The sequence below is a fragment of the Treponema bryantii NK4A124 genome, assembly GCF_000421345.1.
GTDB lineage: Bacteria > Spirochaetota > Spirochaetia > Treponematales > Treponemataceae > Treponema_D > Treponema_D bryantii_B.
The window spans coordinates 173,014-230,684 of the sequence record NZ_ATWV01000001.1 but is presented as its reverse complement, the minus strand read 5'-3'; the positions used below and the strand labels follow the sequence as shown (position 1 = coordinate 230,684).

General features: G+C 40.9%; 53 protein-coding genes (2 of these 53 only partly in view). 33 read left to right on the top strand and 20 right to left on the bottom strand.

Going from position 1 to position 57,671, the window contains the following annotated elements; translation table 11 throughout:
- The 3 genes from G626_RS0100975 to hslU form a co-directional block, all read left to right on the top strand.
- Nucleotides 1–574 carry the 3' portion of a tyrosine-type recombinase/integrase gene (locus tag G626_RS0100975; RefSeq protein ID WP_022930925.1) on the top strand. Its footprint begins 326 nt before the window's first position, so only the last 574 of its 900 coding nucleotides appear in the window; its start codon lies off the left edge, out of view; the stop codon is at nucleotides 572–574.
- A 615-nt stretch (nucleotides 575–1,189) separates the two neighbouring features.
- The gene (hslV, locus tag G626_RS0100970; RefSeq protein WP_022930924.1) at nucleotides 1,190–1,735 is read left to right on the top strand and encodes an ATP-dependent protease subunit HslV; all 546 of its coding nucleotides are present in this window, start codon (nucleotides 1,190–1,192) and stop codon (nucleotides 1,733–1,735) included.
- 116 nt (nucleotides 1,736–1,851) lie between these two features.
- Nucleotides 1,852–3,387: an ATP-dependent protease ATPase subunit HslU gene (hslU, locus tag G626_RS0100965; RefSeq protein WP_022930923.1), complete on the top strand. Its 1,536-nt coding sequence runs from the start codon at nucleotides 1,852–1,854 to the stop codon at nucleotides 3,385–3,387.
- Nucleotides 3,388–3,420: 33 nt separating this feature from the next.
- Here hslU and G626_RS0100960 read toward each other — a convergent pair whose 3' ends face one another.
- Nucleotides 3,421–4,419, bottom strand: a complete 999-nt coding sequence (locus tag G626_RS0100960) for an NAD-dependent epimerase/dehydratase family protein (RefSeq protein WP_022930922.1) — start codon at nucleotides 4,417–4,419, stop codon at nucleotides 3,421–3,423.
- A gap of 80 nt (nucleotides 4,420–4,499) precedes the next feature.
- The gene (locus G626_RS0100955; RefSeq protein ID WP_022930921.1) at nucleotides 4,500–5,684 is read right to left on the bottom strand and encodes an iron-containing alcohol dehydrogenase; all 1,185 of its coding nucleotides are present in this window, start codon (nucleotides 5,682–5,684) and stop codon (nucleotides 4,500–4,502) included.
- Nucleotides 5,685–5,860: 176 nt separating this feature from the next.
- Between G626_RS0100955 and G626_RS14910 the strand changes: the two genes are divergently transcribed.
- The 4 genes from G626_RS14910 (at nucleotide 5,861) to fliE (ending at nucleotide 7,999) form a co-directional block, all read left to right on the top strand.
- A complete protein-coding gene (locus G626_RS14910) occupies nucleotides 5,861–6,568 on the top strand; it encodes a PrsW family glutamic-type intramembrane protease (RefSeq protein ID WP_022930920.1) in 708 nt (235 codons plus the stop codon).
- An 81-nt stretch (nucleotides 6,569–6,649) separates the two neighbouring features.
- The gene (gene flgB / locus G626_RS0100945; RefSeq protein WP_022930919.1) at nucleotides 6,650–7,066 is read left to right on the top strand and encodes a flagellar basal body rod protein FlgB; all 417 of its coding nucleotides are present in this window, start codon (nucleotides 6,650–6,652) and stop codon (nucleotides 7,064–7,066) included.
- 10 nt (nucleotides 7,067–7,076) lie between these two features.
- Nucleotides 7,077–7,535: a flagellar basal body rod protein FlgC gene (gene flgC / locus G626_RS0100940; protein ID WP_022930918.1), complete on the top strand. Its 459-nt coding sequence runs from the start codon at nucleotides 7,077–7,079 to the stop codon at nucleotides 7,533–7,535.
- A gap of 71 nt (nucleotides 7,536–7,606) precedes the next feature.
- Nucleotides 7,607–7,999, top strand: a complete 393-nt coding sequence (fliE, locus tag G626_RS0100935) for a flagellar hook-basal body complex protein FliE (RefSeq protein ID WP_022930917.1) — start codon at nucleotides 7,607–7,609, stop codon at nucleotides 7,997–7,999.
- 107 nt (nucleotides 8,000–8,106) lie between these two features.
- Here fliE and G626_RS0100930 read toward each other — a convergent pair whose 3' ends face one another.
- The 4 genes from G626_RS0100930 to G626_RS0100915 all read right to left on the bottom strand — a co-directional run bounded on the left by G626_RS0100930 (nucleotide 8,107) and on the right by G626_RS0100915 (nucleotide 12,642).
- Nucleotides 8,107–8,814 carry a hypothetical protein gene (locus G626_RS0100930; RefSeq protein ID WP_022930916.1) on the bottom strand — a complete coding sequence of 236 codons (708 nt, stop codon included), beginning with the start codon at nucleotides 8,812–8,814 and terminating at the stop codon, nucleotides 8,107–8,109.
- A complete protein-coding gene (locus G626_RS0100925) occupies nucleotides 8,801–9,517 on the bottom strand; it encodes a hypothetical protein (RefSeq protein WP_033421515.1) in 717 nt (238 codons plus the stop codon). Before G626_RS0100925 ends, G626_RS0100930 begins: the two co-directional genes overlap by 14 nt.
- Before the next feature lies 1 nt (nucleotide 9,518).
- The gene (locus G626_RS0100920) at nucleotides 9,519–9,980 is read right to left on the bottom strand and encodes a hypothetical protein (protein WP_156003122.1); all 462 of its coding nucleotides are present in this window, start codon (nucleotides 9,978–9,980) and stop codon (nucleotides 9,519–9,521) included.
- Between the two features lie 61 nt (nucleotides 9,981–10,041).
- Nucleotides 10,042–12,642 carry a hypothetical protein gene (locus tag G626_RS0100915; RefSeq protein WP_022930913.1) on the bottom strand — a complete coding sequence of 867 codons (2,601 nt, stop codon included), beginning with the start codon at nucleotides 12,640–12,642 and terminating at the stop codon, nucleotides 10,042–10,044.
- A 175-nt stretch (nucleotides 12,643–12,817) separates the two neighbouring features.
- Here G626_RS0100915 and G626_RS0100910 point away from each other — a divergent pair, with 175 nt between their 5' ends.
- From G626_RS0100910 to fliJ, 10 genes are all read left to right on the top strand, one after another.
- Nucleotides 12,818–13,450 (top strand): TM1812 family CRISPR-associated protein, encoded by a 633-nt coding sequence (locus G626_RS0100910; RefSeq protein WP_022930912.1) that lies wholly within the window; start codon nucleotides 12,818–12,820, stop codon nucleotides 13,448–13,450.
- 5 nt (nucleotides 13,451–13,455) lie between these two features.
- On the top strand, nucleotides 13,456–14,433 hold the full coding sequence (locus tag G626_RS0100905; RefSeq protein ID WP_022930911.1) for a hypothetical protein: 978 nt from the start codon (nucleotides 13,456–13,458) through the stop codon (nucleotides 14,431–14,433).
- A 74-nt stretch (nucleotides 14,434–14,507) separates the two neighbouring features.
- The gene (locus G626_RS0100900; protein ID WP_022930910.1) at nucleotides 14,508–14,918 is read left to right on the top strand and encodes a hypothetical protein; all 411 of its coding nucleotides are present in this window, start codon (nucleotides 14,508–14,510) and stop codon (nucleotides 14,916–14,918) included.
- Nucleotides 14,919–14,940: 22 nt separating this feature from the next.
- On the top strand, nucleotides 14,941–16,449 hold the full coding sequence (locus tag G626_RS0100895; RefSeq protein ID WP_022930909.1) for a DnaJ domain-containing protein: 1,509 nt from the start codon (nucleotides 14,941–14,943) through the stop codon (nucleotides 16,447–16,449).
- A gap of 25 nt (nucleotides 16,450–16,474) precedes the next feature.
- Nucleotides 16,475–17,449, top strand: coding sequence for a vWA domain-containing protein (locus G626_RS0100890; RefSeq protein WP_022930908.1), 975 nt, complete (start codon nucleotides 16,475–16,477; stop codon nucleotides 17,447–17,449).
- Nucleotides 17,450–17,592: 143 nt separating this feature from the next.
- Nucleotides 17,593–19,296 (top strand): flagellar basal-body MS-ring/collar protein FliF, encoded by a 1,704-nt coding sequence (gene fliF, locus G626_RS0100885; protein ID WP_022930907.1) that lies wholly within the window; start codon nucleotides 17,593–17,595, stop codon nucleotides 19,294–19,296.
- A 3-nt stretch (nucleotides 19,297–19,299) separates the two neighbouring features.
- A complete protein-coding gene (gene fliG, locus G626_RS0100880; RefSeq protein ID WP_022930906.1) occupies nucleotides 19,300–20,412 on the top strand; it encodes a flagellar motor switch protein FliG in 1,113 nt (370 codons plus the stop codon).
- 22 nt (nucleotides 20,413–20,434) lie between these two features.
- Entirely contained in the window at nucleotides 20,435–21,367 is a 933-nt protein-coding gene (fliH, locus tag G626_RS0100875; protein ID WP_022930905.1) for a flagellar assembly protein FliH, read from the top strand.
- A 24-nt stretch (nucleotides 21,368–21,391) separates the two neighbouring features.
- Nucleotides 21,392–22,810, top strand: a complete 1,419-nt coding sequence (locus G626_RS0100870; protein ID WP_022930904.1) for a FliI/YscN family ATPase — start codon at nucleotides 21,392–21,394, stop codon at nucleotides 22,808–22,810.
- Nucleotides 22,811–22,903: 93 nt separating this feature from the next.
- Complete coding sequence (gene fliJ / locus G626_RS0100865) at nucleotides 22,904–23,320, top strand: flagellar export protein FliJ (RefSeq protein WP_022930903.1); 417 nt, start codon at nucleotides 22,904–22,906, stop codon at nucleotides 23,318–23,320.
- 100 nt (nucleotides 23,321–23,420) lie between these two features.
- On the opposite strand, the gene G626_RS0100860 is transcribed toward fliJ, so the two are convergent.
- Nucleotides 23,421–25,088 carry a nucleoside kinase gene (locus G626_RS0100860; RefSeq protein WP_022930902.1) on the bottom strand — a complete coding sequence of 556 codons (1,668 nt, stop codon included), beginning with the start codon at nucleotides 25,086–25,088 and terminating at the stop codon, nucleotides 23,421–23,423.
- 290 nt (nucleotides 25,089–25,378) lie between these two features.
- Here G626_RS0100860 and G626_RS0100855 point away from each other — a divergent pair, with 290 nt between their 5' ends.
- Nucleotides 25,379–26,122 carry a YebC/PmpR family DNA-binding transcriptional regulator gene (locus tag G626_RS0100855; protein ID WP_022930901.1) on the top strand — a complete coding sequence of 248 codons (744 nt, stop codon included), beginning with the start codon at nucleotides 25,379–25,381 and terminating at the stop codon, nucleotides 26,120–26,122.
- A gap of 19 nt (nucleotides 26,123–26,141) precedes the next feature.
- Entirely contained in the window at nucleotides 26,142–26,660 is a 519-nt protein-coding gene (gene ruvC / locus G626_RS0100850; protein ID WP_027726895.1) for a crossover junction endodeoxyribonuclease RuvC, read from the top strand.
- Here the strand turns inward: ruvC and G626_RS0100845 are convergent.
- The 3 genes from G626_RS0100845 to G626_RS0100835 all read right to left on the bottom strand — a co-directional run bounded on the left by G626_RS0100845 (nucleotide 26,632) and on the right by G626_RS0100835 (nucleotide 28,541).
- Entirely contained in the window at nucleotides 26,632–27,678 is a 1,047-nt protein-coding gene (locus G626_RS0100845; protein ID WP_022930899.1) for a metal ABC transporter substrate-binding protein, read from the bottom strand. The genes ruvC and G626_RS0100845 overlap by 29 nt on opposite strands.
- Nucleotides 27,679–27,820: 142 nt before the next feature.
- On the bottom strand, nucleotides 27,821–28,117 hold the full coding sequence (locus G626_RS0100840; protein ID WP_022930898.1) for a hypothetical protein: 297 nt from the start codon (nucleotides 28,115–28,117) through the stop codon (nucleotides 27,821–27,823).
- Nucleotides 28,110–28,541, bottom strand: a complete 432-nt coding sequence (locus G626_RS0100835) for a Fur family transcriptional regulator (protein ID WP_022930897.1) — start codon at nucleotides 28,539–28,541, stop codon at nucleotides 28,110–28,112. Before G626_RS0100835 ends, G626_RS0100840 begins: the two co-directional genes overlap by 8 nt.
- Nucleotides 28,542–28,748: 207 nt before the next feature.
- On the opposite strand from G626_RS0100835, the gene ruvA reads away from it, so the two are divergent.
- From ruvA to queA, 3 genes are all read left to right on the top strand, one after another.
- Nucleotides 28,749–29,366 carry a Holliday junction branch migration protein RuvA gene (gene ruvA / locus G626_RS0100830; protein WP_022930896.1) on the top strand — a complete coding sequence of 206 codons (618 nt, stop codon included), beginning with the start codon at nucleotides 28,749–28,751 and terminating at the stop codon, nucleotides 29,364–29,366.
- A gap of 15 nt (nucleotides 29,367–29,381) precedes the next feature.
- Nucleotides 29,382–30,434, top strand: coding sequence for a Holliday junction branch migration DNA helicase RuvB (ruvB, locus tag G626_RS0100825; RefSeq protein WP_022930895.1), 1,053 nt, complete (start codon nucleotides 29,382–29,384; stop codon nucleotides 30,432–30,434).
- Nucleotides 30,435–30,549: 115 nt separating this feature from the next.
- Complete coding sequence (queA, locus tag G626_RS0100820; protein WP_022930894.1) at nucleotides 30,550–31,623, top strand: tRNA preQ1(34) S-adenosylmethionine ribosyltransferase-isomerase QueA; 1,074 nt, start codon at nucleotides 30,550–30,552, stop codon at nucleotides 31,621–31,623.
- 84 nt (nucleotides 31,624–31,707) lie between these two features.
- Here queA and G626_RS0100815 read toward each other — a convergent pair whose 3' ends face one another.
- From G626_RS0100815 to G626_RS0100795, 5 genes are read right to left on the bottom strand one after another with little or no spacing between them, the layout of a single operon-like run.
- Entirely contained in the window at nucleotides 31,708–32,505 is a 798-nt protein-coding gene (locus tag G626_RS0100815; RefSeq protein ID WP_022930893.1) for an FAD binding domain-containing protein, read from the bottom strand.
- 13 nt (nucleotides 32,506–32,518) lie between these two features.
- Nucleotides 32,519–32,995 carry a (2Fe-2S)-binding protein gene (locus G626_RS0100810; RefSeq protein WP_022930892.1) on the bottom strand — a complete coding sequence of 159 codons (477 nt, stop codon included), beginning with the start codon at nucleotides 32,993–32,995 and terminating at the stop codon, nucleotides 32,519–32,521.
- Nucleotides 32,992–35,226 (bottom strand): xanthine dehydrogenase family protein, encoded by a 2,235-nt coding sequence (locus G626_RS0100805; protein WP_022930891.1) that lies wholly within the window; start codon nucleotides 35,224–35,226, stop codon nucleotides 32,992–32,994. Before G626_RS0100805 ends, G626_RS0100810 begins: the two co-directional genes overlap by 4 nt.
- A 4-nt stretch (nucleotides 35,227–35,230) precedes the next feature.
- Complete coding sequence (locus tag G626_RS0100800; RefSeq protein ID WP_022930890.1) at nucleotides 35,231–36,502, bottom strand: DegT/DnrJ/EryC1/StrS family aminotransferase; 1,272 nt, start codon at nucleotides 36,500–36,502, stop codon at nucleotides 35,231–35,233.
- A 41-nt stretch (nucleotides 36,503–36,543) separates the two neighbouring features.
- Entirely contained in the window at nucleotides 36,544–38,064 is a 1,521-nt protein-coding gene (locus tag G626_RS0100795) for a polysaccharide biosynthesis protein (protein ID WP_414503150.1), read from the bottom strand.
- A 130-nt stretch (nucleotides 38,065–38,194) separates the two neighbouring features.
- Between G626_RS0100795 and G626_RS0100790 the strand changes: the two genes are divergently transcribed.
- Nucleotides 38,195–38,701, top strand: a complete 507-nt coding sequence (locus G626_RS0100790) for a hypothetical protein (protein ID WP_022930888.1) — start codon at nucleotides 38,195–38,197, stop codon at nucleotides 38,699–38,701.
- A 14-nt stretch (nucleotides 38,702–38,715) separates the two neighbouring features.
- On the top strand, nucleotides 38,716–40,371 hold the full coding sequence (locus G626_RS17080) for an SPOR domain-containing protein (protein WP_022930887.1): 1,656 nt from the start codon (nucleotides 38,716–38,718) through the stop codon (nucleotides 40,369–40,371).
- A gap of 169 nt (nucleotides 40,372–40,540) precedes the next feature.
- Here G626_RS17080 and G626_RS0100780 read toward each other — a convergent pair whose 3' ends face one another.
- Nucleotides 40,541–41,641: a branched-chain amino acid aminotransferase gene (locus G626_RS0100780; RefSeq protein WP_022930886.1), complete on the bottom strand. Its 1,101-nt coding sequence runs from the start codon at nucleotides 41,639–41,641 to the stop codon at nucleotides 40,541–40,543.
- A 97-nt stretch (nucleotides 41,642–41,738) separates the two neighbouring features.
- On the opposite strand from G626_RS0100780, the gene G626_RS0100775 reads away from it, so the two are divergent.
- Entirely contained in the window at nucleotides 41,739–42,515 is a 777-nt protein-coding gene (locus G626_RS0100775) for an FAD synthetase family protein (RefSeq protein WP_022930885.1), read from the top strand.
- A 4-nt stretch (nucleotides 42,516–42,519) separates the two neighbouring features.
- On the opposite strand, the gene G626_RS17075 is transcribed toward G626_RS0100775, so the two are convergent.
- Entirely contained in the window at nucleotides 42,520–44,208 is a 1,689-nt protein-coding gene (locus G626_RS17075; RefSeq protein ID WP_022930884.1) for a putative bifunctional diguanylate cyclase/phosphodiesterase, read from the bottom strand.
- Between the two features lie 237 nt (nucleotides 44,209–44,445).
- Between G626_RS17075 and rpsO the strand changes: the two genes are divergently transcribed.
- The 8 genes from rpsO (at nucleotide 44,446) to G626_RS0100730 (ending at nucleotide 53,136) form a co-directional block, all read left to right on the top strand.
- Entirely contained in the window at nucleotides 44,446–44,715 is a 270-nt protein-coding gene (gene rpsO, locus G626_RS0100765; RefSeq protein ID WP_027726891.1) for a 30S ribosomal protein S15, read from the top strand.
- A gap of 228 nt (nucleotides 44,716–44,943) precedes the next feature.
- The gene (pnp, locus tag G626_RS0100760) at nucleotides 44,944–47,049 is read left to right on the top strand and encodes a polyribonucleotide nucleotidyltransferase (RefSeq protein ID WP_022930882.1); all 2,106 of its coding nucleotides are present in this window, start codon (nucleotides 44,944–44,946) and stop codon (nucleotides 47,047–47,049) included.
- A 147-nt stretch (nucleotides 47,050–47,196) separates the two neighbouring features.
- On the top strand, nucleotides 47,197–47,616 hold the full coding sequence (locus tag G626_RS0100755; RefSeq protein WP_022930881.1) for a hypothetical protein: 420 nt from the start codon (nucleotides 47,197–47,199) through the stop codon (nucleotides 47,614–47,616).
- Nucleotides 47,617–47,651: 35 nt separating this feature from the next.
- Nucleotides 47,652–48,098 carry a dUTP diphosphatase gene (dut, locus tag G626_RS0100750; RefSeq protein ID WP_022930880.1) on the top strand — a complete coding sequence of 149 codons (447 nt, stop codon included), beginning with the start codon at nucleotides 47,652–47,654 and terminating at the stop codon, nucleotides 48,096–48,098.
- A 6-nt stretch (nucleotides 48,099–48,104) separates the two neighbouring features.
- Complete coding sequence (locus G626_RS0100745; protein ID WP_022930879.1) at nucleotides 48,105–49,325, top strand: LptF/LptG family permease; 1,221 nt, start codon at nucleotides 48,105–48,107, stop codon at nucleotides 49,323–49,325.
- 3 nt (nucleotides 49,326–49,328) lie between these two features.
- Nucleotides 49,329–50,405 carry an LptF/LptG family permease gene (locus G626_RS0100740; protein WP_022930878.1) on the top strand — a complete coding sequence of 359 codons (1,077 nt, stop codon included), beginning with the start codon at nucleotides 49,329–49,331 and terminating at the stop codon, nucleotides 50,403–50,405.
- Between the two features lie 30 nt (nucleotides 50,406–50,435).
- The gene (gene tgt, locus G626_RS0100735; RefSeq protein ID WP_022930877.1) at nucleotides 50,436–51,575 is read left to right on the top strand and encodes a tRNA guanosine(34) transglycosylase Tgt; all 1,140 of its coding nucleotides are present in this window, start codon (nucleotides 50,436–50,438) and stop codon (nucleotides 51,573–51,575) included.
- Between the two features lie 52 nt (nucleotides 51,576–51,627).
- Nucleotides 51,628–53,136, top strand: coding sequence for a HEAT repeat domain-containing protein (locus G626_RS0100730; protein WP_022930876.1), 1,509 nt, complete (start codon nucleotides 51,628–51,630; stop codon nucleotides 53,134–53,136).
- A 110-nt stretch (nucleotides 53,137–53,246) separates the two neighbouring features.
- Here G626_RS0100730 and G626_RS0100725 read toward each other — a convergent pair whose 3' ends face one another.
- The 3 genes from G626_RS0100725 to purA form a co-directional block, all read right to left on the bottom strand.
- Complete coding sequence (locus G626_RS0100725; protein WP_022930875.1) at nucleotides 53,247–55,865, bottom strand: helicase-related protein; 2,619 nt, start codon at nucleotides 55,863–55,865, stop codon at nucleotides 53,247–53,249.
- On the bottom strand, nucleotides 55,856–57,097 hold the full coding sequence (locus G626_RS0100720; protein ID WP_022930874.1) for a CapA family protein: 1,242 nt from the start codon (nucleotides 57,095–57,097) through the stop codon (nucleotides 55,856–55,858). The genes G626_RS0100725 and G626_RS0100720 overlap by 10 nt, the downstream gene beginning before the upstream one ends.
- Nucleotides 57,098–57,217: 120 nt before the next feature.
- Nucleotides 57,218–57,671 carry the end of an adenylosuccinate synthase gene (gene purA / locus G626_RS0100715; protein WP_022930873.1) on the bottom strand. It continues 770 nt past the right edge of the window, so only the last 454 of its 1,224 coding nucleotides appear in the window; its start codon lies off the right edge, out of view; its stop codon occupies nucleotides 57,218–57,220.

The window sequence follows — 57,671 nt, the reverse complement described above, 5'->3', positions numbered from 1 at the left end:
CTTTATGACGACAAATGAGGTGAACGAACTTTGCGCTGAGCCTGTAAAGGATGAGCTTTTGTGGGCCAGCCGCGACCATGCGCTTTTTCTTATGCTTTATTCTTCGGGCTGTCGTGCCAGCGAAATTGTTGGATTGAAACTTAGTGATTTTATGGATGGCGGCCGCTCGGCTATTGTTACCGGAAAGGGCAATAAGCAGCGTAAGGTGTATTTTGACCTTGAGGCCAGAAAGGCGCTTGCTGAATATCTTGCGGACAGGAAAAAGGTGCTGGCGGAAAATAAGGTGGAGCCGGCGCCGCGGGAATTGTTTATTAATCAGAAGGGTGGTGCGCTTACGACCGGTGGGCTGCGCTACATTTTGAACCGCTATTCCGGCGTGGAAGGAACAAATCATCATATTAATCCGCATGCCTTCCGCCACACTTTTGCTACAACTATGCTGGGGAATGGGGCGGATGTGCGCATGGTTCAGGAGATGCTGGGGCACAGTTCAATCAGCACAACTCAGCGCTATACTCACATAACAACTGAAAAATTAATTGAAACTTACAATAAGGCACATCCGCATTCGTAAGTGTGTAGGCTTTCCTTAGTTGATGGAAAGAAGTCTGTATTTCAATTGGAATTTTCCGTCAAAACAAAGGATATGACCAGTTTTGATGGAATAAAATACTGAAAGATGAAGTCTGAGAATATGAAAGTTCCGTCAAAAATGCTTTGTATGTTTGTTTTGACGGAATGTCTTCAGTGATTTTATTAAGATTTACAGGAATTAAAGCCAAAAAACTTTATTTATTTCCGTCAAAAACTTGCTTTTGCAGAGATTTGACGGAAGAAACGCCGGATATACAAAGAAAAATCACAGAATGGATCCGGCAAAAATCGCATAATCCAAGTTTTTGACGGAACTTTCGCGAAAAAATAATCTGTTTTACACGATAAATGTTATATGAACTGCTGCGTTAGGGCATGGAGCCACCGAGCAGCCGCAGGCTGCGAAGGGCCACTGGACTGAGGAGCGAACGAAGTGAGCGACGAGGGAAGAGGCTGGAGCGTCAGCGGAATGGCGGAACGCCCGACCCGGCGGCGGAACGAAGTGGAGCCGGCGGGGAACGCCCGGAATATTCAAATATTTTTTCTAACTATTTTTTATTTGCCCTTTGACGTCTAAATCATTATATTTTAACTTATGGGAAATAAAACAAAAATCAGAAGTACGACTATTCTTGCTGTCCGCAGAAACGGGCAGGTTGCTATGGCTGGCGATGGCCAGTGTACTTTGGGCGAGACTGTTTGTAAGGGAAACTCTCGCAAGGTTCGGAAAATTTATGACGGAAAGATTCTCACCGGCTTTGCGGGCTCTGTGGCAGACGCTTTTACTCTGCTTGACCGCTTTGAAGCCAAGGTGAAGGAATATAACGGCGATATCATGCGCTCGGCTGTTGAGCTTGCCAAGGCCTGGCGTACAGACCGCACTCTGCAGAAGCTCGAGGCTATGCTCCTTGTTGCCGACAAAAAACAGATTCTTTTGATTAGCGGCGATGGTAACGTTATTGAGCCTGAGCACGACGCGATTGCAATCGGCAGCGGCGGAAATTACGCTTATTCTGCGGCCCTTGCTTATCTTGATTCTTCGGATTTGAGCGCTAAGGAAATAGCCGAACGTTCGCTTAAAATTGCCGGCAGCATCTGTATTTACACAAATCAGAATTTGACTGTTGAGACGCTTGAGTAGCAAGGTGGGGGAAGTCTCCCCCTCGCTCGCACTGCGTTGCTCGCTACCCCTTCTAACGGGGGCCAGCCCCCGTAACGCCCCCGCATTTGTCGCGGGCTGAAAAGGAAATTACTTTTATGGAACAAATCGAAAACAAAACAGAACTTACACCAAAACAGATTGTAGAGAGACTGGACTCATATATCATCGGACAGGAAAAGGCAAAGCGTGCCGTTGCAGTTGCACTTCGTAACCGCTTCCGCCGTCTTAAGCTGCCGGAAGAAATCCGCGATGAAGTTGCTCCAAAAAATATTTTGATGATTGGACCAACAGGTTGTGGTAAAACTGAAATTGCCCGCCGTCTTGCAAAGCTCTGCGGTGCTCCTTTCCTCAAGGTTGAAGCTACAAAATATACCGAGGTCGGCTACGTTGGCCGCGACGTAGAAAGCATGATCCGCGACCTTATGGCTGTAGGCTACAATGACGTAAAGGCCGAGATGGAAGAGCAGCTGCGCGAGAAGTCTGTCAGCGTTGTTGAAGAAAAGCTTCTGGACCTCCTGCTTCCTGGAACTGACAAAAAAGACGACAAGAAGTCAAAGAGCGACAGCGGCTCAGACGGCAAGATGGAAATCAAACCTCTGGGATTTTTGACTCAGCCTAATCCTAATGAAATTACAATTGATTTGAACAAGGTTGCTGCTGATATGCAGGAGGCTTTGAATCAGGCAAATCAGGCCGCTGCAGAACAGCAGAAGGCCGACGAAGATGCCGCAGAAAAAGAACGCGAAAATCATACCCGCGAAAAGTTCCGCCAGATGCTTCGCGAAGGCAAGCTGGAAGACCGCGAGGTTGAAATGGTTGTTCACCGCCCTCAGGGAATGCCTAACATGGAAATCATTGCCGGTGGCAGTATAGACGACCTTCAGAACAGTATGCAGGGAATCTTAAATATGATGAACGGCCAGGGCCGCGGTAAAAAGCGCAACATCACTGTAAAGGAAGCCCGTAAGATTCTTACCGAAGAAGTTCTGGACAATATGGTAGATCACGACAAGGTTGCCGACGAAGCAAAGAAGCGTGTAGAGCAGAGCGGAATTATCTTTATTGATGAAATTGATAAGATTGCCGTTCACGGTGAAAGCCACGGACAGGATGTGAGCCGCGAAGGTGTTCAGCGCGATATTCTTCCGATTGTAGAAGGCAGCAACGTAAATACAAAGTTCGGTGTGGTTGATACAACTCACATTCTTTTTATTGCGGCCGGTGCTTTCAGTGTTGCCGCTCCTAGTGATTTGATTCCGGAACTTCAGGGCCGTTTCCCGCTTCGTGTTGAGCTTGATTCCCTTCACAAGGATGATTTTAAACGCATTCTCAGCGAGCCAAAGAACAGTCTGATTATGCAGTATACATCACTGCTTGAAACAGAAGGTGTAAAGCTCGACATCACAGAGGACGCCCTGGACCGCATGAGTACAGTTGCAGAAGAGGTAAATGCCAGCGCTGAAAATATCGGAGCCCGCCGTCTGCACACAATCATGGAAAAGGTTCTTGCTGACATCAACTTTGAAGCAGACGAACACAAGGGCGAAACAATCAAGATTGATGCCGCCTACGTTGACGAAAAGCTCGAAGGCATCAGCCAGAATCAGGATTTGAGCAGATACATTCTCTAGAAGAAAGTGGTTTCGATACGCCCTGCGGGCTACTCAACTACCGGCTTTACAGATTATCTCATCGCACCACTTGTCAAAATCCGGGTCTTCTACCTGGCATTCGGGGTGGGCGAGAACGTATTCTATTGTCTCTCTGATTCCCTGATCAGCACGCTTTGTTGCGACAAAATCCGGTACCAGGCTCTTCAACTTACTGCAGTCAAAAACAACTGAGTTTGCTTTATCTCCAATCAAACTTCCTGTGAAGTCATAATTTGAATGAGCAGCAAGGTAAGCTGATGAGACATACACCGGCTTAAGCTCAACGCCAAGCGCTGCCGCAATACACTGGTAAATCTGATTCCAGGTTAGGCTTTCATCGCTCATAATCTGAACCGCTTCGCCGATTGCATGAATGTTTCCCATAAGACCGACAAAGCCTTTTGCAAAATCAGAGTTGTGTGTAATAGTCCAGAGGGAAGTTCCGTCCCCGTGAATAATCACAGGCTTTCCTTCCTTAATTCTCTTTACAACCTGCCAGCTTCCCTTGTCGCCGTGAACTCCCAATGGCACCGACCTCTCATCATAAGTATGACTTGGGCGGATAATTGTAACAGGGAAGTTCTCCTCTCGGTAAAGTTTCATCAGATAATCTTCGCAGTCAATCTTATTGCGGGAGTATTCCCAGTAAGGATTTGCAAGCGGAGTTTTTTCGCTGATGATATAGTTGCTACACGGCTTCTGGTATGCCGAGGCAGAGCTGATATACATAAACTGGCAAACCTTGCCCTTAAGCAGACGGTAATCTCGTTCCAGCTGCTGCGGAACAAAGCCGATAAAGTCGCAGGCAACGTCAAAGGTCATGCCGGCGAGCTTTGCGCTTGCGGCCGCCTCATCATTTATATCAACAGTAATAAAATGTGCGCCCTTGAGACGCGGGTCATTATTGCGGTTTCCTCTATTAATAAGGTAGAGCTCCCAGCCTTTTTTCAGCAGCAGCTTTGAAATTGCCATGCTGATTGTGCCGGTTCCGCCGATAAATAATGCTTTCATAAAATCTCCATTTGTCATTCTGAACTTGTTTCAGAATCTTTTTTGATAGATCCCGAAACAAGTTCGGGATGACAGTATAATTATAAACTTGCCTTTGCCGCAATCTTATAGATTTCTGCAATGTCATCAGAAGACAGCTGAACAAATCCGCCGGTTCTGCCGCCTTCTGGCAAACCAAACTTCTTTACGAGGGTAGGAATATCTTCTTCCTTAGCACCGAGCTCTGCAAAATTAATCGGCATTCCGATACTGTGCAGGAACTGGCGGAAAAACTTGATACCCTCGCGGGCAGTTCTATCCGGTTCGGCAAAATCCATTTTGCAGCCCCAGACTCTTGTTGCCCACTGAGCAAAACGCATTACATCGTGCTTGTAAACAAAATCCATCCAAGCAGGCATAATTACCGCAAGACCGGCACCGTGAGCGCAATCGTACAAACCGGAAAGCTCATGCTCAATTCCGTGGCTGTTCCAGTCCTGGTCGCGGCCAACACCAACGATGTTATTGTGAGCAACCATTCCGGCCCACATGATGTTAGCGCGGGCTTCATAATCATTTGCGTCAGTAATTACTTTAGGAGTTTCGTGGATCATTGCCATCAAAACTGCCTCACACAAACGATCGGTAGTTTCTACATTCTTTGTGTTTGTAAAGTAACGCTCGCAAACGTGAGCCATAATATCAGTTGCACCACAGGCTGTCTGATAAGCAGGCAGAGTCTGTGTTAATGCCGGATTCAAAATTGAAAATTTCGGACGAATACATTCACCGCTGGCACCGCGTTTTACCATTCCGTCTTTTTTAGTGATTACAGAGTCGCCAGAGCCCTCGCTTCCCGCAGCCGCAATTGTCAAAACTGTTCCAACCGGCACCGCAGCCTTAGCCGCAGCCTTTCCGCTGTAAAAATCCCAGAAGTCGCCGTCGTAGCAAACGCCCATGGCAATAGCCTTGGCAGAATCAATTACAGAACCACCACCGACAGCGAGAATAAAATCAACTCCCTCACGCTTGCATAAATCAATTCCTTCATAAACAAGGTCGTCGAGCGGGTTAGGGTGAACACCACCGAGTTCAACAAACTCCACGCCGGCTGCCTTCAAAGACTCGCGCACACGTCCAAGCAAACCAGACTTTTCAGCAGATTTTCCGCCAAAGTGCAGAAGAACCTTGCTGCCACCAAACTCACGAACAAGTGCACCAGCCTGCTGCTCAGTATCTTTTCCAAAAACAAACTTAGTTGGACTATAAAATGTAAAATTATTCATCCCGAATCTCCTTAAAAAGCCTGCGTTTACGGCAATTTTCCCGTGTCTACGGTTATTTATATTTTGTACAATCATTTTACCCCAATTTCCGCAAAGTCAAAAATAAATCTTCTCTGATTAAATTGTATAAATCTATAAAAATTGACCACTGCAGCCCTTAGTTGTACAATAAAATCATGAAAGCTATTTTGTATTTTATTCTGATTCCAGCCCTTCTTCCTGTGTTTTTGATTTTGCGATATGTATATATGCTTGATAAAAACGAACGTGAACCACTTGGTTTTGTGCTAAAAGTTGTGGTTTGGGGAGCTGTATTCTCAATTCCCTGTGCCGGTGTAGAAAGATTTATGTTTTCTTTTATCAGCTCTTTTTACGATACAGAAACAATAAAATATGCCTGGATTGAGAATACTGTAGGAGTTGCTCTTGTAGAAGAATTCTCTAAATGGTTTGTTTTTATGGCTCTTGTATGGAAAAATAAGAATTTTGATTACAGATATGATGGAATTGTATATGCAGTTTCTGTATCTCTTGGATTTGCAGCCCTTGAAAACATTTTATATATAGTTTCTTATGGTACTGGAGTTTCTCTAGGCAGAGCACTTTTTGCAATACCGGGCCATGCTACATTCGGAGTATTTATGGGCTACTGGCTAAGCCGGGCAAAAAACTTCTGGCTCGATAACAAAAGGCTTCGTATGAAAATCTGTAAGCTTTTTGCCTTAGGTATTCCAATGTTGATTCACGGATTTTATGATTTTCTGCTTTCAGAGCAAATTGCAGCAGCAGGACTTCAGCAGGCATTTTTTATTTATGTTATTCTGCTTGATTTCTTTGCCTGGCGGGTAATTAAGCATGAATTCCGTACAGACCGTATGTTATAAATCGTCAAAAATTTACTAATCCTTTTTCTCCAGATTCCGAAAATCAAGTAGATGTAAACAAATTTTCTGGAGGATAGAAAAGTGAATAGTTTTAGTCGTTCAATCGACCTGCTTCAGCGCGAGATGAATGTTGCAAACTTGCGCTATCAGGTTACTGCAAATAACCTTGCAAACAGTGAGGTTCCGAACTTTAAGCGTTCTACTGTTAATTTTGAAAGTGAACTTAAGCGTGCTTTTGATTCAGAAGAAGCCGCTAAGAATGCTTTTCATCTTACAACTACAGATCCACGTCACATTCAGATAAACACTCCTTATGATTACCGCGAAGTTGAGCCTCGCCGTGTATTAGATTACACAACAACATCAAAGGCTAACGGAAATAATGTGGATGCTGAATACGAAGCTAACAATATCCTCCAGATTCAGATGCAGTACCGCCTGCTCACACAGCTCACAGATTTTGAGTTTGACCAGGTTAACACAGCAATGAAAAAATAGGAGGTAAGTTATGGGAATGTTCACAAGTATAAATATCGCCGCCACTGGAATGAGTGCTGAACGCCTCAGAAGTGACGTAATTTCAGACAATATCGCAAATGCAAGCACAACCCGCACACAGGATGGAGGCCCCTTCAAAAAATCTACCGTTGTAATGCGCCCGGTTGCAGATGATAATCCACAGTGGAGAACTCCTTTTACTCCTGCCAGCCTCGATAATGGTCCGGGCCGTGGTGTAAAAGTTCTGGAAATCACAAAGGATACATCAGAAGGCCGTCTTGTTTATGACCCGACACATCCGGATGCATATCAGAGTGGACCTCATAAAGGTTATGTAGAATATCCAAACGTAAATATCGTAAACGAAATGGTAGACCTCATTTCTGCTTCCCGTGCCTACGAGGCCAATGCAACAGTAATCGACGGCGCAAAAGATATGTTCAGTGCAGCTCTGGAAATTGGCCGCTAACGTACGTTCGTTAGTTTTTAGGTGTACAAAATCAAGTTGATGTTGTACAATTAAGAGTGAGGGGAATAAAAATGAAGATTCAGGATTTCAATACATTTCAGTTAACACGTACACATGAGGCACATTACGGCCAGGGTAAAATCCAGCCGCTTACACAGAATGCACCTGGAATGTCTCCAATTCAGAAAATCCAGCGTGCAGAAAAGAATACAGAGGCCGCTTCCATTCAGCCTGCAAATCAGACAAAATCTTTTCAGTCATATCTTTTAGATGCTCTTGAATCAGTTAATACCCAGCAGCTTGATGTAAATAAGGTTCAGGAAAAACTTATTACAAATCCGGATGATGTAAACGTAGCAGACGTTACAATTGCAATGGCAAAAGCCCGCATGAGCTTAAACCTCGCGCAGACCGTAATCGACCGTCTTGTTACCGGCTGGAATGAAATAACTACTACAAGATAAAAAATAGACCCCGAAGCAAGTTCGGGGTGACGCGGAATGCTTCGTTCCCACCGAACAAAGCTTTTTTTTACACGTCATTGCGAGCACGAAGTGCTTAGCAATCTATGTCAGGCTTTTTTAATCACCTTTTTATAAAAGACACTGGCCGCAAAGAAAAGGATCATAAGCGTAATTATAAACTTAACTGCACTCCAGATGTAACACCAGATTGTACTTACACTGGATGAGCCCCAGGATGAAAGTTCTCTGCGTCTCTTCTGTTTTTCGTAAAGCTTTGCTGCTTCTTCAATCAAATCATCAGAAATCTTTCTTCCCAGAGAATCATAAAAGGCTACCGGATATTTATTAAGAGCAGAGTTGACTTTGTATTCCGGCCATGCATAGTAGTAATAATAATCTCTATCTTCCGATAAACCTCTTTTGATAAGAGGCATTATAGCGTCATCAAGGTTCGTAATTTCTTTTGATTTTTCCTGTTCAATAAAAAGCTTTTTAGCTTCGGGACGAATCTCGTTTGAAACACGACGGTTGAAATCATCATAGTACTTACCATAGTCAGTCTGGCGTAGAGGCATTTCAATTTCTTCTACGGAACTAACAATTTCTTCACCCTTTGAGTAGCGGGAAACGAGACCATTTGCATCATCATAAGGCTGATCTGGATTATCAGCTTTTATGATTGCCGAAAAATGTCCTTCTACACCAGCTGATCCTTCCGGATTATAACGACCTGCAGCAAAAGCATTTGTGCTTGCTGTAATTATAAGTGCAAGGAACATAATCACTATTTTTGTAAGAAAATTATTCTTTTTCATTTTTCACATCTCCTGTGTTTGTATTTTCAAAAATGACACGGTGGGCATCATCTTTTTCTATTTTGATGTTTTCTCGATTAGAAATAGTCTTAAGAAACGAGCTACATTCTTCTTTCTGATAAAAGTATTCTTCGTAATTGTTTCCTGCGTTACGGAAAAGTTTTGAAGCGGATTTCAGATTATATAAATCATCAGCGGCCAGAAGGAGTTTTGCTCCGGCTTTACCTTCATCAGTTTTAAATAAATGCAGACAATAAATGCCAACGGATTTTCCGGCTTCTTCCAAAAGCTTAAAAAGTTTCATCCATTCAGTTTTGTCTTTCACTTCTGTTGTAAGACTCGGGCATTCAAAAAAAGAAGTGATGGAATAATAATTGTTGAATTTTACATTCAGACTAGAGGGCATAGGATATGTGGAATTATTTTCAGCCTCGCAGAGAGAATACAGCTCCAGAAGAGATTTATTCGGCATAAAGCCTTCCTTTGTAATCTTAATTCCAAAATCAAAATAATCATTCGAAAAAGAATCCTTAATCAGCAGAATATCATTTCCAAACTTAAGATTATTGATTGTATGCTCAAAAATCATTTCTGCATCCGTAGATAAAAGAGATTCTTCAGAATCATAGTTAGAAGTCCAGTTAGAACCATACTCTCGAAGGTAAAGAACATTATCCTTCATTCCAATAAAGTGATTTTTCAATTTAGTTTGCTCCATCCTTTTCTTTTGCTTCAAAATACTTTCTGATTTTCCAGGCTATGAAGTCTGCTTTTTTTTCATCTGAATATTGCGCTACAATTTCCCCGTTAAAGATTTCTTTCCCTTCAATTCTGATTGCACAGTTTTTTCCAGCCGGAAAGTTCGCCGTTGCAATAGAAATGCTTGGAAGAATGTAATCCAGGCTCCATAAATCAAAACGCAGGTCTTTGAGTTTTTCTACCAGCAGCTTTGTTACCATTTTCATCTCGTAAGAAAAAACTACATAGTCGCGTCCCATGGTATTCAGCTGGCTTTCCAGAAAATCAACTTTGGGCAAATCCTTTTTAGGGAAAAGCTTTGCGTAAAACTCACTTAATTTGACTGCTACGACAATAACCACAGCAATCCCAACTCCAATAGCGGCCCCAACGCCAACCCAGGTTAAAGTGATTAATAATGTGTTCATGTAATTGTATAGGGGAGGAAGTGAAAAAAGTTGACAGTAAAAAAAAGAAAAATATAAAAAATTATACTTCTTTTGAAAGTTTATAAGTTACAGAAGCTATATAAAGCAGAATTTGCGTTTTATGCTCAATAAGAAAGTCAATGGAATGGCTGTTAAAGTCGGGCTCGTAGGTTAGAAAGATGATATTTAAAAGACGGGAAAGTCTTTCCATTAAATATTCATTTCTGGATATTTCACTGCTGTAATCAAGTTTATCATTTTGTTTTATCCTTGCGGCAAATTCTTCAATAACAGATATTGTAATTTCATCTGGCTCAGCCTCTTTAATTTTCATTATTAGAGAAGCAAGTGTTTTACATTCTTTTCTGATGCTTTCAGTGCAAACTTCATTCATGGAAGAGAATAGTACGTTTTGTGCGATGAAGTTTTTTATTTTATCATCAATATACCTTTTTGAATCAGAATCAAGATATAAGAGAATATCTGCAAGTGTAAGCAGAAGGTCCTTATATTTTTCAGGTTTTAAAAGTTCCTTTATTGTTCTGCTTGTACCGTTGTGAACATAATTGTTCCTATCCAGATAAAGGTAACGGGTATACATTGCATTCTTGTTGGTTTCCCTATAATTTTTCAGGATTCGATTTTTATCATCAGAATATAAAACATCTCCTGATTCATTAAATAATCTGCATTCTATTATGTTACGACAAAAGAATTTTTCTCCGTATTTTTGGATGAACACTTCCGTATTGAAAGGATAAATGCTCTGGTAAATAGCGGGAATCCAGAAACCTCTGTCCAGGTCTTTTATTTTTTTCTGATTGTCTAATGCATCCTGATTGTAACATTTTTCTTTTTTATCAAAATAAACAGGAAATTTTTCCTTCTGGACTTCACGCAGATGGTTCAATATTGCAATGATATTTTCCTTAAATTCAGGCTCTGTTCGTGAAAATCTGAAAAGTAGTTCAACTAAAAGTGAATTATCTTTCAAATCAGATATATTCAGAATGTTATCATCAAATGCAATTTCATTATTTGAAAAATTTGAAGGATTCAAATGATTCTTCATTGCATTCCAATTTAAAATAAATTTTAATTGTTGTTTCCACCAGAAAGGGTTGCGATATGTAACAGCCAGATTAAAAGGAATCTTTAATTGCTGAATTGTTTGCAATATTTCTGGTTTCTGAAAATCCATAAACGGATGAAAGCAGGTGGTAAAGTCTAAGGCCGAATCATTAAGTATATTTTGATTTTTTAACCAGCTTTCAAACTGATGCTCTTTATCTTTTGATTCACTGTTTGCATAACCACATATTTCCCAGAACATGAAGAAAAGCATCTGTTCTAAAAGTGTAGTTTTATCTGTCCATGTAACTTCATCAGGTTGAGTCTTGTTTGTGTTCTCAATTTGATCCAGAAGTTTATTCATGAGTCCTGTATTTTCAATCTCTTTTGGGGTATAAAAAATAGTCTTTACATCATCAAAAGACATTTCTTTCAAAAGCATATAAAGACAGATTGCTACCCCGTGTTCGAGGTTCAAGGTTTTGCTATAAATGCTTTCTTTTCCATAAAGATTTTTTCCGAGTTCCTGTTGATTTTCTTCGCTGATGCTTTTAAATACGGAGATTGCTTCCTCAAAAAGTGCCAGTGCACTTTCATTATGCAGTTTTGTGTGTTCCGGAACTTTGAACATTCCATAAGGAGTTTGCTGCATAAGGAAGATTTTGTTTTCTTTCCGGGAATTTTCCTGGCGCATTCTTCTTTTGTTATAAAAAACACGTTCAAATAAAATGAGCCTCATTTTATTCTCTTCTGTTGGATTCAAATTATTTTCCAGGGAAAGGAGAATTTCAAGACTTCGTGAAACAGTTTGGAATTCCGATAAAATGCCTTTTCTTATTTTTGTTTTAATAGTTTGTCCGTTATTTGTTATAACTGTTATTTCATCATCAGATTTTTCTTTCTTTTCGGCGATTTTTGTATAGATAAAAGGAAGGTCAGTATAAAAATATCTTCGCTCTGAAAAATCAATATTTATAAAATTTGAAAAAAAACGTTCCATCTCAAGATTAAAGCGGTTCAGTCTTTCGTTTTCAGGTATAAGAATATAATAATTAAGAAGATCAATAATAGTCTTAATATCATTATCTGGAAAATCAAAGCAAAGCCCCATAATGGTAAAATATAATCCAAAACAAATAGAAAGATTAGCTTGTGTAAATCTTCCGTTTGCAATTGAGCGCAGATTTATTGGAATATGTTGGTAATTTGGATATTTGCCGGAAGAAAAATCAATAAGAAATGTAGAAGTAAAATCAATATCATCCAAAAAAGGAATCTTATTTCCATTGCTTTCGAGTCTAGTTGCTACCATATCAATCCAAAGTGACATATCGTCATTGAAATAGTTTTTACCTTCATTTGAAATAAGATAACAAAGCTCTTTCCTAAACCAATCCGATTTATGATGATTTGTAAGGAGTGCAAGCTGAGTTCCCAAGCCTAGAAGAGACAGCTTTTCAAAATAATTACTGATATCATTTTCAATAAGAATATGTCGGATTTTGTTAGTAATTGTATAAAAATCATCTTTGTTGAAAGTAGTAAATTTATTTTTTAATTCTGAAAAAAGCGATATTATGTCTTCTGTCATTTTTTTTCCTGTTCTTTTATGATAAATTATAAAACTTTTTTTAGGAAAATCAATTTAATAAAAAAAAGTAAACTGTCAACATTTAAAGAAATCACTAATATATATAAGGTAGAATGTTATTAAAATTGTTTATAAAATATAATTGTGTTAGCATGTTATTTGTGAGGTAAATTAAATGAAAAAAATTGTATTTGTATCCTTGATGATGGCTGATAAAATGGAGAAGAGACACTACCCGGTCGATGGAAATAAATTTATTGAATATCCAGGAAAAGTTTATTATGCAATCAATGCAATTCTTGCACAAACCTTAAAATCAGATGATGAAGTAAAGATCCTTTTACTGGAAACAAAGGCTGGAGAGCAGGCCGGTGAAAAAAATGCAAAATTTTTTGAAGATGAACTTAATGAAATCAATAAGAAAAACAATATTGGTGCAAAAATTACCTATGAGAGAATTTCTTCTGATTTTATAGTTTCGAAAGACAAATACAATTCCCTATTCATGAAGTTGATCAAAAATTTTGAAGGAGAAGAAAAATTGTATGCAGACATTACCTTTGGACCAAAATCTCTGCCTCTGGTAATCTTCAGTGCGTTACAATTCGGTGAGAAATTTTATGAATGTTCAATTGGAAATATAATCTATCTGAAAACTGAGTTTGAAAAAGGTAATGAAATAAAAGCAGACAGTCAACTTATTTGCGATTATACCCCTTTGTACCAGTTAAATAGTTTTATAACAACCATGCAGTCTTCTTCCGGCGATAAAGCAAAGAAAGCTTTTGAAATTCTTTTTAGGGAATAATTGATATGAATAAAACAGATATTTTTGACAATATCAACAACTTATATTCAGAATATCAATTTCTTTATGAAAAGAAGCTCGATAATTATGAACAATACTATATTGCTTTTGAAACGGAGAAGAACAATTTATTTCACGCAATTTTAAAACTGTATTGTAAGAGTGATAATAGTGATAGCTGGGATTTTATCGATATAATTACTGAAACAATAGATTCTGCACTGGAAAAATTTCCGGAATATTTGAAAAAAAATCAAGATAAAAAGCAGAATGAGCTTACTTTCAGCCAGTATGTTTGTGTAAAAATTAATAACTGCCTGAGTAAAGCAAAAAGTATTCAGATTGCGGAAAATAATACCGGTGGAAGTAAAATTACAGAACACGAAGCCAGAATGATTCGTGCAATAAAAAAAGATTTTGAAAATCTTAAGAGCTTTAATCTAACAGAAGAAGATTTAATTGAGGAAATATCATTGAGACAAGGTATAGGAAAAAAAACAGTTAGAAAATATTTGCCGCTTATACGTAATAATACCAAGTCTATAAATGATATTTTTTTGGAAGTGACATCAAATTCTATTACTCCAGAAAATGAATTATTTGTTAGTGAGGTACAAGCTGGCCATTCTAAGCTTTTACCGAAAGTTCTTGAAGCAATGGAAAGACAACATAACCAAAACGATAAAATGGAAAGTCAGGTTCTTACGGTACATCTGCTTAAAAATTTTAAGAACGACAAAAAGGCTGCTCTTAAAAATGATTTAGATTTTTTAAAAACTCATAAAGAAATTTATGAATTACTTAAAAACTATCACTTTATTGATAAAGAAATATTAATCAGCTTTTTCGAAGATATTAATTATTCTCTTAAGACTGATAAATCAATTGAAGATGAAAACGGAATGGAAAAAGGTTCTGCAAACCACAAATGGAATAGATTCATTGAGAAAATGAAAAAAGAAAATCCTGAGTTAGAATATTAAAAAAATTAAAAATAATCTGTCAACTTTTCAAAACTTCACCCCTATTAATAAGTATGCAAACAATAGGGGGACGTATGAAATACTACGAAATTAAAGTTAAATGCGGACATGTTGGAAAGAACAATTATTATGTTGGAACTTTGTATCTGTATGGAGAGAACGGTCGTGAGGCAGCAGCCTATGCACGTCGTCATCCAAGAGTAAAACATGACCAAAAGGATGCAATTCTTTGTGTAAAAGAAATTTCTCATGAAGCCTATTTGAAAGGTAAATCTGATACCAGAAAATCAGTTTACTGGACAAGTACATGTATCCAGCAGCAGCGCATGTTCTGCCCTGAGCTTGCAAATCAGGTTCTGCAGGAAGACAAGAAAAAATCACAATACAGAAAAAATCATTCTCTAAGAAAAAATTATAACGCCTTTGACCCGATGTACAGCGAATATTCAAGGTATCACGGAAGAATTGAAACAGCTGCATTGTAAACTATTTAAGGAGTAGAAAAAAATGAAATTCGATTTTTGGAACAATAAAAAAAGAAAACTTGAAGCTCAGCAGAAAGAAATCCGTCAGGAAAGAGAACAGTCAAAACGTGTAAAGCGAACGGAAAGAAATCTTACGAAATCCCTTGCCGTAAATCTTAGGACTATTGGATTGCTTAATGAATCAATAAAGTCTGAAAATTCTTTACAGGAGAACATTCATACTTTCAATAAACAGGTTGCAGATTTTCAAAAGAAAGTCGATGAGAATCAGAGCTTGCAGCATAAGCTTCAGGATGAACAAAGTCGTTTGAGTTCCTGGGAAGAGGAGTTAAAAAATCAGGCCGAAGCGATCCGTAAGGAGGAAATGACGCTTCATATAAGAAGAGAGAGCGTAAAAAAAGAAGAACAGAGAATTGAAAAGAAAGATTCTGATTTGGAGTCCGAAAGACAGAATATCAAGGTTGAAAGAAGCTCTATGAAAGAGCAGCTTTCAAAATCAGAAAAAGCTGAAAAGGAATATCTAAAAGAAAAAGAAACTTATGAAAAAAAGAAGCTTTCTTATGAAAATAAAATAACGGGGCTGGATGAAAGGGAAAACAAATGTAAGGCTCGGGAAGAAGAACTTTCTAGACGTTTCTGTGAACTTAATGAGAAAGAGCGAAGTTTTTCAACAGCAGAAAAAGCAATAAAAGAAGAATTTGTAAAAGAAAAAGAAAGATGGGAATCCGAACGTGCGGAAATTGAAAATAATCTCAATGAAAAAATAAAAGAATATGACCGTAAAATGGCTGATATGGATGCATTAAAAGATACTCTGGATAACAGTACATTTGATGACAGTGAAGACGGTAAAAAAGCGAAAATCGTAGTAAAAGAATCTATTCGTGTTGCAACAAAAGTACTTGAAGATAGTCTCCAGAAATTTAAGGAGCTGGATGAAAAATATGCAAGTGGAACTTTCAAGGGATTTTCTGTTCCAATAGACGAAATCAGTCAGGTAATGGAAGAATTAAAAAATCAATATGCAGCAATAATAGAACATGCAGAATCAACTGGGCTTGATTTTTCTATCTGGATTAAAAAAATTGAGAATTCACTTCTTGAAGCAGATAAAAACTTTAAGTCATTCTTATTTGCTGAATGTTATAGAAATGCCCTTGAAGGATTGAGTTACTGTAATGGTTATGCAGATATCATTAACATTCTTAATGAATATGCTGGATCTGCAGAAAGCAGTTATGATACTTCTTCTGAAGAATCTGAATGGGAAGATTATTATGAGTTTTTGTTTGGTGATGATTTTGATTGCAATTTTGATTACAGTCAGCTCAATGAAAAAGTATTAAAAAAGCAGTATAGGAAAATGGCAAAAAAATATCATCCTGACACAGCCCCTGATGATAAGAAGGAGGAATACACAGACAAAACAACGCATTTAAATGAGATATGGGAAATCCTTTCAGATTCTGAAAAGAAAACTGAATATGATAATACTTATCGTGAAAAAAGAAATTCGCGCGAGGCTGCATAAACTATAATAAAGGAGAACAATAATTATGAATACAAGTGATATAAAAGTTGAAAACAAATTTAATCTTCCTGCTCTTAAAACTGCTGGCTGTGGTATTGTAAAAAAGCCGGAATCAAAAAACTTAAAGGCATTTGATACAGCTGCCATAAAAAAGCAGGCTAAAGTAAATGATATTCTGATAAAGGAGTCAATAAAACAACAGATGCACAAAGAACAGCAGATGCATAAGGGGCTGGATTTGGTACTTATGGGAGACCTTACAGGCTCAATGAGTAATTATCATAGTATTCTGAAATCAAAGTTTAAGGAAATCTGCGAAACTCTGTTTCCGCTTATTCCAAATCTTCGTATTGGTATAATTTTTTATTTGGATCATGGAAGCGGAGACCCATATATTACAAAAGTACAACCTTTGACTGTAGATATTCAGAAACTGGAAAACTTTATTACTTCAACATCCGATGGAAGTGGTGGAGATTCCGACGAGGCTGTTGAAGATGCCTTACAAGATGCTCTTGTGATGAATTGGAATGAAATCAATGTACATTCTGTTGTACTTTTTGGAGATGCCCGGCCGCATGAAGCTTGCAATTGTCCTTATCAGCATGATTATTTTAATATAACCCGAGAGCTTTTTTCAAAGCAGATTACTGTAAATACTGTTTACTGTTCATCGTATTATGATTACAGAAAAATTGCTTCTTTGTATGAAGTAGATATTGGTGACTTTGGACATAGGATTTCGCGTCTTAGTGATGTAGAATTTTTTTCATGGCTTGCAAATGTTACTGGTGGGGTAGCAATAGGTGCAGAACAGATTGATGATATTGTGGATATTATTAAAGCGATGGCAGCTAAAGATGCCGGAAAAATTGACGAACTGGAAAGAGAAGAATTGAAAATTTCACGTCGGCCTATACCGGCACTAATACATATTAAAGAGCGTGCTAAGTTTATTGAGAATAAAAGGAAGATTTTAGGAATTACAGGAAGTGTGTAACTAACTAACAGTCATTAATTATAACTAACTATCATTCATTATTTTTTCGTTTGCATTATTTTACTTCCTATGTTATACTTAATTAAATTTAGTATGTAAATTTGGTAAAAATTTCTTTAAAATTCGTTCACGGGAGGGGTCAGATGAACGAATGGCTTAAAAAGGTTACCGAGTCGGCCAAAAAGATGTGGTCGAACTGGAAACCGATTCAAAAAGTCATATTATTTGGCATAATTGTAATTGTAATAGTTGTCATAATTGCGTCAGTGAAGCTTTCTGCAAAGCCTTCTACTGTCCGTCTTTTTAATGCTCCTGTAACAGATCAGAATTCTCTAACTCAAATACTCGACCGCCTCTCACAGGAAAATGTAAATGCCTACACAAACGATGCAGGTTATATTTCAGTAGATGACGATAAAACTGCCCGCCGCATGCGAGAGATTTTGATTTCTGAAAATCTTGTTCCTTCATCAGTTGACCCTTGGGCAGGTTTTTATGACAGAAGCTGGTCTACAACCGATGCAGACCAGAATGTAAAACTTAAAAATACAATTCAAAGACAGTTAAAACAGCATATTGAAGCAATTGCCGATGTTCAGCTGGCAGATGTAAATATTGTTTTACCGGAAAATCAGCTTTTTTCTGCTGATCAGAATCCTGTTACTGCAAGTGTTATTCTTAAAACTACCCCTCAGAGTAACCTTTTGCAGGACAGAAAGCGTATTCTTGGTATTCAGCGTCTCATTCTTTCTGCTGTAGAAGGTTTGCGCGAAGAAAATCTTATAATCACTGATGTCGATGGAAATCAGATTAATGATTTTGAAGGCATGGCAGAAAGTGACCGTGTAAGCATTATCGAAAAGCAGCAGAAACTTATCCGTAAACAGGAAGTTGAGCTTCGTGCAAAAATCCTCAAAGCTCTTCAGAGAACCTTCCGAGAAGACCGCTGCCGCGACATGAACGTTGCAATCGAAATGGATATGTCTCAGAAGACCAGCGAGTCTAAAGAGTTTTCTCCAATCGTTATTAAGCCTGATAATCCGGATACTCCTTATGATGATTCTGAATACCGCGATTATCTTCCTCGTTCAAGTCAGACTGTAACAAAAGAATGGCAGGGAACAGGTTATAATCCGGAAGGACCTGCCGGTGTAGAAGGTCAGACACCACCTGTTTATTCTGATATGTCAAATGTTATTGGAAAATCTACAGAAACCGGTGTGTCACAGAATAACGAATTAAACGAAAAAACAACTCAGGAAATATCTTCTCCTAAAATCGATAAGATTTCGGTTTCTGTCAACCTCGACGGAAAATGGAAGAAGGTAAAAGATAATAACGGAAATCTCATAATCGAAGATGGTGCAATCAAACGCGAATATACTCCTGTTTCTCCGGAAGAAATTGCAGAGGCTGTTCGCCTTATTCAGGGTGCTATCGGTTATGACAGAAGTCGCGGAGACCGAGTAGAGGTAACTAACATTGCCTACGACCGCGATGACGAGTTTGAAGCAGAAGATGCAGAATATTTTGCAGCAATTCAGCGCCGCAGAACAATTCTTCTTATTCTTATTGCAATTGTTGTTGTTCTTGTCGGCTTTATTCTCTTCCGCATTATCAGCAAGGAAATGGAACGCCGTCGCCGCGAACGCGAAGCTCGTCTTCTTGCAGAACAGCAGGCAGCCCGCGAACGCGCTCTCTGGGAAGCAAAGGACGACGGTATGGAAGTTACAATGTCTGTCGAAGAGACAAGACGTATGGAGCTTCAGGAAAATGCAATCTCAATGGCAAAGGAACATCCGGAAGATGTTGCAATGCTCATAAGAACATGGTTGATGGAGGAATAGTTTATGTCAGACGAAGCAACAGAAGCACCGAAATCAAATCCAAAGCCGGTACCAAAGCCTGGGCAGCTTAAGCCAGCAGGTTCTGGTTCATCATCAAAAAAAGGCAATAAGGATTATAAAAGTTTAACAGGTCGCCAGAAAGCCGCCATCTTCCTCATCTCGCTTGGACCAGAGGTTTCTGCCGAAATCATGAAGCATCTTCGTGAAGACGAAGTTGAAACCCTTACCTTTGAAATTGCGCGTCAGGAAAAAGTAAATCCTGAGTTTAAGGATGCCGTACTTGAAGAGTTCCAGGAGCTCATGAATGCTCAGAACTTCATCACAACCGGTGGTATCGACTATGCCCGCGAACTTTTGGAGAAATCTCTCGGTTCACAGAAAGCCATCGATATCATCAATCGACTTACTTCAAGTCTTCAGGTTCGTCCTTTCGACTTTATCCGCCGTACAGACCCGGCTCATCTTTTGAACTTTATTCAGCAGGAATATCCGCAGACTATTGCCTTGATTCTTGCTTACCTTGAACCAGGCAAGGCTGCTGTAATCATGCAGAACCTGCCGGAAGATATGCAGGCCGAAGTTTCTAAGCGTCTTGCAACAATGGACCGAACTTCACCTGATGTATTGCGCGACGTTGAACGCGTATTGGAAAAGAAGCTTTCTACACTGTCCAGCGAAGACTACACTGCTGCTGGTGGTGTTGAAGCAATCGTTGAAATCCTTAACCTTGTTGACCGTTCTTCTGAAAAGTCTATTATCGAATCTCTCGAAGAGGACGATCCGGATTTGGCAGAGGAAATCAAAAAGCGAATGTTCGTATTCGAAGATATCGTTATGCTCGACGACCGTGCTATTCAGAAGGTACTCCGCGACGTCGACCAGCAGGAGCTCGCAAAAGCGCTTAAGTCTGTTGATACCGAAGTACAGGATAAAATCTTCCGTAACATGTCTAAACGTGCCGCATCTATGCTTAAGGAAGATATGGAGTTCATGGGACCTGTCCGCTTAAAGGACGTTGAAGAGTCTCAGCAGAAGATTGTATCTATCATCAGACGTCTTGAAGACAACGGTGATATTGTTATTGCACGTTCCGGCGAGGACGAGCTTGTATCATAAAATTGTGCGAGGGTAGGAAGAGATGGCAAAAACTGTATTTCGTCCCGGCGAAGCAAAAAATATCGAAGAAAAAGTAATGCTTCCTCTTTATAAGGATTATTCTCCGATTGAAGAAGCTGTTGTAGAAGAGGAAGAAGAATACACCGGACCTACCGCCGAAGATTTGCGCCGCGAGGCAGAAGAATATAAGGCACAGTTTGAGCAGGAGAAGCAGCAGTTAAAAGCTGATGCCCAGAAAGAAGCTGAGCGTATTATTAAAGCCGCAGAAGATACTGCCTTTGCAGAAGTTAAACGCCAGACAGACCAGGCGGCTGTAATTAAGGCTGATGCTGAAAATGAAGCTGCTGCAATTGTTGAAAAAGCAAAAGCAGAGGCTGCTCAGATAGTAGCCGAGGCTAACGCCCAGCACGATAAGATTGTTTCAGAAGCCCGCAACGAAGGTTTTGAACAGGGAAGTAAGGAAGGCTTTGATAAAGGTTCTGCAGAAGTAGACCGCCTTATTGACCGCATGCATAAAATCCTCGAAGCTGTAATGCAGCGCCGTGAGGAAATACTCCAGGATACAGAAAGCCAGATTGTTGAACTTGTAATTTTGATGGCCCGCAAGGTTATTAAGATTCTTTCTGAAAATCAGAAGAATGTTATTATGGCAAATACAGTTGCCGCTTTACGCAAGGTAAAGACCCGCGGTTCTGTAACACTCCGTGTTAATATTGAAGATGTTAAGCTTACAACTGCTCATGCAGATGAGTTTATTCAGCATGTTGAAAATGTTCAGGGAATTACTGTTCAGGAAGATTCTTCTGTTGAAAAGGGTGGCTGTATCGTAGAAACTGATTTTGGCGCTATTGATGCCCGTATCTCAAGTCAGCTTACAGAGCTTGAAAATAAGATTCTCGAAGTTTCTCCTGTTAAAAATATCAAGCGGTCAGATCCTCTTACTTCGGCCGAGTAAAATAAGTAGAGCGGGGGTGGGACTGTGCGTTCTTCTTATACAGGTGAATTTAATTTTACAAAATATCTCGAAAAAGTTGTTGATGCAGAAACCATTTTGTACACTGGCCGGGTAACTGCAGTTAAAGGTCTTGAAGTAGAAAGTGAAGGACCGCGCTCGGTAATCGGCGAAATGTGTACGATAAAATTGCGCGACGGCAAAATGCTTCAGGCCGAGGTTGTCGGACTTGATGATAAAACTGTAAAGCTTGCACCATTTGGTGAAACTAAAGGAATTGAAGTCGGCTGTGAGGTTGTAGCATCCGGCCGAAGTCTTATGGTTCCGGTTGGTCCCAATCTTTTAGGCAGAATGATTAATGCTACCGGCCGCCCTTGTGATGATAAGGGCGAAATTGTTCCGGAGACCTATTATCCTGCTGTTGCAAATCCGCCATCTCCAAATGAAAGAACTGATATTAACCGCCGTATAACAACCGGTGTGCGTGCCATAGACTCATTGCTTACAGTTGGTAAAGGCCAGCGTCTTGGAATCTTTGCGGGCTCTGGTGTTGGTAAGTCAACACTACTTAGTATTATTGCCCGCAATACAGATGCTGATATAAACGTAATCGGTTTGATTGGTGAACGTGGCCGCGAGGTTCTGGACTTCGTAAAGCGTGACCTTGGCGAAGAAGGTATGAAGCGTTCTGTGTTAGTTGTGGCTACCAGTGACGAGCCTTCTATCTGTCGTCTCCGTGCCGCTCAAGTTTGTACAGCCGTTGCAGAATATTTCCGTGATCAGGGTAAAGACGTTATGCTGATGATGGATTCAGTAACCCGTTTTGCTCATGCCCAGCGAGAAATAGGACTTGCAAACGGTGAACCTCCTGCACAGAAGGGCTACCCGCCAAGCGTATTTGATATGATTCCAAAGCTGCTTGAGCGTTCAGGTACAAATCACAAAGGTTCTATTACAGCTTTCTATACCGTTCTTGTAGATGGTGATGATATGAATGAGCCTATTACCGATAAGGTTCGAGGAACTCTTGATGGTCATATTGTATTGAACCGCAAGTTAGCTCAGGCTTACCATTATCCGGCAATTGATGTACTTCAGTCTATTTCGCGTTTGTCAAAACGAGTAAGTGGTGCTCAAACTCGCAAGGCTGTTGGCCGACTCCGTACATGGATGGCAACATATTCTGATAATGAAACAATGATTACTGCCGGTATCTACCAGAAGGGGAACTCACCTGAGATTGACCAGGCAATAGACAAGCATATGGCAATAGAAGAATTCCTCAAGCAGGAAGAATACGAGCCTTGTCCAATGGCTGAAACTCTGAAAAAGCTTTCAGCTCTCACTGGAATTGAAATTCCGGAAGAAGAGTTTGTTGAGGCTCCTGCAATTGGAATTCCTACAACTGCACAGATTGTTGATGCAAATACTCCGGTGGTTGAGTAGCCCGAAGGGCGTATCGAAACCACCTTGTGAGCCGAATTTTGCGGTGGTTTCGATACGCCGCTACGCGGCACTCAACCACCGTATTATAAGTTTATGAAGAAATTTACCTTTGAACTCCAGAAAGTCCTAGAATTCCGCGACTTTGAAAAACAGCAGGCCGAAGGCGAGCTTGCGAAAGCCCTAGCCGTAGAAACCGAAATAAACGACAATCTCAAAAAAATAGCCCAGAACTATGCTGCAGTAAAAGCTCAGATGAAAGGTTCCCTGAATGTTCAGGACTTTATGGCCCAGAGCCAGTACAACAATCTGCTCGAATATCAAAAAGAGGAACTTCTAAAGCAGCTTGCCCAGGCAAAGCTTGTTACCGAGCAAAAGCGCGAAGTCCTGCGAGAATGCATGAAAAAAACAACCGCCCTCGAAAAACTCCGCGAAAAGCAGCTTGCCGACTGGAAACAAGCCGCCGATTACGAAGAAGCAGAGCTCCTCGATGAAGTTAAAAATAAGTTATAGCGTGGTTGAGTAGCCCATAGGGCGTATCGAAACCACCCTATGAGCCGAAATTTATGGTGGTTTCGATATACCGCTACGCGGCACTCAACCACCGTATTTCCTAGTATTTAAACGCACTTCCTCCAATAAATTCTCTTATGATAGAACGTGGTGGTACTGCGCTTGGTGAGATTGTTGCAAAGTTCTCGAGGAACTGGAGCAGACGTCTTGCCTCTGCGTATTCCTTTTCCATTGGTGTAACCTGGCGGAGAAGTGGTGCTGCATAAACACGAAGTACAGACAACTCGTAATCCAGCGCTGTGTTCAAAACTGCATCCGCATTATTCTGGAACGGGAAGATGTGCAGCTCTTCACCGCGGCGAACACTTGGCCACATTTCGATTGTTCCCGCTGCAGGCTTTCCGCGGAAGTTGTTGTCGCGGACAATGCGGCGAATCAGGCGGTTATCGCTGGTTGAAATGCGGTTGTGGTCATCCAGGTTGAGCTGGGTGAGGGCAGAAAGGTAAATCTTAAACTTGAGCTCCGGTGCAACCTTTGGAGTAAGCTTATCGTTCAAACCATGGATTCCTTCGAGAATAAGAATCTCATTTTCTGCAAGGCGTAATTTATTCTTGTCCTCAAAATATGAAGTTCCTGTGTGGAAGTCGTAGCTTGGAATGATAACTTCTTTGCCATTGAACAAATCAACAAGCTGATTGTTCAAAAGCTCAATGTTCAGGGCTTCAAGGCATTCATAGTCAGGCTTACCATCTGCATCAAGCGGAGTTTTATCGTGGCCAACATAGTAGCAGTCGAGGCTGATTACCTTTGGCTGGTAGCCCATAGCCTGAAGCTCGAGGGCCAGCTTTTTAGCCGAAGTAGTTTTGCCGGAAGAAGAAGGTCCTGCAATCAGAACTACGCGGACAGTTTTCTTATCAACAATCTGAGAAGCAATCTTTGAAATATTCTTCTGCTGGTAGATTTCTGTGATTTCAATAAAATCATTAATCTTACGCTTACCAATCAGCTCGTTGAGGGAAGCTGCAGAAGTAACGTTCATTCTCTTTCCCCATTCCTTGTACTTGCTGTAAATCTCAAAGAGCTTTGGCTGGTCTTCAAACTTTGTAAGCTTGTCCGGATCAGAAGATTTAGGGAAGCGGAGAAGGAAGCCTTCGCCGTACTTCATCAATTCAAAAGTCTTAAGCACGCTTGTTGAAAGTACAAGAGGACCAAAGTACAAATCAGAAAAATCTCCAATCGAATTGATTTTGATTGTTGGAGTACAGTTGAACTTTATCTGCTTGCGGGTTTCTACAAGGTTGAGTTTTTCAAAAAGCTCTGCAGCCTTTGCGTAAGGAATTGTCTCTGTTGTGATAGGAATATCCTTTTCTACAAGAGCCTTCATCTCGGCAGTGAGCTGTTTGATTTCCTTTTCGGTAACCTTTTTAGCACCTTCGAGGGTGTAGTAGTAGCCGTAACCAAGGCTGTGGCCTACAAGAAGGCGGGCCTTAGGAAAAAGGTTGTGAGCAGCAGCGGCAAGTAAGAGGCAGAGAGAGCGGCGGTAAACAGCAGCTCCATCCTTTGATTTTGCTACAACCGGCTCAAGGGCTGCATCGTAAGTAAGAGGCATGTCCAGAGGGCAGATTTCGTTGCTGATTCTTACTGCATAGATTTCTTTATCCGGGATTCCAAAGTTTCCTGTAATTACCGAAACAGGTGTGCCGTATGGAACCAGTTTTTTAGTGATTTCTTTTTCGTCTTTTATAAATGTAATGCTGATGTCGTTCATGATAGATACCTCACAGTTGTTCGATTTTTTCTCCGATTCTTCTATTATAAAGGGTAAATTCTGATTTGTGAAATAAAAAAAACGGGGAAGTGCCCCAAGCGTGGAGCCATGCCGAAGGCAGCCACTGGAGCGAGCGAACGAAGTGAGCGAGTGAAGCGGCCGAGCGATTAGCGAGTGGCGGAAGGCGCCTTGGACTTTGATGCCGGGCCCATATAATATTGAATAAATTTTTCATTTGTGGTATTTTTAATAGATAAAATTAGTATTCTATTATATACAAGGAGTTCCTAATGTCAGGACATAGTAAATGGGCCACCATTAAACATGCAAAGGGTTTGGCCGATGCAAAGCGTGGTAAGATTTTTACCAAATTTATTAAGGAAATTTCTATTGCTGCACGTATGGGCGGTGGAGACCCTAACTCTAACCCTCGTCTTAGAACTGTAATTATTAAGGCTCGTGCTGCTAACATGCCTAAGGATAACATTGAACGTGCTATCAAAAAGGGTACTGGTGAAGACGGTGGAGCAGCATACGAAGAGTATCTCTACGAAGGTTACGCTCCTGGCGGAGTTGCTGTAATGGTTGAAGTTCTTTCTGATAACAAGAACCGTGCAGCTGCTGACGTTAAAAACATTTTTGCAAAGAACGGTGGAAACCTTGGAACTTCTGGTTCTGTTTCTCGTATGTTCCAGCGCAAAGGTACAATCGAACTTGATGCTGAAAAGGTAAACGAAGACGAAGTAATGGAAGTTGCTTTGGAAGCTGGTGCTGATGATATCGTAAACGAAGACGGAATTATCACTGTAACAACAACTCCAGATGCATTTACTGCTGTTGCTGAAGCTCTCCAGGATAAGGGCTATGAAACACTTTCTGCTGACGTAGGAATGGTTCCAGATGCTTATACTCCAGTTGATAAGGATACTGCTGCTAAGGTTCAGCGCCTCATCGACCGTCTTGAAGACAACGACGATGTTCAGAACGTATACCACACAGCTGAATATCCAGATGACTTTGAGCCAGAGGCTTAATTAATACTTATCATATAGTATGATGGAAAAGGAGCACGCACGTGTGCGAAGAGTTCTGGGCATTGACCCGGGACTCGCAAATACTGGTTTTGGCGTAGTTGATTTTTTTGAAGGCCGTTACCGCATGGTATCTTACGGCTGTATTACAACTAAGGCTGACCAGCCACACGGAGAGCGGCTCCTTACTATTTATAGCCGCCTTGTTGCGGTAATTCAGGAGTTTCAGCCGGATGAAGCCGGAATGGAAACTCTTTTTTTTGCCCGAAATGTTACTTCTGCAATGGGAGTTGCTGAGGCCCGCGGAGTTGTTACTCTCTGCCTTGCCCAGCATAATATTCCGCTCGGGGAATACCAGCCTAATCAAATAAAACAGGCAGTCACTGGGACTGCCTCTGCCGACAAGGAACTTGTTGAACGATATGTAAAGATTCTGCTAGGCTTAAAAACTGAGCCTAAGCCTGACCATGCGGCAGATGCGCTGGCCGGTGCTATTACACACCTGCATTATTCTACTTCAAAGCCTCCACGAGGACTGTAAGATTTTCTTCCATAATTTTAAGATAGGTTGTGCCAGCTGCAGCCTGCTTTGCGGTTGTTGATTGGATTGAATCCATGGTAAGCACGCGGGCATTTTTCTTTTTTGTGTTCTGTACGATTGTGCGGGCAATCTTACCGTCGCCTGATTCAATTTTCAAGACTGTGTTCAGACCGAGTTCGTCAGCCTTCTTTGCAAGGAAGATTACTGTTTCAAAGCTGGCTTCTGTTTCTGCTGAACAGCCGACAAAGGCCGCAAAGTAGTCTAGTCCGTAGTCGTCTACAAGATAGCGGAATGGGAAGCGGTCTCCAAAGAGTATTGTCTTTTTACTTCCAGCCTTTACTGCTGCTGCGTATTTTGCATCGAGGGCGTCGAGGCGGGCGGTGTAAGAGGCGAGATTTGCCTTGTAAGCGGCAGCGTTAGCGGCATCTTTTTCGCAGAGGGCGGCTGTAATTTCTGCACTAAAGATTTTTGCATTGCGGAGAGAAAGCCAGACGTGCTCGTCGTATTCTACCTCGTCTTCGTCATCGTGATGATGGTGATGTTCTTCTGCTTCGTGGTCGTGGTCGCCGTCGTGGTGGTGCTCGTGCTCATCATCCTCTTCCTCTTCGGCCTGTATTCCTTCTTTTACTTCCTCGGCTTTTACTTTGTCGCCCAGAGTTTCGAGAAGATTTATTACCTTCATGTTTTTATTCTTTGCGTTTTTGAAGGCATCTTTTACCCAGCCGTCGCTTTCTCCTCCAACGTAGATGAAAATATCTGCTGTAGAGATTTTTGCGATATCCTGGATTGATGGCTGATAAGAGTGGAGGTCTACACCGTTTCCGAGAAGAAGGGTGAGTTCAACATTCTTTGCGTTATCACCAAGGATTTCGCGGGTCCAGTCGTACTCAGGGAAGATTGTTGTTACGACTTTGAGTTTGTCAGTTTTTTTATCTGATTTTTTTGCTTTTGCGGCAAACACTGATGATGTGAGTGCGAGGAGAATTGCTGCTCCTGCGATTATTTTCTTTACGTTCATATTTTTCTCCATATATTTGAATGTCATGCTGAACCTTCGCAGCATAGCTGCTTGGAGACTCGCTAAAAATAGTCCACTGGACTATTTTTGCCCTGCTATGCAGTGCCGCTCCCTATGTTTCAGGATCGGGATGACCGGGATGTTAAATCACCAGCTTTACTTTCTGCTTTACGAGGGTAGCAGGGGCAAGGAGCAGGGCAGAAATAATGAAAAGATTTATATAGCTGAAGGTTGAAAACTCGATTGATGTCAGCGGTGCTGGTTCTGAGATTTTATTATTGTTATGAATTATCTGCAGTACAAGACAGACAGGGCAGTCTTCTTCATAGCAATGATCTTCGTGACCGGCATGGAAACTTTCGAAGGCAAGAAGCGCAAACAGTGAAAGAGCGGCCAGAAGTGCCGTGGTGCGGAGCAGGTGGAAAATCTTTTTATTCATCTTCTTTTTCCTTCTTGCTGGCGCAGTCGGTACAAACGCCGTAAAAAACTGTACGTAGAGGATTAATTACAAAGCCATGCTCTGTCTTAAGATGACTGCCCAGATCTTCAAGCTCTTCGCACTCAAGGTGAATAAGGCGGCCGCAGAGTTCGCATTTTAAGTGAAAGTGCTGCTCGCTGGAATTGCATTTTTCACCTGCATACTCAAAACATGCTGCCGAATGTTCATCTATAAAATATTTCTGAATCTTTCCATCATTAACGAGCTTTTCCAGCTGGCGGTAAATTGTTGCAATACCTATTGAGATATTTTTTGCTTCAAAGTGAGCACGTACATCTTCTGCTGTAAAATGCTTTCCCTGCATTTCTCTAAGATATGAAAAAAGAAGTTCCTGCTGTTTTGTTTTATAGGCTGTTTTCTGCATTTATGAAGTATCCAAATTTGATAATGATTCTCAAATTATACGAATTACATAAAAAATGTCAATTGAATTTGAGAATTATTATCAATTTGAGAGCTTTCTTTTTTTAGCAGATCCTGAAACAAGTTCAGGATGACGGGGAGATTTAGTTCAGTATGACTGGAGATTTAGAATCTTCACAAGTCTCTTTATATCATCTATAATGCTAATATGTTCAATTCGCTTACAGGAATAATTACCGGAAAATTTCCTAAACAGGTTTTTATAGATACAAATGGAGTAGAATGGGATTTGTGTGTTCCCGATTCTAATCTTGATATGCTTCCACCGGTTGGCAATGAAGCAAAGATTTATACATATCTTCAGCATACAGATCAGCTTATGTCTCTTTATGGTTTTGCATCTGCCGATGAACGCAGCGTGTTTTTAGATTTACTTAAGGTTGATGGCGTTGGCCCAAAAGGTGCTGTAAAAATCATGAGTGCTGTTTCAAGTGCCCGCCTGCTTGATGTGCTGGAAAAGGGTGACCTTGAAATGCTGGAAAAAATTCCTGGAGTAGGTAAGAAGACTGCCGGTAAAATGATGCTGACTCTTAAGGGTAAACTTAAAATCAGCGAGAGTGCAGGGCCTGTTGTCAGTCTGAAAGCTGCAAGCCCTTATGCAGATGTTGTTATGTCTCTGGCCTCTATGGGCTATGATAAAAAACTTGTTGAACAGAAACTTGCCCAACTGGTTGAAATACTAACTAACGATAGTTCGTTTGCTGGTAAGAGTCAGAAAGAGAGGGAAGATATTCTCTTCCGTCGTGCTATTGTTGAGCTTGCTTAGCAGGGAGGGGATTTTATGGCTGAAGATTTTGGTGAAGATTTTTCTGCGATTGTACGTGCGGATCTGAAAGACAGATATGATGAACAGGATAATAAGCTGCGTCCTAACATGCTCAAGGATTTTCTTGGGCAGGAAAGCGTAAAGAAAAATCTTTCTACTTTTATTGAAGCAGCTAAGCTTCGCGAAGAGCCTCTGGACCATCTTCTGTTGATTGGTCCTCCGGGACTTGGAAAAACTACTCTTGCCCAGATTACAGCTCACGAACTTGGGGTTGATTTTAAAGTTACCTCTGCGCCTGCTCTGGATAAACCAAAAGACCTGGCCGGAATCTTAAGTACCATTACTCCGAGAACTGTTTTTTTTATTGATGAAATTCACCGCTTAAAGCCTGCAATTGAAGAAATGCTTTACATTGCAATGGAAGATTTTGAACTGGACTGGATTATCGGTCAGGGGGCTGCTGCCCGTACTGTCCGTATTCCTATTCCTCCGTTTACTCTGGTTGGCGCTACAACCAAGGCCGGTTCTGTTTCGAGCCCGCTTCGTTCCCGCTTTGGTTTTATTCCGCGTTTTGAATTTTATACTCAAAAGGAACTTGCTTCTATTATTAAGCGTTCTGCTAATATTCTTGAAATTGGAATTGATGAAGATGCCGCTATGCTCCTGGCTCAGTGCTGCCGTGGAACACCTCGTGTTGCAAACCGGGTGCTCCGCCGTATGAGAGACTTTGCTCAGGTTGCAGGAAGTAAGATTATTACAGTTGATATTGTTGACGAAGGGTTAAAGCGCCTCGAAATAGATGAAATTGGTCTTGAAAAGTATGACCGTGAAATTCTCCGTTCAATTATTGAAAACTTTGGCGGCGGCCCGGTTGGAGCAGAAACTCTTGCTATCTCTATCGGCGAAAGTATTGATACCCTGGAAGATTATTACGAGCCTTATCTGATTCAGTGCGGACTACTCCAGCGAACTCCGCGTGGCCGTATGGTTACGGAGAAGGCATACAGTCACTTAGGTCTAACACATGCTTCCGATTCAAAAGATGGACTTCAGGGAAGTCTCTTTTAATATGGATTGCCACGTCGCTACGCTCCTCGCAATGACGACGGTGGTTGACTAGACCGAAGGCCGTATCGAAACCACCTTATTTCCTATAACTCTGATTTGTGTTATTATAATTCTCATGTTAACATCCGATTTTAATTTTGACCTGCCTGAAGATTTGATTGCGCAGCATCCGAGTGGAGTGCGCGGGCAGGATAAACTTATGCTTTTGAATCGTGCTAGCGGCGAAGTAGAACATCATATGATGGACGACCTTCCAGATTTAATTGAGCCCGGCACTCTCATGATTTTTAATAACAGCCGCGTACGTCGTGCCCGTGTTTACGGCATCAAAGAAACTACCGGCCGCGAAACAGAATTCATGTTCCTCAATACAATTGATAAAGAATGCTGCATCTGGAATACAATGGTAAAGTCTGCTAAAAAGCAGAAGCCTGGAATGCATTATAAATTTCCTGACGGAACAGTTGCAGAAATTATAGAACACGAAGGAAATGCAGGTACAGAATTCCGTGCCCTTAAATTTGATTTTGCAATTGATGAAGACTGGTTTGAAAGAAACGGTCATATTCCTCTTCCTCCATATATTAAGCGCGGTGACACAGAAGAAGACTCTGAGCGTTATCAGAATGTTTATGCAACAAACACCGGTTCTGCTGCCTGCCCGACAGCCGGACTTCACTTTACAGAGGAAATGCTGGCACGCCTGGACGCAAAGGGAATTGAACGCCGTTTTGTAACTCTTCATGTAGGTCTTGGAACCTTTCTTCCTGTACGCGAAGAAAATATTGAAAATCATAAAATGCATGAAGAATGGTACACAGTTTCAAAGGAAACTGCAGATGCCATTAACAAGGCAAAATCAGAAGGACGCCCGATTCTTGCGGTTGGAACTACCAGTGTAAGAACTCTTGAAAGTGTTGCTCAGAAAATTGAAATGGAAGGTGGGGTAGTTGGGGCTAATAATGAGTGGGTACGCGCCGGAACAAACTCAACAAGCATTTTTATGTACCCGGGTTTTAAGTTTAAGGTTGTAGATAAGATGTTTACAAACTTCCACACACCGGAAAGCACACTGATTATGCTGGTGTCTGCCTTTGCCGGCCGTGAGCATATTTTGAATGCCTACAAAACTGCAGTTTCTGAAAGATATCGATTTTTTTCATACGGTGACTGTATGTTTATCCGGTGATTGAGTGCCACGAAGTGGTGTATCGAAATCACCGGATACGATTAAAATGTGGTTTCGATACGGCTGCGCCTACTCAACCACCGTTTAGGTAAGCTGCTCAAAGCTATATCTTGCCAGATTAAAGAACTGCTGGCGCATTACGTCGGTAATCATCTGATCTGTGGCGGCCTTCTGGAACTGCTCGGCTACAACCTCTTCCAGCTGAGTAATATCTTTCTGCGAAAGAGGAAGACGACGGCCGCTCATAAAGTTTTCAAACTCCTTGCTGTGGAAGGTGAATGGACCTGCAAAGGCCAGATGCACATTGAGCAGGGAGTTTTTTTCTGTATCAGCAAGAAAAGCAAAAGATGCTGACTGCTGGGTAATTGAATGCTCATGCCCAATGCGGCGGAAAATTGAAAGCTCTGCATCTACAAGAGGAATGCGGATATTTGAAAGAATAAAGCCTTCCGGTACAGATTTAAAATATCTGATATTTTCACTTCTTGTTTCTGTCTGATTTTTGAATTCAAGTTTTGCATCCAGAGCCATTAGAGGGGCAAAAAGGGTAAGCTTGTGATTTTCAGAACAGATATTACCGCCGATTGTTGCAGTGTTTCTTATAAGCGGATTTGCAATACAGTTAAGAGCTTCATAAAGGATAGGCGGCAGATGGGTTTGACCAATTGCAAGCAGCTCTGAAAGAGTTGCTCCAGGCCCAACATCAATATAACGCTCATGTCTGGAAATATGAGAAAGGTCTTTGATGCCATGAGTTGAAATAAATTTTTCCGGAAGACTTTCAATTCTGGTGCAGCCTCCAACAACTTTTGTTCCCGGATTATTATTGAGAATCTTTATAAGTTCTGCTGCATTTTTTGCATAAAGTATTGTCTTTCCCATTTAGTCCTCTATTTTAACTTCGTGTTTGACGTCTGTTTGAAATCTGAATGGCATAAATTATTCCATTTACCAGAGTATCAAGGTCTGTACAGCAGGGAGAAAGTGCTTTCACATAATCTGTAATTTCCTGACGGGTAGGCATTTTTGGTGATTTCAAAATCTGATAAGCAGAAAAAATTTTTCCGGCAGTGCAATATCCACAGAGTTTTATACCTGCTTTCTGAAAGCCGCTCATAATTATTGAGTATTCTTCTGTCTTTACAAAATAGTCCAGAGTTACAATATCGCAGTTGCGGACAATTCCGGCTGGAATCTTGCAAGATGCTGCAGGTTTGTCATCCAGGAGTACGGTACAGGAACCACAAAAGCCGCTTGAGCAGCCGCTCTTTACAGAAGTACATCCGTTTTTGTGTAAAACCTTCATTAAGGATTCATCTGCATGAGCGTCAAGAATTGTTTTTGTTCCATTAAGAGTTACAGGGATTTTCATTCTGCCGCTCCTTTATTTTCATTTTTTTCGTTTTTCTTAGTTTCCTTCTTTTCGTTTGTTCTGTCACGGATTAACTGGAATAACAAATCTTCTGTACAAGGAATTTCTGTAAGCTGAGTTGTAAGTGCCAGAGAGAGGGCTGAAGAAAAGGCTGCCGGTAAAGAGTTGTGAATAAGTCCGCCAACCTGGCCTGATTTATTGCTCGACTGAATAAAACTGATGTTGATTGCATCGCAGGGAACTGTTTTTCCTTTAACCAGCATTGTCAATTCCTGCTGAATCTCTAGTTTAATTGTTCTCATTGCTGCTGCTTCATCGAAAAGTTCGCCACAGTCAACAGTAACCCAGATGCCTTTTATTTTTTCATTATAAGTATAAGTGTCCAGTTCAACTTCAACAACTGTTGTTATAAAGGAAGTTGTATAAAATGGTGTACCTGAAAATTTTTCTTTATCCCATTTTGTTTTTGAAGACATAACTGCACTTTTTTTTGAAGTCAGAGGAAGGGGTTGATGAAAGCGTTTTTTCTGAATGTCATTACAGCATTTTTTAACCAGATCATTCATAATGCTGATTGAACTGGAAGAATCTTCGGGCTCTTCCGGAATCTGATTGTAAGGAAAATCAGAATTAATCTGAATGTTCTGTTTCGGAATCTGAACAATTTCTGATGCTGTTGATTTCCAGATATCCTGAATTACTTCGGAAGGCTTAATTGCATGTATTTCGAGCTTTTCATCTGCGTTTAAGGTAACTTCGAGTCTGGCATCATTATTAAAGCTGGTCTGGCCATAATAGCCTGAAGGAATATAGGCAGTTGCTACACCGATTCCACGAAGAGGCAAGGCAAAAAATGGTTTACTGTCTTTTTCTGCACGGTCAATTGCTTCCATGTGAAAAGATGCATACTTTCTGTTAAAGTCACTGTTTTTAAGAGCTTTTTGAATAACAGCCTGAATGTCTCCGGTTGTAATATTAAAAGGAAAAGCTTTTGGAGATTCTGTATTGATAAGACGAAGTTCATCCGGAAATATTTTCGAAAGATTACTGAGCTTCTGAATTTCATTTTCAATTGCAAAGAAGGCCTGAGATTCAATTATCTGCATGGAAATTGAAGTAGGTGGATTCTTTGAAGTATGTGCCTGTGCATAAATATAAAGATTTTCAGGTTTATAATAACTGGTAGCCGCAATTGCAATGCGGTCTGTAATTTCCTGGGCAAATGGATTTGAAGAGCCTATGTCTATATCAATATTGATTTTAAGGGCTGTAAGGCGTCCTTCTGCATTTAAGGCAGTACGGTATGTAATGTCGGTAAGAACACCAGGAACCATATAGTTTTCCTGCTCGTATTGAGAAAGTATAAGTTTTACCGGCTTTTTGGAAAGCCAGGCAGCAACAGCAACCTGGACTGCAAGTTGTGTTGTACGGGCTAGTCCCGAAGGGTATATGCCTGCAGATTTAGTTTTATGAATGAATACTGCAGATTCATCTATGTTCAGGGCTGCTGCCACTGATTTTTGTGTAAAACCAGTCCAACGGGTTGGCGTGAAAACATGAATCTTTTCAGCTTCTGTGTAGGCAAAGGCTCCTTCAGTTTCCTGCCATTTTGGAGTGAGAAGTTTTTCTTTCCAGGTGTCGGTGGAAGTAAAAGCAGCCTTGTCAAAAAGTTTTGTATCAGCCTGGGCAAGTGAAGCTCTTTTATAAAGTCCGTATTTTATTTCCCGGCTTGCTACAACAACACTTGTATTTTCTTCTATATGTGATTTATCAATTACAGTATCCAGGGAAGGCATTTCATTAATCTGCTCAACAAACTCCTTAAAGTTGGCAGTTTCTTCCTGATTATTGATTACATTGTGCAGGGCCGATTCCAGATTTTCAACATCAAATGTAATGTTAACTGTGTCTAACAGTTTGTAAACCTTTTCTTCATCCGGGCCAAAAATAATTCCTACTGGCTCGCCACTGTAGGTTACATTTCCGTATCCGAATATTTTGGTAACATTCTTATTTGCTGTAAGTGTTTTAGCACCTGGTAAATCTTTGCTGGTATAAAGTGTGTAGCCTTCCGGCAGTTCCGGTGCTGTTATGCTTTTGATTTTTCCTGCAGGGGCGGGGCTTCGTACAAGGGCAGCATAAAGACAGCCTTCTTTTTCTGCATCACTGTAAAAGCCGGAAGCTTCGAGAGAACGGGTTAGTTTTTTAGTTTCTGTTTTTTTTGAAGCCATGGCGCTATGCGTCTCTCCTGTTTTCATTTCCGATTCTTGTTACTGTATCAATAACAAGCTGAGCCTGTTCGTCTGTCATATCAGGGAAGAGAGGAATTGAAATTGTTTCGTTATACTGACACTCTGCATTCGGATAAGCTTCTGCTGTAAAATCCGGGTAGAGCTGGCGCCAGTAGGTAAAATGAAAAATCGGGATAAAGTGAACTGAGATTCCAAGTCCAGCTTCCTGCATTTTTTTAGCAAACTCTTCGCGGGTGATGTTAAGCTTCTCTGGAACAAGGCGCATGAGATAGAGATGCCAGCTGTTGCCTTCTCCATCCGGCGGGAGCTTTATAAAATCAAGACCGGAAAAGGCCTCGTTGTATTTATCTACAATGCGTTTTCTCTGTTCGTAAAAAAGCTGTGCTCTGTCTACCTGGCAGCAGCCTATTGCAGCAAGAACATCCGGCAGATTAAATTTGTAGCCAGGGGCTATAATGTCATATTCCCAGCTTGCTCGAGGGCTTGTGTAGCGGTCCCAGGTTGTACGGTCCATTCCGTGCATGCGCATAACTGTCATGCGGCGGGCAAGTTCAGGGTCTCGGGTACAGACCATGCCGCCTTCGGCAGTAGTAATTGTTTTTGTAACGTAAAAAGAAAAAACGCCTGCATCTCCAATGGTGCCAGCATACCCCAGGGCTGTTGGAGACGGGAAAGAATGAGCTGTGTCTTCAATAACGCGGATGTGATTTTCAGGGGTGGAATACTTTGCAGCCAGTTCCATGATGCGGCGCATATTGCATACGTTACCTGCTATATGTACAGGGACAATTGCGCGGACCCGGTGGGCACCTTTACCGTCATAACCGCCGCTCTGGCTGTCTTTTTTTAAGATTTCTTCTATTTTATCAGGATCAATGCTGTAGGTATCCTTTTCAACATCTGCAAAAAAAACGTCAGCATTTAAGTGGCGGGCGCAGGTAGCAGTAGAAACAAAGGTATAAGGAGTTGTGATAACAGCTGTTCCTTCGCGAACTCCACAGGCTTCCATAGCAAGAATCATTCCGCTGGTGTTGGAGTTTACGGCAAGAGAGATGATTTCGTCTGTGGGAAGCTGGGCCTGAAGGCGGGCTTCCTTCATTTTGTCTGTATCGCTTACTGCGGCGCTGAACTTTTTTTCAAATTCAAGAGCGTATTTCCCGGTGGTAAGCCAGCCGCTTCTGAGTACATCAAGTACAGCATCTTCTTCTGCTTTAGTAATTGCTGCTCTATGAAAAGGAACTTTTATTTCTGCCATTCAATGCCTCTTGTCATTCCGAACTTGTTTCGGAATCTCATTTATAATATATCAGTTCTAAGCTGATTGTCAGTTTTTATTTCCTCGTAAAAATCACGCAGGCTCTCGCAGTCGTCACATAAAAGCTGAACGAGCTTTGTCTTGTCGCGGAATTCTGCCTCATGGCCCTGAGTATAAAAACAGATAGGGTAGAGGGCCTTTAGTAAAACTTCCAAACGTTCGTTAGTATATTCTTTGTTGTCCAGCTGTAAGAGTTTTTTATATTTTGTTGGTGTAGGATTTTCTTCCTTGAGCCAGAGAGGTTCAATCAGACGTTCACCTTTTCTGCAGCCCATAATCTTAATGTCGATATCTTTATAAGGTTCAAGTCCTGAGAACTTTATAATCTGCTTTGCAAGATCAATTATTTTTATAGGCTCTCCCATATCAAGAAGATAAGATTTTCCGTTTTCGCCTACGCCTCCTGTCTGTAAAACCAGAGAACAGGCTTCCGGAATGGTCATAAAAAAGCGTTCCATCTTTTCATCAGTTACAGTAATTGGTCCACCGGTTTTAATCTGGTTCTGGAAAAGCGGAAGAATGGAGCCACGGCTGCCAAGTACATTACCAAAACGTACAAACATAAAAGACTGACTGTCTGCAGCCTGCTTTGCGGCATTCAAAACAAGCTTTTCGCAGAGCATTTTTGAAACGCCGTAAACACTTACCGGAGCAACAGCCTTATCTGTAGAAATCAAAACAAAGCGGTCTACTTTATGCTTAAGAGCCGCATCAAGAAGATTCTTTGTTCCAAAAACATTATTTTCAACTGCGGCAACCTGGTTTTCTTCCATCATTGGAACATGTTTGTAGGCTGCACAGTGGAAGATAACGTTACATTTAGTCTGGCGGATAATATAGTCTACATATTCGCGGTCCCTCATATCACCGATAATTGGAACGATGGTAGCCTTTTCACCAACACCTTCAGACTGCAGGAGACGGAGTTCACGGTAAATGCTGCAGATAGAATTTTCGCCATGGCCAAAAAGGTAAAGACGTTCTGCACCACCGCTCAAAAGCTGGCGGGCAAGTTCGGAACCAATGGAACCACCGGCACCTGTAATAAAGACTCGTTTGCCCCGCAGGTAGCCAAGGCTTTCCTTAAGAGAAATAGTTACCGGAGTGCGGCCAAGAATATCAAGAGGATCAATTTCACGGGTCTGAACAAGGTGAGCAGTTCCTTCTATTACCTGGCTTATACCCGGAAGAATTTTAATATGATTAAAACCATTTTCAGTAAGGGTTTCGTAAATTTCACGGATTCGTTCGGTTGGGGCAGAAGGAATGGCAATGATTGCTTCGTCTAAATCAGAATTAGAAAGAATTGAGGTAACGCCGCTTATAGGACCGAGGACCGGAATGCCGTCAATATCAGTTCCAATCAGGTTTTTATCATCATCAATAAAGGCGTTTACTTTTCCAAATATCTTTTTTCGCTTAATATCATCGGCAATGGTTTGTCCGGCAAAGCCTGCGCCAATGATGTAAATACGTTTATCCATTTTCCCAACCCTTTTAATTATTTTACCACAATAGAAAGAAATTGTCATAAAAATCTCTAAACCCGCCTTTATTTTTCTCCGATTAAAATAATAAGAGTCGGAGTATTGTGTCCGGCCGGCGCTTAGGCGCAAAAGTGGGGTCTTATCGATGGGGAAACTTAAAAAACTGTTTTTTTTGGCAATTCTGCTTATAAGCGGCAGCTTGTGCTTTGCAAATCAGATTTCATTTCAGATTGTACAGCACGACGAAAGCCTCGACAGCGTTTCTGAAGATTCATTGGTGATTGAAGATTCGGTACTAAATAACTTTTTTGACTATGGTTATATAGTTACTAATTCTGATGCGGCTATTTCTGAATCAGAAGCACAGGATGAAAAACTTTATAAAATTGGTCAGGGCGAAGCTTTTACTGGATTTTCAGATTACTTTGTTCAGATTAAGTTATATTATGAACGCACAGATCAGACACTGACAACAAATTCTGATCTTTATAAAATTGATTTTTCAATCACTTCTATAAAGACAGGTAAAAAAATAGCGGTCAAAACTTTGAAAGATATCAAAATTGACCATACAAAGAAAAATAATCTGGCTAAGGTTTCGTCAGATTTGGTAAATGAAATAAGTAAAGCATTAAGAGCATATAAAGCCTAAGGATGGGTAGGGGTATGAAAAATAAAATTAAAAGCTTTTTTAAGATTCTGGTAGTAACTGCGGGATGTTTAATGTTTGCATCGTTCAGTCCTTCTTTAGATGGAAGGGCTGTGGTTGTTGATGAAGGTGTATTTCCTCAGGGACTTTTTGCAAAAACTGTAGGCTACCTTCCTGGTGATATAATCAGCGTGACAAATATTGCTGGTGATTCAACAATTGATTTGCTTGTAATTGGTGCGCTTGACCCTTCTGAAGGTGTTGCAATTATGCTCTCACCTGAGGCAGCTGATGCAATGGGACTTGACCGCGGTGCCAATAATATCGTTAAGATTACAAAACGTTCCGGTCAGGATGAACGAGTTTACGGTAATGCTGTAATTTCGAAGTCATCTGCAGAAATTGAAGACTGGGATGATGATGAATATGATTCAATCGGTGCAGAAGAAAACTCTGATGCCTTTGAAGAGCCTGAAGCTGAAGCAGAAGAAGCTGATGCTGAAGAAGCAGGGGAAGCTGCGGAAGAGAGTGAAGAAAGCTCAGAAGAAGACTTTGAAGAGCCTGCTGTAGACGAAGAAGAAGCTTTTGATGAAACCGAAGAAGAGGCTTTTGAAGAAGAAGCAGAAGATACAGAGGAATCTGAAGAAATACCTGCCGAAGAAGAAGCTCCTGTTGAAGAGGAAACTGTTGAAGAAGAAGCTCTAGATGAAGAGGCCCTTCCAGAGGAAGAGTTTGCAGATGAAGAAGAGACTTTTGAAGAAGAAGCAGTAGCAGAAGAAGAGCTTCCAGAAGAAGAAGCACCTGCTGAAGAGGCCGCTGAGGAAGAAACAGAAGAAGAGTTTGAAGAGCCTGAAGAGTCAGAAGAAGAGCCTGCTGAAGAAGAAGCTTTTGATTCTGAAGAACTCGATGAACTTCCGGAAGAAGCTGCTGAAGAGGCCTTAGAAGAAGAAGCTCCTGCAGAAGAAAGCGAAGAAGAGGAAACTGAAGAAGATATTCCTGAGGAAGAAACTTTAGACGAAGAAGCATTTGAAGAAGAAGAACCAGACCAGCTTCCTGCAGAGGAAGAGGCTGCTGAAGAAGAAACAGAAGAAGCTCCGGCAGAAGAGGCCTTTGATGAAGACGAACTAGATGCTCTTCCGGAAGAAACAGAAACTCCTGCCGAAGAAAGTGTAGAAGAGACTGAAAGCGAAGAATATGAAGCAATTGTTCTTGTTCCAGCAGATTCAAATCCTCCGGAGAATGAAGATGATGAGGTAGAAGATGTCGTTGCTGAAGATGAACTTGAAAACATTGATGAAACAATAACACTTACACCTCTTGAATCATCAATCAATAAATCAGTTTCTTCTGTTACTCCTGTAAGTCCTGCAGAAACTAAGTCTGCAGCTGTAGCTGAAGCAGAAACATCTTATGATAAGTACCTTGTTCCAAGCCTGAACCAGCTTGAATCTGGAAAGTATTACGTTCAGATTGCGGCTTATGGATCTGATGCAAATATACTTGAAATTATCAATAAGTATGGAAGCAATTATCCTATTACAATCGTGCCTATGGCTAATGGTAAAACAAAGCAGGTTCTTGTAGGACCTGTAACAATGGATGAATATAAGGTTGTACTTGAAAGATTTAAGTCTTACGGATTTAAGGATGCCTTCTTAAGGAAAGTAAAATAAGCCTAAAATCGAAAGCCCGGTAACCCCGGGCTTTTTTTTGTATGATTTGAACCGCAAACGAGCGAAGCGAGTTTGTCGGTTTCGCAATTAATTTGACACGCTTGCCGAAGGCAAGTCGTGTTCATAATAATGATAAACGGCAGCGGGCTTGACCCGCTGTCCGCTTTCATCAGATTGTATATACCCAACCCTCTGGAGCAGGGAGGCGGCCCATCTGGATGCCAGTCAAAGTATCGTAAATCTCTTTCAGTTTAGGTCCCATTTCCTGTTTTCCGCCGTTATAGATGATTGATTTTCCATGGTCATCAATCTGTCCAACTGGTGAAATAACAGCAGCAGTACCACAAAGACCGCATTCTACGAAGTCGCCAAGTTCAGATTTATTAATCTTTCTCTCTTCAACTTCCATATGAAGGTATTCTTTTGCAACAATTACGAGCGAACGGCGTGTAATTGAAGGAAGAATTGAGTCAGATTTAGGAGTTACAAGCTTTCCATCCTTAGAGATGAAGATGATGTTTGCTCCACCTGTCTCTTCGAGATATGTATGAGTAGCAGGGTCAAGATACATGTTTTCTGCATAGCCACACTTGTGAGCATCTACAATGTTGTGCAGAGACATAGCATAGTTCAAACCAGCCTTAATATCACCAGTTCCATGAGGAGCGGCACGGTCAAGGTCAGAAAGACGAACCTTAATAGGCTTAACTCCGCCTTTGAAATATGGTCCAACTGGAGTTACGAGGATACGGAACTGATATTCATCAGCTGGTTTTACACCAATAACTGAGCTTGAACCGAACATATATGGACGGATGTAAAGAGTAGCGCCACTTCCGTAAGGTGGAACCCATTCCTTGTTTGCTTTAATTGTCTTAAGAACAGCTTCAATAAAACGCTCTTTTGGGAAAACTGGCATTTCAAGGCGTTTACAAGAGTTTTCCATACGTTCAGCGTTCAAATCCGGACGGAAAGTTACGATATCGCCGTGTTCAGTTGTATATGCTTTAAGACCTTCAAAACAGGTCTGAGCGTACTGAAGAACGCCAGCACATTCGCTGATGGTTACAGTGTGGTCACTTGTAAGTTTTCCCGCATCCCATTTACCATTTTTCCAGTTTGCTACATAGCTCTTAGAAGTTTCTTTGTAGCCGAATGGAAGATTGCCCCAGTCAATTCTCTTTTTGGCTGCCGGCTTTTTACTTGTTGTTTTTTTTGCTGTTGTTTTCTTTGCAGCAGGTTTTTTAGCAGTTGTTTTTGTTGTTGCCATAATTGTACCTCGCTCTTTAGTAATACTAAAGTTTTTTATTTACACTAAATAATTATATAACTATTTTTTTTATTAGTAAAGTGATATAATAGAAAATATGAAACTTTTTACCTGGAATGATATTCTTTCTATATTAAACGGTGACTCAAATGCAGACTTCCTGGGCGGAGTAAAAACCGGCATTTCGGTTGGCAGCTTTGACGGGCTTCATAAGGGACATAGAAAGCTGCTGGGAGAACTCCTGAACGCCGGACGCGCTCGGGGCCTTGCCTGCGGCGTACTTACATTTTCGCGACCTCTTCCGGGTATTAAGCACAGCGGCGACTATATGGGAGACCTCTCAACTCTGGATCAGAGAATCAGACTTTTTGAAGAGCTGGGACTTGATTTTGCCATAATCGTAGATTTTGATGATTCTTTTGCCTCTATGATGGGGGCTGATTTTCTGAATATCCTTTTGAACGTATGCAACATGGAACTCTTAGCCGAAGGAATTGATTTTCGCTGCGGTTTTAAGGGTGCTACAGATGCTCAGGCAATCAGATACTGGGCAGATCAGAATAAGGTTGAAAGTATTTTTGTTGACGCAGTTTATTTTAGGGAAGGAACTGATGAAGAAGAAAGAATCTCTTCCTCATATATCAGAAAAATGCTGAGCCGGGGCTTTTTTACTACCGCTCAGGAACTTTTAGAACGGCCTTACGAACTGGACATCGCTGCAATCCGCCGCGCCGCCAATGAAAAATCGCCGCAGCTGCTACCTCCGGACGGTCTTTACCGCACCGAAAACGAAAAAGGGGAGCTTGTTCGCCTGGAAATAAAAAACGGGAAGATAGTAAGTCTTCCCGCCTGTAATTCTGTAAAATTTGTTTAGGGGATTATTCACCGAACTCTTCCTGGTTATACATATTCTTTGCTTCTTCAAAATCAATTGGCTTACCCCAGATAAAGCCCTGAATAAAGTCGCATTTGTGTTCGCGAAGAATATCAAGCTGAGCCTCTTTTTCAACACCTTCAGAAATAACCTCGCAGTTCATAACGTGGCCCATGTAAATAACAGAGTCAACAACATCTCTCATGTTCTGGCTGCTTTCAATATCATCAATAAGGCTCTTGTCAATCTTAAGGATGTTTATAGGAAGCGTCATCAGCTGCTTGATAGAGGTATAGCCTGTACCAAAATCATCAAGGGCAATCTTAATGCCCATTTCATGCAGGGCTTTTATATTGGAAATTGTTGTTTCCATAGATTCTGCAAAGGAATATTCGGTAATTTCAAGCTCAAGGTTTTCTGCAGGGAAGCCTGTTCCTTCAATAATTCTTCTTATTCGGCTGATAAAGTCCTTGCTGCTCATAGTTTTAGCAGAAATATTTATGGAAATAGTCAAATCATTTTCTGCATTTGCAAGAACCGGCTTAAATTCTGTCATTGCAGTTTGAAGAACAAAATCATCAATTTTCATAATCAGATTTGATTTTTCTGCAGCCGGAATAAAATCAACAGGGCTTACAATAGAACAGTCCGGCTTACGGCAGCGGATTAAGGTTTCAAAGCCACGCAGCTTCTTTTCGTCTGTAGTGAACTGAGGCTGGTAAACAAGGTAAAAATACTTATTTTTAAGGGCTTCTTTTACAAGAAATTCTGCTTCCCTCTGTTTGATGTCAGAATTTTCCATATTTTCATTAAAAATACAGATTCTGTTTTCTGCCAGATTTCGGGTTTTTGCCAGGGCAGTTTCTGCATTTCTTAGTACAGAGGAAGCTGTTTTTGTGAAGTTATATGGCGGATGAGAATAAACAATTCCGGCTCCAAGAGTCATGGTAAGGCTTGTTTCTGTCTGAGCTTCGTTTTCGTCTTGAGAAGAATCTTCTGTATGAACTGTTACAGTTTCAGAGTTAATTACGCTTTTGAGCCTTTCTTCAGGTGATTCCCCAGGTTCAAAAAGAATTGCCAGGGTAGAGCCTGTGATTCTGAACATCTTATCTTTTTTATCAAGAATTGTAGAAAGTTTTTCTGCTGCTTTTTTGATAAGGGCATCACCAATCTGAATTCCGTAAACATCATTTATATGCTTAAAATCTTCAAGTTCAACACAGGCCAGGGTAAAAGATTTTCTTCCTTCTATATGTTCGGTTACTTCTTTTACATAAGAGCGCCTGTTACCCATTGAAGTAATGTAGTCTGTCATGTTACTAACAGAAAGCCTTGCATAAAAGGAATATAGCGTAACAAGGGTGATGAGAGAAACAGTGTGGGTAACAATTCCGGGGAGGGAAACTATGGAATGCCGCATAATCATTGCAAAAAGAAGGTTTCCTATTGAAATGAAAATGATTCCCAGGGCAATCTTAAAGCCCTTTTTATAGTCAGTAAAAACGAGAAGAAAACAGATAAGTGATAGAGAGCCGGAAAGAATTCCACTTCGTGTACTTGAGGGAATCTTAAGGTTTCCAATGGAAAAGAAATCTGCATGCGGTTTACCTGTATAGCTTAAAGCCATAAAACAGCCGATTCCAAGAATAGTCAAAAGAATCAGCCTTATATTTTTTCGTGTTAAATGCCTCATTTTTCCGCCTTTCTGTTTATGAATTTTTAGTATACTTTATGAAATGCAACTTGTAAATTAAAAAACGCAAATGGCGGTGTATTGATTCATGCTTTCAATTTCTATATAATAATTAAATCTGTTTTACGGACCTATTGTGATTTGTTTCCAGAAACCCGGAGACCGACCTGCAAAACTTCCGCTCAGACAGACTTTCCGGCCTGGCTGGAAATCATATATTTTTTCAGGGGTTCCAATATGGCACTTTCAAAAGAAGCTACTTCAGCTACAGTAAAGAAGTACGGCGCAAAAGAAACTGATACAGGTAATGTAAAGGTTCAGATTGCAATCATGACACAGCGTGTTCAGCAGCTCACAGAGCACAACAAGCTCTTCCCAAAGGACGCTAATGCTAAACGTGCTCTCCTCAAGGTTGTAGGACAGCGCCGCAAGATGCTCCGCTACTTTGAACGCACAGACCTCGAAGGTTACCGCGCATTCATCAAAGAGCTCGGACTTCGTAAGTAGCGCCTCGGTGGTTGAGTGCCTGCAAAGCAGGCTTATCGAAACCACCGTTACAAATCCCGCCAGTTTCATGCTGAGCGGGATTTTTTTTATTTAAATCTTCTATATAATTGAATTGATTAATCTCCATTTATGGATTAAAATTATATATCTTTAACTTTTGCATATTAGTTTAACTAATAAATAGAAAAAAACACGCGTCGGATGTAGTGACGTGTGTAGGAGAAAATTATGTCTGTAGAAAGAGTAACCTACAAACTTGGAGATGCCGATCTCATCCTCGAAACTGGAAAAATCGGTAAACAGGCTAATGGATGTGTTTACGCTCAGTGGGGCGGAGCCGCTATTATTGCAACTATTTGTGCTTCGTCTGCTGTTACAGAAGGTCAGGACTTCGTTCCTGTAACTGTTGAGTACAACGAAAAATTCTATGCTGCCGGAAAAATCCCTGGCGGTTTTGTAAAGCGTGAAGGTCGTCCAAAGGACAAGGAGATTCTGGTATCTCGTCTTATCGACCGCCCAATGCGTCCGCTTTTTGAGCCATCATTCGGTCACGAACTTCAGATTGTTCCAACTTGTGTTTCTTGCGATGGCGTTCACACTCAGGATATTCTTGCCGTAATCGCAGCTTCTGCTGCAACTTGTATTTCTGATATTCCATTCCACGGTCCGGTTGCTGCCTGCCGTGTTGGATATTTGAACGGTGAATACATTATCAACCCTACATTCGAACAGATTGAAAAGGGTGACCTTGAAATCGTTGTTGCCGGAACTAAAGACGGCTTTACAATGGTAGAAGGTGGTGCTAACGAAGTTTCTGAGGAATTGATGCTCGGTGCTTTGGAACGCGCTCAGAAGTTCATTACTGATATGTGTCTCTTGCAGGAAGAACTTGTTAAGAAGGCTGGTAAGGAAAAGCTTCCTTTGAACCCTCTCGACGTAACTTTGGACAACGCAGAAGCTATCGAAGCTGAAGCAACTCCACTTCTTAAAGAAGCATGTTTCAAGGGCAGCAAGATTGAACGCGGTAAGGCAATTTCTCAGGTTCAGAGAGACCTCGCTGCAAAATATGCTGAACAGCTTTCTGACCCTATTCAGGCAAAGCTTTTCTGTACTTTGATGGATGACATTCAGTACAAGCTTCTCCGCAAGTCTATTCTTGACGATGGAGTTCGTGTTGACGGCCGTAAGGTTGACGAAATCCGCCCAATCACTTGTGAAATCAATGTATTGCCAACTCCACATGGTTCGGCACTTTTCACTCGTGGTGAAACTCAGTCTCTTGCTGTTTGTACTCTTGGTACTGCAATGGACGAACAGTCTTATGATGATATCGATGGAGACAGAAGCGAGCACTTCATCCTCCACTATAACTTCCCACCATACTCAGTTGGTGAAACTGGTAAGCTCACAACAGGTCGTCGTGAAATTGGTCACGGAAACCTCGCTCGCCGCTCACTCGCTGCAATGGTTCCAAGCCGCGAAGAATTCCCATACACAATCCGCGTAGTTTCTGAAATCATGGAATCTAACGGTTCATCATCTCAGGCTTCTACTTGTGGTGGAACCCTTTGTATGCTTGCTGCCGGCGTTCCAATGAAGAAGATGGTTGCCGGTATTGCTATGGGTCTTATCACAGAACCAGAGGGAGACAATCCTTATGGCCGCTATAAGATTTTGAGCGATATCCTTGGTGAAGAAGACCACCTTGGTGATATGGACTTTAAGGTAGCCGGAACAAAAGACGGTATTACTGGTTTCCAGATGGATATTAAGATTGCCGGTGTAACAACTGAAATCATGAAGAAGGCTATGGAACAGGCTCGCCAGGGTCGTCTCCACATTCTTTCAATTATGGAGAAGTGCATCGACAAGCCGGCTCCACTCGCTAAGAATGCTCCACAGATTCTCACAATGAAGATTCCTGTAGACAAGATTGGCGCTCTCATAGGACCAGGCGGAAAGAATGTTAAGGCTCTCTGCGCTCAGTATGATGTAACAATCAACACTGATGATGACGGAACTGTAACAATCTACTCTAAGAACGGCTTGAATGCTGAGGCTGCTAAGAAGGCTGTTAAGGGCATTACAGAAGATCCTGAAGTTGGAACAATCTACCAGGGAACTGTAAAGCGCATTATGGACTTTGGTGCATTTGTAGAAATCCTTCCTGGAAAAGAAGGACTCTGCCACATTTCAAAGCTCTCAAAACAGCGCGTAAACAAGGTAACCGACGTTCTTACAGAAGGTCAGGTAATTCCTGTTAAGCTTCTCGAAGTAGACAAGCAGGGAAGATTGAACCTTTCTTACATTGATGCGCTCGATGAGCAGAAATAATTGATGTGGATTGCCACGTCGCCCTGCGGGCTCCTCGCAATGACGTCATTGCGAGGAAGGAACGAAGTGAGTGACGAAGCAATCCATTATTGAAGTTGTAATTAATTCCCCGGTTATGTCGGGGAATTATTATATTAGGAGGAACATATGGGAAAAACAACTAACAGAGGCCTTGGCGCTCTCTTTATCAGAATCGCTTTGGCTGCTTACTTTATCATCACAGGTCTTTGCATGCTCGGAGTAGGCGGTTCAGTAAAGGCTAGTCAGGCCGGTGCTGCAATTTATGAAATCTTCAGCGGCGACCTTGCAAAAATTGTAGCAATTATTGTTGCAATTCTTCTTTTGATTGGCGGAGTTTGCATTGCAATCACAATTTTCCGCGATCTTGGAAACTGGGATAATACAGCAATGCTTATTCTTACAGTTCTCTGGATTGTAATTGCTGTAGTAGCAGATGTTTTCAGCCGTTCATTTGGTGTAAACAAACTCGACGGTAATGCAATGTTCTGGATTCTGAATGTTGCAAAAGACCTCCTGATTATCGGTGGCCTGCTTTCAATTAAATAAGGATGAGATTCCCGCTTTTGCGGGAATGACACGTTATGGTAAATATAAAATGTGTGGCCTCGAAAGGGGCTGTAATTCCCGAGTATAAAACAAGCGGCGCGGCAGGTGCAGACCTCTGCGCTCTTTTAGACGCTCCGCTTACTATTCCTGCCGGTTCTTATGCCATGGTACCGACAGGACTCTTTTTCGAAATTCCCGAAGGCTATGAAGTACAGGTACGTCCGCGAAGTGGTCTTGCAGCAAAATATGGTGTTACCGTTTTGAATACTCCGGGTACAATCGACAGTGATTATCGTGGCGAAATTAAAATAATTTTAATAAATCTGGGCGGCTCCGACTTTACAATTAATAGTGGAGACCGGATTGCACAGATGGTTGTTGCACCTGTTACTCAGGCATCTTTTTCACTTACCCAAAGTCTCAGTGAAACTGAACGCGGAACAGGTGGATTCGGTTCAACTGGCCTTGCAGATAAAAAATGATTAAAAATGAAAACTAAAGATATTATTCAGATAATAAAACGTAATCATACCTTAAGACTTGTACATCTGTATTATACAAAGTTCCAGGTCAGGGTAATGAAACGTGGAACCTTAAAAGATCATATCCTCATCAAATATCTATTTAAGGATTTATTTCTTTATTTTCTGGTATCTTTCTTTTTCTTTTTTATGGTTTTCTTTGTAAATCAGATTCTCCTTACAGTAGAGGATCTTCTTGCTAAGTCAGCTCCTTTTGCTGATGTAATGAGAATAATGGTTTACAGTCTGCCATTTATCATAGCTCAGTCTTCGCCTTTCGCAACACTCGTTGGATTTTTGATGAGTCTTGGCGGAATGATGAGCAGTAATGAAATTTTAATTTTCCGTGCAGCAGGTCTTTCCTTCTTTAAAATCTTTTTTCCTGTTGCAGCTCTTGGTTTAATGATTTCCATCGGCTCCTTTTTTGTAAATGATTATCTCCTGCCCCTGGGAACAATCAAATACAATGAGCTCATGAGAAAAATTATGAATTCGACTCCTTCAATTGAGCTTGAGTCTAACAGTGTAAAACACCTTGATACTTCTAACATCGTGATTGGAAATGTAGAAGGAAATCAGGTTTCTGATATTGTCATTATTGATTCTAAAGATGGTGATGACAGAATTATTGTTGCAGGTCAATCTGTTCTGCAGGGTGCAAAAGAAGAAGGCGTACTCATGCAGTTTGATATGAATGATGCAAACGTACTTACAATAAAATCAGACAATAAAAATAATTATGATATTTTGCGTTCCAAGCGAACAGTTTTAAATGTATTTGATTCAACTTTTCTGGGCTCTTATTCACAATCTCCTCGAGAGATGACAACCTACGACCTTACAAAACGGCTTACAGAAATGAAGGCTGAAAAATCAGATAATCCTAGTACTCTGAGAAAAATTAATCTCTGGATTATGGAGTGGCATAAAAAATTTGCCATTCCTTTTGGATCAATCTTTTTTGCCGTTCTGGCTTTTTCAATGGCCTTTCTTTTTGGAAAAAATAACGGACAGATGATAGGTCTCTTTCTTGGGCTTGTAATCTGTGTTTTATACTGGGCCGTTCAGATTGTAGGACAGCTGCTTGTAACAAAAGTTGGACTAAATGCTTTCTGGTGTATATGGACTCCTAATTTTCTTATTGGATTTTTTGGTTTAGTCTTTTTAATGAGGCTTTTAAAGAAATAAAAAATGAAACTTGTAATTTATCTTTTTAAAAAGGTTATTCCTCTTTTTATCGGAGCAATGTTCTTTTTCGCTCTCGTTCTTAATCTTGTTGACCTTTTTATGAACATAGCAACTTATCTTCAGAATAACTGTTCTGGTAAAGATATTATGTTAGTTATGGCTTACTATGTTCCTAAAACAATATGGTATGCCGTGCCTGTTGCAATTCTCTTTTCCACTTCTTATGCACTTAGTGAAATGTATGCAGCAAATGAAATCCAGGCTCTGCTTGCTTCTGGTGTTTCTCTTTTCCGCTTTACGGTTCCTCTTCTTATTGTAAGTCTTATTATGGCTTATGGTCTTTTTGTTTTTGAAAATAAATTTGTTGTTCAGACTTACGAGAAAAAAACAACTTTACAGGATACTCTTCTTCAGAAAACAAAAAATGAAAACAATACTAATGTAATTGTACTTTCAGATAATGGGCGTGTAATTTATTCTGCGGCACGTTATATAGAAAGTCAGAAAAAACTTCGTACCTGCTATTTTGTTTTCCGCGGCGAAAATCGTGAGCTTCTTGCAATTATTTACTGTAAGCAGGCCATGTGGAATGCTCAAAAGGAAGCCTGGGAGCCGGAGGATCCGGTTCAATATGAGCCTGTAGGGGATACTCTTAAAATTACTGACGTTAATTATGATTATGTGAAATTACTTACAGAATCGTATGAAATCTTCCGTAAGACAAATGTAGACGTTCAGTCTGTTTCTGCAGAAGAAGCTAAAGTTTATATCAATCATCTTAAAAAAGCAGGTCTTCCATATAACGAGGAGCTTTCGGAATATTATAAAAAATATGCCTTTCCATTTATTGTGTTTATTGTAGTTTTTCTTTCAATTGGACTTACTGGTAAAACCCGAAAGAATGTACTTTTGATTAGTCTTGCTTCCTGCATTTCTGCATCAGTTCTATTCTATGTTACTATGATGGTAACGATGGTTCTTGCAAAACATGGTTACATTTCGGCTTTTTCCGGTGCATGGTCTCCAGTTATTTTCTTTACTATTGTAAGTATTATTTTGTTACGCTATGCCCGTACATAAGTTTTTTATATAGATTCTCAGAGGTTTTTAATGAGTGAAGTTTTAAATATTTTTGATATAAAACATAAGAATGCAGGAAGCCGGGCTAGAACCGGAACTTTACATCTTCCTCATGGAGATGTACGTACTCCGGTTTTTATGCCTGTTGGTACTAATGCTACTGTAAAGGCAATGCCAAAGGATTTTCTCGAAGAAATTGATTTTGATATTATCCTGGCAAATACCTATCATCTTTTTCTGCGACCTGGACCGGATTTAATTAAAGAGGCCGGTGGATTACACGGCTTTTCTCAGTGGAAGAAAAATTTTCTTACGGATTCAGGCGGCTTTCAGGTTTTCTCTCTGAGTAAGCTTCGTAAAATTACTGACGAAGGAGTGCGTTTTCAAAGCCATATTGACGGCAGCTATCATATGTTTACTCCGGAAAATGTAGTTCAGACTCAGACCAAATTTAATTCTGATATTCAGATGCAGCTTGATGTCTGCTCTGGCTGGGGTGTAGAACGCAAGGAAGCAGAAAAGGCTCTGCGTATAACTTCTGACTGGCTGCTACGCGCAAAAGGCGAGTGGGAAAAGCAGAGGGAAGCAGGCTATCAGGGAATGCTCTTTCCGATTGTTCAGGGAAATTTTTTTGAAGATCTGCGTCAGAAGTCTGCAGAGTTTGTAAGTTCACTTAATATGCCTGGTATAGCAATCGGCGGTCTTAGTGTAGGTGAGCCTCCAGCTGAATTTACAAAATATCTGAATTATACAGTTCAGTATCTGCCGGAAGATAAGCCTAAATATGTAATGGGAATTGGAACTCCGGAATATATTCTTGATGCGGTACAGGCCGGAATTGATATGTTTGACTGTGTACTGCCAACCCGTAATGCAAGAAACGGTTCATACTTTACCCGCCGCGGAATGCTTAGCATTAAACAGGAGAGATGGACTCACGACTTTGGTCCTGTGGACAGCGAATGTAATTGTAAAGTTTGCCGCACTTATTCCCGAAGTTATTTAAGACATCTTTTTAAAGAACAGGAAATCCTTAGCAGTATTCTTGCAAGTTATCATAACCTGTATTTCTTGAACAATATGCTTAAGGAAATACGGGTTGCAATTGATGAAGACAGATTCGAGGAGTATAGAAAAGAGTTCCTTGAGAAGTTCCATCAGGGTGTGTAATTGAACTGTCATCCTGAACTTGTTTCAGGATCAGCATGACAAGAGGGTATTTATGAGAAAGGTAGTTTTATTTTTATTAATTCTTGCTTCAGTAAATTTCTGTTTTGCTCAGGAAGAAGATTCTGAAAAAGAAACTCAGAGTATTTCCGCCTCAAAGGCCGGTATTTCAGAAATACCCAATTCAAAACGCCCTAAGCCTATAGATAAAGAAAAAGCTGCAAAAGCTGCTGAAAAAGATGAAAGCGAAAAAGATTATGAGAATAAATCTAATACAATAAAGTACGGGGTTCCGTCAGAGATCTCGACACTAATAGATGAGCTTATCAAAAATGAAGATCCCCGCTTTACTGAAGAAATATACGACGTTTTTCAGGTTTCAAAAAATACAGTAATTAAGCAGAAGATTCTCAATTATTTTAAGCAGCTGGAAGATCCATGTCTCGAAGATTATGCTGTAGAAACACTGAATGATCCTTATGAAGAGAGAAATGATCTGGTAAAAGCCTGCTTTCAGTATGTATCTGCTGTAAAAACCAAGGAAGCAATTCCGGCAGTTCTCTCTCTGATTGAAGCAGAAAATGATTCCTATTTTAATGATGCAATTGCAACCATAGGGGAAATCGGAGGGCCTGAAGAAGCTATGTTCCTTGTAGAATATCTGGAGCGTGAGGATTTAAGTGATGCTCAGCGTCAGACTCTCATGAGAACCTGTGGTAAGATGCATGCAATTCAAACCTGGGATAAAGTTGTAGAAGTTGCAGAAGATGAAGATGAAAATCTTTATGTAAGAATGTATGCGGCAGAAGCTCTTGGACTTATGGAAAAAAAGGAATCTGTTCCGGTTCTGGTTGAGCTTTTTTCAGAAAATGATCCTAACCTCCGTCAGTATGTAATTAAAGGCCTTTCTCATTTTCCAGATGTTGTCGAAGCAAAGCAGACAATTCTTCAGGGAATCCGAGATGAGCACTGGCGTGTAAGACAGGAAGCAATAAAGACCGTTCGCGAAAACAAGATTACCGATGCCACACAATTCCTTATTTATCGAGCAAAAAATGACAGCGAAAAAGTTATAAAAGATGAAGCCTATAATTCTCTTGCGGCTGTAAATACAAAAGAAGCTAACGACTTTATGGTAGAGCAGCTTAAAGATAAAAAGACCGGTGATACAACAAAGAAAAAAATTGTAGAAGTACTGCTTAAAGAAGGTCATGCCGGTCAGAATGAAATTCTTGAGCTTGCGGAAGAATGTCTGAAAGATGACAGAAGAAAGGATCTTCGTTACGCAATTGGAAAAGAGCTGGCGAAAAAAGAAAACTCGGCTTACGAAGATATCTGTATTAAATATCTGGAATCAAAGGATTCAACAACCCAGAGCCTTGGACTTGATATCTACAAAACAAACAAGTTCCATTCTGCCGAAGCAAGAATGCGGGCAATTTACGCCGACAAAAAAGCAAATTCCGGCGTAAAGAATAGAATTAAGAAAATGTTGAATATTGAGGATGAGGAAGAGAAAACCAAAGAAGATAAAGGCGCTGGTGCTGATGTAAATGCTAAATAGATATCAGTAATTAAAATACCAGATGCGTAATAAAAAAAGGGTTGCGACAACATCATTCCCGTTGGCGCAGCCCTTTTTTTATGATAGCAGCTGGTATTTTAAGTGTACTATTATTTATATAGTGAATTAACCAGCGCCAGTGCTTTATTGATAGCTGCTGTTTCTTCCTTTGACCACTCAACATTTTCTTCTACCAGAGTTTCGAGGCTTGAATGGCTTTCCATAAGTGCTGTAGAAAATCCGCGTGAAACCTTGAACCAGTAGCTGCCATTACCATTGTTGTAAAGGGTAATGAAGCCGTATTCGCGTCCTTTCTGCTTTGCAATTGCAGTTCTCAAAATAAAGCCGAGAGAATCTACCAGCTGTTCCTTTTGAATCGGTTCGTTTACATTTACGTTCATGTGGCGGTTCCACTTTTTTTCTGGAAGAGGACGAAGGTCGAGATTCTTTGCCAGCTCCATAATGAGAGAAACTTTTTCTCCTGCAAGAAGAGATCCGTTATCATTGGTGATTACAGTACCTTTCATCTGGCCGGCATTGTTCAACTTGTTTTTATTGTTTTCGTTTTGAAGTGCCTGAGTAAGCTGTTCAAGCGGAAGCAGGGCTGTCTTCTTTCCTTTGATTTTTTTTGTTGCAAAAAGGAAGCCGCCAAGAGAAAGTGAATCTTCCGGAAGAGGAGAGTCTTCTGCACTGTCTGAGCTTTTTCCTTTTTTGCCTTTCTTTTTCTGAAGTTCAGCTTCCTGGCGGCGAAGGGCCTTTGCGGTTCTGTTTCTTTCCTGTTCCAGCATGCGGGCTTCGCGAGAGCTTTCACGTTCTTTTTTGCAGGCCATCAGCTTGTCAAATAAATCAGGATTGATTATATCAAGCATAGGGCGTGTAAGAGGTGAAACACTTGAAGCGTAAATGCGGCTTGTACGGATGATTTCTCCGGCTACAATAAATACCGGGTCCTTTTTAAACATTACGCTGCCCGGGTGAATGCAGATATGGTCTGCGGTGAGGCTTCTGTAGCTTTCACGGCCTGTGCGTATACAGACAAACTGAATCATACCTGCGGCTATACAACAAAGGTAATCCTGCATAGAGCCTTTACCTTCTACAACAGGAATACCCATTTTATCACTTACAATTTCTATAAGCTGTTCGTTGATGTTTTCGATTTCTGCCATTACGCGATCATCAAGATAATTTTTTTTGCAGAACTTTTCGCGATTGTCTGTGTCTTTGAAGGCCTTGAGAATATTTAGGTAAGTGCAGAAATCTCCCTGAATTTCCTGGAAACGGTGATGGGCCTTGCGGGCTTCCATTTCTTCGTTAGGTGGAAGGACAAAAGGCGAGTTTGTTGAGAGAAAGGAAGCGGCAATAAGTGCCTTGTCCAGAACATCAGGAAAGCGCATGATTGCTTCAACAATAATACGGCTGATTCTCGGCTCGAGCGGGAATTTTACCATCATCTGGCCGATTCCCGAAAGAGTGTTATCTTCTTCGAGAGCGCCCAGCATGTGAAGGGTATCAACTGCGCCGATAATTCCTTCGTGGCCAGGATTTGCAATAAAATCAAAATCGTAGAAATCAGTAATACCAAGCTCGCTCATGCGCAGAACTACTTCGCTCAAGTCTGTGCGGTAGATCTCTTCTGTTGTATATTCAGGGCGGGTGTCAAAATCTTTGCGGGAATAAAGACGGTAGCAGGTTCCCGGTTGAGTACGGCCTGCGCGTCCTTTTCTCTGATTGCAGGAAGCCTTTGAAACTGCTGACTCAACAAGGCTTGAAGTAAAGTTCTTTGGATTATAAAAATTCAACTTGCAAAGACCTGAGTCAATTACAGTGGTTACGTCGCTGATGGTTACCGAGGTTTCTGCAATGTTTGTTGAAATAACAACTTTGCGCTTGCCGTCCGGTGCCTTTTCAAAAACTCTTTCCTGTTCTTCTTTGGGCAGGCGGCCATAGAGAGGAAGTATGTGAAGCTTGCGGCCAATAGGCGAGTAGTAAAGCTTATCCATACAGTCTTTTATGATTTTTTCTCCCGGCAGGAAGATAAGAATTGCGCCGTCTTCATCATTGTCGAGAACGCGGTCTACTGTGTTATAAATCTTTGTGAGAATCTGGTCGCAGCCTGAGTCGGTGGTTGTTGTGCTGCCACCTGGAACCGGGTCGTAAACAAGGGCTACAGGGTAAGTTACAGTGTCAATTGAAACAATAGGCGCGTTGTCAAAATACTCTGAGAAAACCTGAGTGTTCATTGTGGCAGAACTTACGATTACGCGGAAGTCGCTGCGTTCCTTTAATACGCGTTTTACAAGGCCGAGAACAAAATCAATGTTAAGACTTCGCTCGTGAGCTTCATCTATCATCAAAACACTGTACTTACTGAGCCATGGGTCCAGCTTCATTTCCTGAAGGAGGATTCCGTCTGTCATGATTTTGATGCGGGTGTCCTGATTGGTGTAATCTTCAAAGCGCATCTTGTAGCCGACGAGTCCCGGGTAAGTTGTGCCTAACTGTTTTGAAATAAATTCACTTACGCTGAGGGCGGCAATGCGTCGAGGCTGAGTAACACCAATCATGCCGTTTGTGGCGTAGCCGGCTTCGTATAAAATAACCGGTATCTGAGTTGTCTTTCCTGAACCGGTAGGGCTTTCTACAATTACTACCTGATGATCTTCGAGGCAGTCTAAAATCTTCTGTTTCTGTGCGTATACTGGAAGTGACTTATAATCTATTGCCATTCTATATAATCCTTTGTTGCTTCTTTATTGATTTTGATACGGCGTTCAATATACTTTGCCCAGTTTGTTCGCGGAACGTCGTAAAGGTATTCTACAAAATCCTGATTGAGCGGTTTAATAACATACTCGTTTGCAGTGTTAATGTAGGTGGTTATAAAATAAGGCTCGCATTTTTTGATTTTCATTGAGCCGTCTTTTTCTCTGTGCATTGTTACAATGTAAAAAAGTCCGTCGCCGGTGTTGTCTCTTTCTCCGGTTGGATTTTTTGATGTAAGTTCAGGCTTTGTTCGCTGACCGGAAATTGTGTTTCCGTTTGCATACATAATCAGTTTGTCGCGGCCTCTTTTTGTGTCTATCACGAGCTTACGGTCTTTTATGATATGAGCGTGGTTAGCCCATACAACATCTGCTCCGGCCTCGAGTAAATCCATGTAATACTGATTCTGTCTTTCTGAAATGTGGCGGGTGTATTCTGGTTCGCTTGTGTGAACTGAAATTATAAAAAGGTCGCAGGGGTGAGAAGTTCGAAGTTCCTGTGTGTATTTTATAAAGGCCTTGCGGGATTCATCTGTCGGTTTTATAAAATTGATGTATTCAGAAGCGTCGGGGCGGTTTAAAAGCTCTGTGATTGGAAGAAAGAGAATTTTCCAGCCGTTTGATTCAAAGTAATTGTAGGTGAGGGCAGAAAGTCTTGAGTCGGCTGTCTCTTTTGTTCCTGAAAAATATATATCATTTCCCAGCTGTTCTTTTGTGTGGGTTGTGATTGCTTTAGAAGTTTTTATTGTTTCAAGAATGCCGTTTTTGTACTGATCATTTGTATGATTATTTGAAAGAGAAAATACATCAAAGCCGGCATCGACTGCAGCCTGAACATATTTCTGGGTCATGTTAAAACTTGGATAAGAGGCGGCGGCTTTTGTTGTATCTATCGGTGCTTCTATGTTAGCAAAGGCTAAGTCAGCGCTGGAAATTACGTCTCTTACATCCCGCCAGATTTTTTCATAAGTAGTAATGTAATAGTTTACCGAATGAGCCATGATGTCACCGGCAAAAAGAAGAGTAATTGTGTCTTTGTCGTGTTTGGGGGTATTAGAGTTTTCCTGTGGAACTTCTTCAAGGGGAGCTTTTTCTGCGGGTTCGTTTATGATTTGTGATGTTGTACCGCAGGAATAGAATAAGATGGAGATGAAAAGAAAAGATAAAAATGATGAAAGGTGGAATTTTAAATTCACTTCTTCTCCAAGTACCGGTGGTTGAGTAGCCCATAAGGGCGTATCGAAACCACCTTATGAGCCGATGAAACGGTGGTTTCGATACGATGCTTCGCATCACTCAACCACCGTTAATCGATTTTAGCGCCAGATCTTCTCTCTAACGAAAGTCTGGTTTCTGTCTGCACCTACAGAAACGATTCCAACCTTTGTGCCTGTGAAGTCTTCGATGAACTCTACATACTCGCGGGCAGCCTTTGGAAGCTTTTTGTAAGATGTACACTTTGTGATGTCAGCCTTCCAGCCGTCGAACTTCTGAAGAACTGGTTTTGCCTTGTTCAAATCAGGAATTGAAGCAGGGAAGTCTGTTACAATTTTTCCGTCGATATCGTAAGCAACGCAGGCTTCGATTTCGTTCATATCGTCGTAAATGTCGAGGTGAGTAAGAACAAGGTTGTCGATTGAGTTTACGTGACATGCATAGCGGAGAGCTACAAGGTCAAGGTAACCACAGCGGCGTGGACGTCCTGTAGTTACACCAAACTCATTACCTGTGTTACGAACATAGTCGCAAAGCTCGCCTTCTGTATCAGCA

Bases quoted from the DNA above. Each gene is read 5' to 3' on its own strand.
- hslV (WP_022930924.1), top strand. From the start codon at position 1,190: ATGGGAAATAAAACAAAAATCAGAAGTACGACTATTCTTGCTGTCCGC.
- hslU (WP_022930923.1), top strand. From the start codon at position 1,852: ATGGAACAAATCGAAAACAAAACAGAACTTACACCAAAACAGATTGTA.
- G626_RS0100960 (WP_022930922.1), bottom strand. From the start codon at position 4,419: ATGAAAGCATTATTTATCGGCGGAACCGGCACAATCAGCATGGCAATT.
- G626_RS0100955 (WP_022930921.1), bottom strand. From the start codon at position 5,684: ATGAATAATTTTACATTTTATAGTCCAACTAAGTTTGTTTTTGGAAAA.
- G626_RS14910 (WP_022930920.1), top strand. From the start codon at position 5,861: ATGAAAGCTATTTTGTATTTTATTCTGATTCCAGCCCTTCTTCCTGTG.
- flgC (WP_022930918.1), top strand. From the start codon at position 7,077: ATGGGAATGTTCACAAGTATAAATATCGCCGCCACTGGAATGAGTGCT.
- fliE (WP_022930917.1), top strand. From the start codon at position 7,607: ATGAAGATTCAGGATTTCAATACATTTCAGTTAACACGTACACATGAG.
- G626_RS0100930 (WP_022930916.1), bottom strand. From the start codon at position 8,814: ATGAAAAAGAATAATTTTCTTACAAAAATAGTGATTATGTTCCTTGCA.
- G626_RS0100920 (WP_156003122.1), bottom strand. From the start codon at position 9,980: ATGAACACATTATTAATCACTTTAACCTGGGTTGGCGTTGGGGCCGCT.
- G626_RS0100915 (WP_022930913.1), bottom strand. From the start codon at position 12,642: ATGACAGAAGACATAATATCGCTTTTTTCAGAATTAAAAAATAAATTT.
- G626_RS0100910 (WP_022930912.1), top strand. From the start codon at position 12,818: ATGAAAAAAATTGTATTTGTATCCTTGATGATGGCTGATAAAATGGAG.
- G626_RS0100905 (WP_022930911.1), top strand. From the start codon at position 13,456: ATGAATAAAACAGATATTTTTGACAATATCAACAACTTATATTCAGAA.
- G626_RS0100900 (WP_022930910.1), top strand. From the start codon at position 14,508: ATGAAATACTACGAAATTAAAGTTAAATGCGGACATGTTGGAAAGAAC.
- G626_RS0100895 (WP_022930909.1), top strand. From the start codon at position 14,941: ATGAAATTCGATTTTTGGAACAATAAAAAAAGAAAACTTGAAGCTCAG.
- G626_RS0100890 (WP_022930908.1), top strand. From the start codon at position 16,475: ATGAATACAAGTGATATAAAAGTTGAAAACAAATTTAATCTTCCTGCT.
- fliF (WP_022930907.1), top strand. From the start codon at position 17,593: ATGAACGAATGGCTTAAAAAGGTTACCGAGTCGGCCAAAAAGATGTGG.
- fliG (WP_022930906.1), top strand. From the start codon at position 19,300: ATGTCAGACGAAGCAACAGAAGCACCGAAATCAAATCCAAAGCCGGTA.
- fliH (WP_022930905.1), top strand. From the start codon at position 20,435: ATGGCAAAAACTGTATTTCGTCCCGGCGAAGCAAAAAATATCGAAGAA.
- fliJ (WP_022930903.1), top strand. From the start codon at position 22,904: ATGAAGAAATTTACCTTTGAACTCCAGAAAGTCCTAGAATTCCGCGAC.
- G626_RS0100860 (WP_022930902.1), bottom strand. From the start codon at position 25,088: ATGAACGACATCAGCATTACATTTATAAAAGACGAAAAAGAAATCACT.
- G626_RS0100855 (WP_022930901.1), top strand. From the start codon at position 25,379: ATGTCAGGACATAGTAAATGGGCCACCATTAAACATGCAAAGGGTTTG.
- ruvC (WP_027726895.1), top strand. From the start codon at position 26,142: ATGATGGAAAAGGAGCACGCACGTGTGCGAAGAGTTCTGGGCATTGAC.
- G626_RS0100845 (WP_022930899.1), bottom strand. From the start codon at position 27,678: ATGAACGTAAAGAAAATAATCGCAGGAGCAGCAATTCTCCTCGCACTC.
- G626_RS0100840 (WP_022930898.1), bottom strand. From the start codon at position 28,117: ATGAATAAAAAGATTTTCCACCTGCTCCGCACCACGGCACTTCTGGCC.
- G626_RS0100835 (WP_022930897.1), bottom strand. From the start codon at position 28,541: ATGCAGAAAACAGCCTATAAAACAAAACAGCAGGAACTTCTTTTTTCA.
- ruvA (WP_022930896.1), top strand. From the start codon at position 28,749: ATGTTCAATTCGCTTACAGGAATAATTACCGGAAAATTTCCTAAACAG.
- ruvB (WP_022930895.1), top strand. From the start codon at position 29,382: ATGGCTGAAGATTTTGGTGAAGATTTTTCTGCGATTGTACGTGCGGAT.
- queA (WP_022930894.1), top strand. From the start codon at position 30,550: ATGTTAACATCCGATTTTAATTTTGACCTGCCTGAAGATTTGATTGCG.
- G626_RS0100815 (WP_022930893.1), bottom strand. From the start codon at position 32,505: ATGGGAAAGACAATACTTTATGCAAAAAATGCAGCAGAACTTATAAAG.
- G626_RS0100810 (WP_022930892.1), bottom strand. From the start codon at position 32,995: ATGAAAATCCCTGTAACTCTTAATGGAACAAAAACAATTCTTGACGCT.
- G626_RS0100805 (WP_022930891.1), bottom strand. From the start codon at position 35,226: ATGGCTTCAAAAAAAACAGAAACTAAAAAACTAACCCGTTCTCTCGAA.
- G626_RS0100800 (WP_022930890.1), bottom strand. From the start codon at position 36,502: ATGGCAGAAATAAAAGTTCCTTTTCATAGAGCAGCAATTACTAAAGCA.
- G626_RS0100790 (WP_022930888.1), top strand. From the start codon at position 38,195: ATGGGGAAACTTAAAAAACTGTTTTTTTTGGCAATTCTGCTTATAAGC.
- G626_RS17080 (WP_022930887.1), top strand. From the start codon at position 38,716: ATGAAAAATAAAATTAAAAGCTTTTTTAAGATTCTGGTAGTAACTGCG.
- G626_RS0100780 (WP_022930886.1), bottom strand. From the start codon at position 41,641: ATGGCAACAACAAAAACAACTGCTAAAAAACCTGCTGCAAAGAAAACA.
- G626_RS0100775 (WP_022930885.1), top strand. From the start codon at position 41,739: ATGAAACTTTTTACCTGGAATGATATTCTTTCTATATTAAACGGTGAC.
- G626_RS17075 (WP_022930884.1), bottom strand. From the start codon at position 44,208: ATGAGGCATTTAACACGAAAAAATATAAGGCTGATTCTTTTGACTATT.
- rpsO (WP_027726891.1), top strand. From the start codon at position 44,446: ATGGCACTTTCAAAAGAAGCTACTTCAGCTACAGTAAAGAAGTACGGC.
- pnp (WP_022930882.1), top strand. From the start codon at position 44,944: ATGTCTGTAGAAAGAGTAACCTACAAACTTGGAGATGCCGATCTCATC.
- G626_RS0100755 (WP_022930881.1), top strand. From the start codon at position 47,197: ATGGGAAAAACAACTAACAGAGGCCTTGGCGCTCTCTTTATCAGAATC.
- dut (WP_022930880.1), top strand. From the start codon at position 47,652: ATGGTAAATATAAAATGTGTGGCCTCGAAAGGGGCTGTAATTCCCGAG.
- G626_RS0100745 (WP_022930879.1), top strand. From the start codon at position 48,105: ATGAAAACTAAAGATATTATTCAGATAATAAAACGTAATCATACCTTA.
- G626_RS0100740 (WP_022930878.1), top strand. From the start codon at position 49,329: ATGAAACTTGTAATTTATCTTTTTAAAAAGGTTATTCCTCTTTTTATC.
- tgt (WP_022930877.1), top strand. From the start codon at position 50,436: ATGAGTGAAGTTTTAAATATTTTTGATATAAAACATAAGAATGCAGGA.
- G626_RS0100730 (WP_022930876.1), top strand. From the start codon at position 51,628: ATGAGAAAGGTAGTTTTATTTTTATTAATTCTTGCTTCAGTAAATTTC.
- G626_RS0100725 (WP_022930875.1), bottom strand. From the start codon at position 55,865: ATGGCAATAGATTATAAGTCACTTCCAGTATACGCACAGAAACAGAAG.